Consider the following 57,671-nt stretch of genomic DNA (forward strand, 5'->3'; position numbering starts at 1 on the left):
CCCAGATCAATTCACTATAGGCGCCGGTATCCGGCTTATGCCACACGTCCACGGTCTGCGCATCACGCAAGCCTTCGATGGTGCTGGCGCGTCGCAGTTCAATGCGATCGTATTGCGGTACCGAAGCAGTGAAGTAGTAGTAGCCGTCGCTGTGGCGGACGATGTAAGGATCGGCGCGCTGCTCGATCAGTGGTGACAGTTTTTGCATATTCAAACGGTTACGTAGCCATGGGACTTCATGCGCTCTTTCACGGTGCCGTAGTATTCGTCGCTGATGCGATAGGCGAACATCAACAGCCCCATAAGCAGGTGGAAGAAGCCCGGGATCACCGACAGCATCATGGCGATGCCGTTCAGTGCAACTTCGGATTGCGTCTGGTTGGGCACATAGTGGAAATAGGTCAGCAGCACGCCTACCAGGCCGCCGGCGATTGCCATGCCGGCTTTCTGGCAAACGGAAATGCCGCCGAAAGCAAAGCCGGAAACGCGCTTGCCGGTCTTGACCTGGCCGTAATCGATGGTCTCGCCGATGGCGGACCAGAACACCGGCGCATGCAGGTCGACGATGAAGGACAGCGCGAAGAACAGCACAAAGGCCAGCGCCACGTCGCCCGGCTTGACGAGCAAGTAGATTGCCAGGCTGATGCCCGCAACAACCAATTGCGTCCAGCGGAACAACTTGACCTTGCAATACACCTTGGTGATCCAAGTCGAAGCCACCATCGACAGGATGGCGGCCGCCACGCCGGTCGAAAGGAAGGCCGACACCTGCACGGTATCGAGGCCCAGGTAGTACTTGGCGTAGTAGATCGCCACCGAACCGCGCACCACATAGCCGATGGTACCCGTCACGCAAACACCGCACAGTATCAACCACTGGTCATTCTGCATCAGCACCTTCAGCTGTTCGGACAGCGACTGTCGCACCACGACATGGTGGACACGCTCGGTGGTGGTGAAGAAGCAGAACAGGAACAAGCCTACGCCCAGCGCCGCCATCACCGCCATGGCCATCTGGTAGCCGTGGGCCGCATTGCCCTCGCCCCAGCGCTCGGACAGCAGCGGCACCACGATGGTCACCAGGAAGGCGCCGATCTTGGCGAAGAACAGCCGGTAGCCATTGGCGGAAAGGCTTTCTTTAGGATCGCTGGTCAGCGCACTAGGCAGGGAAATATATGGAATGCCCACGCCAGCCGTCATCACGGTCATGATGATGTAGGTGGAGTAAGCCCACACCAGCTTGGCGTCGTAGCCCCAGTCCGGCGTGGAAAAAACGAAGAGGATGCTCACGCCGTAAGGCACGGCGAGCCATAGCAGGTAAGGACGGTAGCGGCCGAAGCGGCTGGTGAAACGGTCCGTAATCTGGCCCATGGTCAGGTCGGCAATTGCACCAACCACCTTCACCAGCACGAACAGCAGCGCGAGGTCTTGCGTTCGCAAACCGTAGATGTCGGTGTAGAAGTAGGTAATGATCAGCATCATGGAGGAGATCACGACATTAAGCGCCGCATCCCCTGCCCCGAAGCCCGCTTTTTCAAGCACCGACATCTTTTGGTTTTGCATGGTAAATCAGTTCTTCCAGTTCAGCATCAGGCCGACAGTGCGGTCGTAGCGGCGCATATCGCGTGGATACACGTTCGCGTCGGTCCAGTAGTCGACGTATTTGAAGTTCAGCAGGTTGGTGCCGGTCAGGGTCAGCGACAGGTTCGGGGTGAACTTGTAGCTGATCGAGCCATCCAGGCTGCTGGTCGGAGCGGCGATCAGGTCGCGCTGCGGCGCCGTGCCCCTGATTGCCGAAGTATCGCTATACACCTGCACGAACTTCGAGCGCCAGTTATAAGCCAGGCGGCCGGAGATGCCATTCTTCTCATACAACAGCACGATGTTATACGAGTTCTTGGACATGCCAGGGAAAGTCAGATCGCCCGGGCCGATGGACGACGAGGTGACGCCGCCTTCCATATAAGTGTAGTTCAACTGCGAGCCAAAGCCACTCAGCCAGCCAGGCAGCTTATCGTAGAACTGCTGGTAGGACAGTTCGACGCCTTGCAGGTGGCCCTTGTCGGTATTGAACGGACGAGTAGTCAGGTAGTTCACGCCCTGGTACACCTCTGGCTGGGCGCGACCGACGATGTAGCCGTCGAAGTTATGACGGAACACGGTGCCGCTGACCATTGCGGCCGGTGCGAAGTACCACTCCAGCGCAGCGTCGAAGTTCTGGCCGGTGACCGGCTTCAGGTCCGGATTGCCGCCGGACGCGGAAGCCTGCACGGTATTGCCGTTCGAGTTCACATAAGCGGTGCCGGGATTCAGCTGTGCGAAGTCGGGACGGGTCAGCGTCTTGGCATAAGCCAGGCGCGCGATCAGGTCCTTGCGCAGGGTCGCCTTGAACGAAGCGCTAGGCAGGGTATCGGTGCCGGAGCTGTTCTTCGGCGTTGCGACCGGCACGCCATTGACCATGCTGTAGCCCAGCAGGTCCGAATCGGTCTTGGTCACGCGTACACCGAACACGCCATCGACCGGAACGCTGCCGAGATCGAATCCCACGCGCGCTTTGCCGTAGATGGCGATATTCTTTTCGTTCACCGAGAAGAAGGAACCCTGGTCGAGCGCCTTGGCAGTCGTCGATCCGGTAACCGCCTTGCGCACGTCGCTCGTGTTGTTCAGCAGGTAGCTGGCGCACGGGGTGTACCAGAAAGGCGTGCCGTAATCTTCCGACAGCTCGCGGTTGGTGCAGGTCATGCCTGGCAAGGTCGCCACCGACACGCGGCTAGACGGATTGAATGCATCCGGCGCGCCCATGCTGCCTTCAACGGATTTGATCGATTCCGCGCTGCGCTTGTTGAAACGTACGCCGGCGCTGAATTCCTGGAAGATGCCATCGGAGGCTGGCGTGTAGCTCGCATCGGCGCGCCAGTCGGTCGAAGAGCCCTTGTCGTTACCGTAGCGGTCGAACAGCTGGAACAGGTAGATGTTCTTTGGATCGGTCATGTCCATGCCGCCGTAGCGCATGAAGGCGCCGCCGTTGACATTGGTTTTCAGGAAGACGTCCGGCACGGTGACCATCGCATCCAGGATCGGGTTGCGCCAGTCGTATTTCGATTTGGTGCGCGCCAGTTCGGTGCTCAGGCGCAGGCCTGGCGCGGCGTTCCATTTTGCGCCAATGGCGGTCTGCCATGTGGTGTTCTGCGAGGCGCGGGCCTGGGTCGACAGGATGGTGTTGGCGTTATGCGAAGTCAGCTCGTCCAGCTGGTCGGTGCCGGGGATCTTGGTGCCGGAGATGCCGCTGCCCGGAGCCCACCATGGCAGGCCGACGAAGAAGTCGGTCTCGTCCTGGTTCTTGTAACGGGAATAGATGCCTTCGGCGTAGATCTCGGTGTCCTTGTTCGGACGCCATTGCAGGGCGAAGTTTTCGGCGGTGCGTTTGCGTTCGCCGTAGATGCCTTGCAGGCCAACCAGGTCCGGGCCCGTCAGCTTAGGCAGCAGCCAGTCTTTCTGCACCGGGAAGGTGTTGAAGCTGCGCTCTTCGTGGAAGTTGTTGCGGACGTAGGAAACGCCGAACAGCGCGCCGATTTCACCGTATTCGGTTTTCCAGCGATTGGAGATCAGGCCGTTCGCTTCCGGATCGGTCTTGTGCGCCTTGTCCTGGTTTTTCACGCCGCCGTTGGCGCTCAGCGTGAAGCCCTTGAAGTCGAATGGACGATTGGTGCGCACATCGATCACGCCGGCGATACCGCCTTCGACCAGTTCAGGGCTTTGTGATTTATACACGTCCACGCGCTGCAGCATGGCGGACGGGATGTCGGCCAATTGGATATAGCGGCCGGTGGTGGTGAACATTTCGCGGCCGTTCAGCATGGTGGCAATGCCCGGCAAGCCTCGGATCAGGACCGAGTTGGCCTCGCCCGCATCGCGGCGCACCTGGATACCAGGCACGCGGGCCAGGGTCTGCGCCACGTTCGTGTCCGGGAATTTACCGATATCGTCGGCGACGATGGAGTCAACGACGTTGTCCGCCTTCTGTTTGATGTCCAGCGAGCTTTGGGCTGCGGCGCGCACACCGCTCACCTGCACGACGGCGACTTCGCCCTCGTTGGCCTGCTGCGCGAATGCTGGCATGGCGCTGGCCAGCCCAATGCCCGCGAGCGCGGCGACGGATACTTTGAGTGCAAGTGGGCGGCGCGATGCAGCCAGCCCAGGCACGGATGCTTGGCGCTTCATAGGTCTCCTGACTATCGTTTTTATAAGTTACTGAATCCCGGAATTAATCTTAGGTAAATCACCGAGAACAAACTAATCAATTTTTTTCAAACTTCGATATCAAAATTGATATCTCATTCCGGTTGATCTGAGTCATGGAAACAGGCAGGCAAGATGCAGGATTATGCAGTTAACCAGCCATCCTGCGATCTTCTTAACATGAACTTACCTCTCCTCGCCGTACTCGCCGCCTCGACTCTTGGTAGCTCGGGGGCCTTTGACCAGCAGGGACGCTTGTGGGTAGCGCATGCCGGCGACAACGGCATCGTGCTGCGATCGAGCGCCGATGAAGGGCGCACCTGGACTACTCCGCGCCAGGTCCTGCCCAAGCCGGAAACGGTGGAAGCGAATGGGGAGGCGCGTCCAAAAATCGCCTTCGGGCCACAGGGCCAGCTCTATTTAAGCTATACGCAATCGTTGGGCAAACACCACACCGGCAATATCCACTTCACCCGCTCCCTTGACGGAGGCCAGAATTTTTCGGCCCCGGCCACCGTGCAGCGCGACCGGGCGCCGATCGGCCACCGCTTCGACGATATCCAGGTCGACCCGCAAGGCCGCATTTTCCTGACCTGGCTGGACCAGCGCGACAAAGATGCGGCGCAGGCCGCGCAGCGCCCCTATCGCGGCATCGCCATCTACTACGCCGTTTCCACCGACGGCGGGGCGACTTTCGGCGAAGAGGCCAAACTGGCCGACCACACCTGTGAATGCTGCCGCATCGCCACCGCCATAGCGCCGGACGGGCAGGTGGCCGCCATGTGGCGCCATATTTTCGAACCGAATGTGCGCGACCATGCCGTGGCCTGGCTGCCCGCAGATGGCGGTCCCGCCGCCCCTTCGCGCGCCACGGAAGACGGCTGGAAGATCGACGCCTGCCCGCACCACGGCCCTTCGCTCGCCTTCGACGATCAAGGCAATCGCCACCAGGCCTGGTTCAGCGCGGCCGGCGATGAGGGCGGCGTGTTCTATTCCTCGCGCGGTCAAGTCATGCGTCTCGGCGGCCCGCAAGCCGAACACGCCGAAGTCGCCGCTGCCGGCCAGCGCGTTGCCGTCGCCTGGAAGGAATTCGACGGCACGGCGACCGGCATCCACGCGCAGCTGTCGACCGATGGCGGCGCGACCTGGAGCCAATACACCGTCGCCACCACCCAAGGCGCCTCCGACCACCCGCACCTGATGCGGCGCGGCGCCGATCTCTGGCTGCTGTGGCGCACCGCCGATGACGGAATCATCGTCCGCAAAATCGAGGCAAAACCATGAAAATGATGCATCCCCTCGCCGCCGCAGCCGTGGCGTCGGCCGTCGCCATCCTCGCCGCCATGGCCGCGACCCCAGCCAACGCCGCAGGCGTCGGCACCGTTGCCACCGCTTCCGCAGCTGGCCTGAAAGCCTTCGAGCCCCAAAGCGTCGAGCAGATAGCGGCCAGTCACAAGGGCAAACCCTTCGTAGTCCTGGTCTGGTCCATGGATTGCGAATTCTGCCAGCACAGCCTGGACGTGCTCTCGAAAGCCCGCGCCGCCAACCCATCCTTCGACATCGTCACGATCACCACCGACCCGCTCTCCGACGCCTCCCTCGCGCAAATGGTGAAGAAGCGCCTGTCCGGCATCGACCTGCTGACCGACGCCTGGAGCTTCGGCGGCCTGGCGCCCGAGCGCCTGCGCTACGCCATCGACCCACGCTGGCGCGGCGAGAAGCCCCGAAGCTACTGGTACGACGCCCAGGGCCAGCGCGTCGCCTACTCCGGCGTCATCACCCCGGCAGTGATCGACAAGCTGCGCTGATGACAAATCCTTGAACGAGTTCAAGGCCACACCTCGCATCCGTGGCTACGATTGAGACATGTTCCCGCAACGACTAAATCGCCGCTTCGTCACCCTGCTCCTGCTGCTATACGTAGCACTGCAAGGCTACGCCGCGGCCGCGCAAGTTGCGACGCCGATGATGAACCACGCCGCCTGCGCGGAACATCACGACGACGGCCACGATCAACACGACCAACACGGGATGGCAGACTGCTTCGCCCAGTGCACCCTATGCAGTGCACCGGCGATGGCGCCCGGCTTCAGCAAGCCCCCCATCCCTACACCGAACGACCTCACAGGTCCTCGGACCGCCATCATCGCGGCGCAGTACGATGGCGAATTCCATCTGCCGCACCAGGCTCGTGGACCTCCCGCCGCAGGTTGAAACCTGCTCTTATTCCAAGCGCCGCCGCCCCCGGCGGCGCCCTCCCGAAAGACATATATCAAACCGATATAGGAACCACGAAATAAGCCATTGGTAAGCTATTGCAGTGAACCGTAGGATTGTGCTGCCGGATCCCGTCCCACAACACAAACTACGAGACACGCACCGATGACGACCCCGCGATTCCCAGCCTTGCTGGCCCTTGCCAGCGCCTTGACTGCAGCCTTCCCCCTGGCCGCCAGCGCAGCTCCCGCAACGAAGTACGCAGAATGGGAGCAACCGGAAGTGGTTCACGTGAACCGCGAACCGATGAAAACCACCTTCTTCAACTTCGAAAGCCGCGACCTGGCGCTCAAGGGCGACAAGGCGGCTTCGCAGTACTACCTTTCACTGGATGGCACCTGGTCCTTCGCCTTCTCGCGCAATCCGGAATCGCGTCCCGTCGAATTCTACAAACCGGGCTTTGACGTCAGCCGCTGGAAAACCATCCAGGTGCCCGGCATGATGCAGGCGCAAGGCTACGGCCAGCCCTACTTCAACAACAGCGACTACCCCTTCCCGCCCAACCATCCTTACATCCTGCACAGCATGAACGAAGTAGGCTCCTACCGCCGCGACTTCGACCTGCCGGCCAACTGGGATGGACGCGACGTGTTCCTGCATATCGGCGCCGCCGGCGCGGCCTACTACATCTGGGTCAACGGCCAGCGCGTGGGCTACTCGGAAGACTCCAAGCTGCCATCCGAATTCAAGCTGACCCGCTTCCTGCGCCCAGGCAGCAACGTCATCGCCATCGAACTCTATCGCTTCGCCGACGGTTCCTACCTGGAAGACCAGGACTTCTGGCGCGTCTCCGGCATCGAACGCAGCGTCTACGTTTATGCGGAACAGAAGGCCCACCTGCGCGACTACGTGGTGCGGGCCACGCTGGACAAAACCGCCTACCGCGACGGCGAATTTACGCTGCAGCCCGAATTCACCGGCGCTGCCCAGGGCAAGCTGACCGCCACCCTGCTGGACGGCGACAAGCCCGTGCTGTCGCTTGAAACGGCCGTCAGCGGCGGCAAGGCCGCATCATCACTGCGCGGCACCGTACCGGGCGTACGCCAATGGTCCGCCGAAACGCCGAACCTTTACCGTCTGCTCCTGGAATTCCACGACACTAAAGGCGCCCTTATCTCATCCACCTCGCGCAAGGTCGGCTTCCGCACGGTGGAAGTGAAAGACGGCGAAGTACGCGTCAACGGCAAGCGCGTCATGATTAAAGGCGTCAACCGCCACGAGCACGACCCGCACACCTTCCACGTGATGTCGGAAGAGTCCATGCGCAAGGACATCGAACTGATGAAGCAGGCGAACATCAACGCCGTGCGCACCTCGCATTATCCGAACGATCCGCGCTGGTACGAGCTGACCGACGAATACGGCCTGTACGTGATGGACGAAGCGAATATCGAGTCGCACGAATACATGGGCAAGGGGGACAGCAACCCCGCCCAACGCGAGAAGATCCAGCTCGGCTACCAGAAGGAATGGGCCGTCGCCCACCTGGACCGCGTCAGCCGCATGGTCCAGCGCGACCGCAACCACCCAAGCGTGATCTTCTGGTCGCTGGGGAATGAAGCAGGCACCGGTCCAAACTTCGAACGCGCCGCCAAATGGGCGCATGAGCAGGACCCGGACCGCCTGCTTAGCTACCTCGGGCACGGCACCATCGGCGAAGAGCACCTGCCGAACGATTACGTCGACATCTACGCCCCGATGTATGACCCGATTGAAAAGATGATCGACTACGCGCAAGACCCGCGCTACAAGCAGCCGATGATCCAGTGCGAATACGCACACGCCATGGGTAACAGCCTCGGCAACTTCGAAGACTACTGGCAAGTGATCCGGTCGCACCGCAAGCTGCAAGGCGGCTTTATCTGGGACTGGGTCGACCAGGGCATGCTGCTGAAGGACAAGCAAGACCGCAGCTACTGGGCGCAGGGCGAGGACTACGGTCCCAACCCGCGCAAGGACATGTCGGAAGTCGGCGATGGCCTGGTCCAGGCAGACCGCACGCCCGATCCGGAATACTACGAGGTGCGCAAGGTCTATTCGCCAGTGGTCTTCGAAGGCGATCCGGCATCCGGCAAACTGCGCGTAGTGAACCGCCACGACTTCGCCGATCTTTCACGCTTTGACTTCGACTGGTCGATCGCCCGCGACGGCACGCAAGTGGCCGGCGCAGCGCTGGCCGGCGTGAACGCCGCCGCGCAATCGTCCTCCGACGTCGCATTCACCCTGCCCGCCTTCGAACGCGATCCACGCTACGAATATGTGCTGACCCTGCGCGCCAAAGCCCGCGACGGTGCGATCCCTGGCGTACCCGCCGGCACGGTTCTAGGCTTCACCCAGTTCGTTCTGCAATCCTCGGCAGCCGGCGCCGGCACTGGCTTGCGCTGGGTAGCCCCGGTCCGCGCCAATGGCGGCCTCGAGCTGCGCGCCGGCAACTCGGTGCTGGCGGTTGACGCCAGCAGCGGCAAGCTGGCCTACTCCAGCGGCGGCAAACAGCTGCTGACCGGCGGCATGCCAAACTTCTGGCGCGCCATGACTGAAAACGACATGGGCACAGGCCTCAACAAAACCCACACCATCTGGAAGAAGTTCAGCGAAGAGCGCAACGTGCGCGCCATCGACCAGTTGCCGGACGGCGTGCGTGTCGAATACGTGTTCGGCGCCGGCTCCGCACGCTGGAACGCCACCTACCGCATGGATAGCAAAGGCGTGGTGCAAGTCATGGCCACCTTTACTCCGCTGCGAGGCGACCTGCCGGACCCGCTGCGCATCGGCATGCGCTTCGACAGCAATCCGGTGCTGGACACGATTGAATGGTATGGCCGCGGTCCGCAGGAATCCTACGCCGACCGCACCAGCGGCGCCGCGTTTGGCCGCTACAGCGGCAAGCTGGCCGACCAGTACCACAACTACATCCGCCCACAGGAAAGCGGCAACAAGACCGGCGTCCGCTGGCTGACCCTGTCCGGTGCTGGCAGCGGCATCCAGCTGCGCGGCACCCAAGCGCTGTCGGTCAACGCCCTGCCCTTCCCATACGAAGACCTGTACCCACGCCCACGCGGCACCTGGCACAGCTCCGACATCCGCCCGCACGGCGACGGCTCGCTGCTGGTGGACGCGGTGCAGACCGGCGTAGGCGGCGACACCGGCTGGAGCCAGGTCGGCCGCCCGCACATGCAATACCGCGTTAAGCTGGAGCCAACCAGCTACACGTTTACCATCGCACCACAAGGAACCGCGCAATGAGCCTCAACACCACCCGCCGCCGCGTACTGGCCGGCGCCGCAGCAGCAACCGGCGCGGCCCTGCTGCCGATGTCCGCCACTGTGCATGCCGCCGCCAGCGCGCGCTTCAGCATCGGCAAAGACGACTTCCTGCTCGACGGGAAACCGCTGCAGATCCGCTGCGGCGAAATGCATTTCGCCCGCGTACCGCGCGAATACTGGCAGCACCGCCTGAAGGCCATCAAGGCCATGGGCCTGAACACGGTCTGCGCCTACCTGTTCTGGAACTACCACGAGTGGCGCGAAGGCCGCTACGACTGGGCAGGCCAGCGCGACGCCGCCGAATTCTGCCGCCTCGCGCAGCAGGAAGGCCTTTGGGTCATCCTGCGTCCAGGCCCATACGCCTGCGCCGAATGGGAAATGGGCGGACTGCCATGGTGGCTTCTGAAGAAGAACGGCAGCGACGCATTCCTGCGCACGCGCGACGACGCCTTCATGAAGCCCGCCAAGCGCTGGCTGGCGGAAGTCGGCCGCGTGCTCGGCGACCAGCAAGTCACGCGCGGCGGACCAATCCTGATGGTACAAGTTGAAAACGAATACGGCTTCTTCAGCGACGACCTCGAATACATGCGCGGGATGCGCCAGGCCCTGCTCGATGCACAATTCGACGTGCCGCTGTTCCAGTGCAATCCAACCAATGCCGTTTCACGCACGCACATTCCAGAACTGTTCTCGGTAGCGAACTTCGGCACCGATCCCGACTCCGGCTTCAAGGCCCTGCAGGCCGTGCAGCAAGGCCCGCAGATGTGCGGCGAATACTATTCCGGCTGGTTCGACACCTGGGGCAACCCGCACCGCCGTGGCGCCGCCACCAAGGCGGTGGAAGACATCCAGCACATGCTGAAACTGGGCGGATCCTTCAGCCTGTACATGGCCCACGGCGGCACTACGTTCGGCCTGTGGGGCGGCTGCGACCGTCCATTCCGTCCGGACACCAGCAGCTACGACTACGACGCACCGATCGGCGAAGCGGGATGGATAGGCGAAAAATTCCAGGCCTACCGAAAAGGCATTGAACCCTTCCTGCAGCCCGGCGAGACGCTGCCGTCGCCACCAGCACGCCTGCCGGTGATGGCGATTCCCGCCTTTACACTCAAAGAATCGGCATCCGTCTTCTCCGCCATGCCGCAGGAAGCGCTGCGCGACGTGTCGCCGCGCCCGATCGAGCAGTACGACATCAGCCGCGGCCTTGTCTCCTACCGCGTCACCCTGCCCGCCGGCCCTGCCGGCAAGCTGTCCGCCGCCAAGGTGCGCGACCTGGCCTGGGTCCACGTGGACGGCAAGCTGGTTGGCACCTTCGACACGCGCCACCGCCGCTTCAGCATCGACCTGCCGGCTCGCGACAAGCCCGCCGTGCTGGAAATCCTGCTGTACACCATTGCCCGCGTCAATTTCGGCCCCGAAGTGCACGACCGCAAAGGCCTGCACGGCCCAGTGCAATTCCAGCCTAAGGGCAGCACTCCGCTCACTCTGGAAAACTGGGAAATCCGCGCCATCGACTTCGACGCCGACGGCGTACTGCCGCCGCTCGCATGGAAGCAGCAGCGCACGCGCGGCCCTGCCTTCTGGCGCGGCAGCTTCGAAGCGCAGCAAACCGCCGACACCTTCCTCGACGTATCGACCTGGGGCCAGGGCATCGTATGGATCAACGGCCGCTGCCTTGGCCGCTACTGGAGCATCGGCCCGACGCAAACCATGTACCTGCCGGGCCCATGGCTGAAGCGCGGCCGCAACGAAGTCGTGGTACTGGACCTGACCGGCCCGCAGCGCGCCGAATTGCGCGGCCTGCAAACGCCCATCCTCGACCGCCTGCAACCCGAACGCGACCTGCCTCGCCCTCCGAGCAAGGCCAAACTCAAACTCGATGGCGTCACGCCCGCCTACAGCGGCCAGTTCGCGCCAGGCAGCGCAACCCAGGACGTACTCTTCCCGGCACCTGTCAGCGGGCGCCAGTTCTGCCTCGAATCGCTGGACGCCTTCGACGGCAAGCAATATGCCGCCGTGGCCGAAATCTCCCTGCTGGATGCCAAGGGGCAGACGATCAACCAGTCTGCCTGGACCATCGCCTACGTCAGCAGCGAAGAAGCCCGGCGCGAAGACGGCCAGGCACTGAACGCCATCAACGGCCAGGCCAGCGACTTCTGGCACACCGCCTTTGGCAACATTAGCGGAAAGACCACATCATCGCACCCGCACCGCCTGGTGATCGACCTGGAAAAGACCGTCGAAGTGGCCGGCATCCGCTATACGCCGCGCCAGGGCGACGACAGGGTGACGGGCCGTATCCGCCGTTTCAATGCCTACGTCGCGGCACAACTGGTGGACCCAGGGGAGTAAGCCGTCGCTATGCCCAATCGATATAGAAGCCTATGAATTTCTCATATTTCGGAATTGGCGCACCGCGATAGACTTGCCTAAACACTTCACCGACGAACCAAAAAAATGAAGATTACCAAACTGACCACCTACCGCATTCCACCGCGCTGGATGCTGCTCAAGATTGAAACCGACGAAGGCATCGTCGGCTGGGGCGAGCCGGTCATCGAAGGCAAGGCCCGCACCGTAGAAACCGCCGTCCACGAGTTTTCGCAATACCTGGTCGGCCAGGACCCGCGCCGCATCAACGACCTGTGGCAAGTGATGTACCGCGGCGGCTTTTACCGAGGCGGCGCCATCCTGATGAGCGCCATCGCCGGCATCGACCAGGCGCTGTGGGACATCAAGGGCAAGGCGCTCGGCGTGCCGGTCTACGAGCTGCTGGGCGGCCTGGTACGCGACCGCATGAAAACCTATAGCTGGGTAGGCGGCGACCGCCCGGCCGACGTCATCGAAGGCATCAAGAAGCTGCGTGAAGCGGGCTTCGACACCTTCAAGATGAACGGCACCGAGGAATTCGGCATTATCGAAAGCACGGCTGCCGTCGATACCGCCGTGGCCCGCATCGCCGAAATCCGCGAAGCCTTCGGCAACGAGATCGAATTCGGCATCGACTTCCACGGCCGCGTCTCCGCGCCGATGGCCAAGGCGCTGCTGCGCGAACTGGAACCTTTCCGCCCGCTGTTCGTGGAAGAACCGGTGCTGGCGGAGCAGGCCGAGTACTATCCGCGCCTGGCGGAATCCACCTCGATCCCGCTGGCGGCCGGCGAACGCATGTTCTCGCGCTTCGAATTCAAGAACGTGTTCCAGGCTGGCGGCATCAACATCGTGCAGCCGGACCTGTCGCATGCAGGCGGCATCACCGAATGCGTGAAGATCGCAGCCATGGCGGAAGCCTACGACGTAGCCCTGGCTCCGCATTGCCCGCTTGGCCCGGTGGCGCTGGCGTCCTGCCTGCACGTCGACTTCGTTTCGTACAACGCCGTGCTGCAGGAACAGAGTATCGGCATCCACTACAACAAGGGCGGCGAAGTCCTCGACTATGTCTTGAACAAAGAAGACTTCAAGATCGAAAACGGCTATATCAAGCCGCTGCCCAAGCCTGGCCTGGGCGTGGTGGTCGATGAACAGCGCGTGATCGAAGCCAGCCGCAACGCCCCCGACTGGAGCAATCCGCTGTGGCGCCACCCCGACGGCAGCGTGGCGGAATGGTAAACCACGCCGACAGGGCCAGCCTGCTTGGCCTCGACTGGGGCAGCAGCAGCCTGCGCGCCTTCCTGCTTGGCAGCGGCGGTAAGGTATTGGCGGAACGCAGCAACGGCCAGGGCGCATCCACCTTGTCCGGCGTTCCGGCTTTTGCCGAAGCGCTGCAAGGCATCGCCGGCGACTGGCTGGCCGCGCATCCTCGCCTGCCGGTCCTGGCCTGCGGCATGATCGGCAGCCAGCACGGCTGGCGCGACGTGCCTTACGCAGCCTGTCCTGCCAACGCCGCTGCGCTGGCAACGGGCATGCTGCCCAGCCCCGGCGCCGAAATCTCCATCGTGCCTGGCATGCTGTACGACGACGGCGTATTGCCGCCGGACCTGATGCGCGGCGAAGAAACCCAGGTGGTTGGCGCCCTGCACCTGCACCCTGTGCTGCGCGAAGCATCCTGTATCGTACTGCCCGGCACCCATTCGAAATGGGCCCAGGTGCAGGACGGCCGCCTGCTGCGCTTCGCCACCCATATGACGGGTGAACTGTTCGCCGTGCTGCGCACCCACTCCGTGCTGGGCCGCTTGATGGGCGACAGCGGCGAATTTGCCGAACATGCTTTCGTTGCAGGCGTGGACGCCGCGCGCGACTACGGCCACCTCGGCATGAGCCACCAGATTTTTGCAGCGCGCAGCCTGGGCGTCACCGGCCGCGCACCGGCCAGCGACCTGGCTGACTACCTCTCCGGCCTGCTGGTAGGCCACGAGTTGCGCGCCGGCCTCGAATGGCGTGCCGCCGCCGGCCTGGCGCAAGCGCCGCTGGCCCTGGTCGGCAGCCAGGTGCTGTGCCAACGCTATACCCTTGCGCTGCAACGCTTCAACGCGGCGCCACCGCTGCTGCTCGAAAACACCGCACCGGCCGGCCTGTACCACCTGGCGCAGGCCGCCGGCATGATCAAGGATTGAAATGATTGATTCCCCTTTCCAGGCCGCCTTCGCGGAATTGCCGCTGGTCGCCATCCTGCGCGGCGTGCAGCCGCATGAGGCAGAAGGCATCGGTGCAGCCCTCTACGACGCCGGCTTCCACCTGATCGAAGTACCACTAAATTCCCCGCAGCCGCTGGACTCCATCGCCCGCCTGGCGCGCAGCCTGCCTGCCGACGCCGTGCTGGGCGCGGGCACCGTGCTAAGCACCGCCGCCGTGCAGGATGTGCAAAATGCCGGCGGCAAATTGATTGTGATGCCGCATTCGGACACCGCCGTGATCCGCGCCGCCAAGGCAGCGGGCATGTATTGCGTCCCTGGCGCCGCCACCCCGACCGAAGCCTTTGCCGCTGCCCATGCGGGTGCCGATGCGCTCAAGCTGTTCCCGGCCGAACTGGTAACGCCGACCGTCATGCGCGCCATGCGCGCCGTGCTGCCGCCCGCCCTGCCGCTGCTGCCGGTCGGCGGCGTTACGCCGGAAAGCATGGCCACCTGGCGCGCAGCCGGCGCCACCGGCTTTGGCCTCGGCTCCGCGCTGTACCAGCCCGGCCTGGATGCAGCCGCCGTGGCCGAGCGCGCACGCGCCTTCGTCGCAGCCTGGAGGCAGGATGGCACAGCACGCTCTGCCTGAACCTGCACTGCCTTCCGCCAGCATCGGCCCACTGCTCTGGCATGACGGCAGTTGGTGGTGGAGCGACGCCGCCACGCCGGCCCTGAAAGCCTGGCGCGGCAAGGGGCAACCGGATAACAGCAGGCTGCCCGAACATCTCGCGGCTTTCGCCTTCTGCCGCAGCGGCAAGCTGCTGCTCGGCCTCGACAAATGGCTGTACCTGGCCGAACGCACACCACCCGGCGCATTCAAGCTGGCGCGCCGCCTGCCCCTCGCCGTCGCCGCTGTCGATCCGGCGGAAGCGCGCACCCGCATCAGCGACGGCTGCGCCGACCGCCACGGCAATTTCGTCCTCGGCACTGCCAATTCAAATCACGGCGCGCCGCCCATCGGCAGCTTCTACCAGTACTCGCAGCGCAACGGCCTGCGCCGCCTGGCCTTGCCGACCGTCTCCGCCGCGCATGGCATCGCTTTCAGCGCGGATGGCAACACCCTGTATTTCGCCAGCGGCGACGGCAGCGAAATACTGGAAACTACGTATGCCCCCGCGCGTGCCGAAGTGGGTAGAATCAGACGCTTCGCCAGCCTTGGCAACGCTCGCCTTGGCGGCATCACGTCCGATGCGGCCGGCAACGTCTGGGCCACGTTATGTGAAGAAGGCAAGCATGGCCGCCTGGCGCAATTCACAGCCGGCGGCAAGCTGCTGCAAGAACTGCCGTTGGCAGCGACGCACCCCGCGCGCCCCGCATTCGGCGGTGAATACATGGAACAACTGGCCGCAGGCGCCCATGACGGCGGCCTGCAAATCATTGAAATGGCCGGCGTGCAGGGGCTGTCCCCGTCCCTGTTTGACGACGCTGCCGATTGACGCTGCACGGGGGCTGGCCCTATTATTGACCGCATGTCAGATCCACGCTCGGACCGCTTCGTACGGTCCCACCTGAAAACGCGCCACCTGGTGCTGCTGGTCGAATTGGGCCGGCATCGCTCGATTCTCCACGCAGCTCAGGCAGCAAACCTCACCCAGCCTGCGGCCTCCAAGCTGCTGGGCGAGATCGAACACGCGCTGAACGTGCAGTTGTTCGAGCGCCTGCCGCGCGGCGTCGTGCCCACCTGGTATGGCGAAGTGATGATACGCCGCGCCGGCACCGCCCTGGCGGAAATGGATGCGGCCCACCAGGAAGTGATGGAACTGATTTCCGGCCTGTCCGGCCGCGTCTCGATCGGCACCGTACTGACTCCATCCGCAGGATTGGTCACCGATGCCGTCAAGCTGCTGAAAAGCCGCACCGCCAAAGTGCAGGTATCGATCACGGTCGACACCTCCAAGATCCTGGTGGAACGCATGCGCGCCGGTGAATTCGACCTGGTGATCGGCCGCCTGCTCGATTCCAACGTCGCCTCCGAATTCAATTTCGAACCGCTCACCGACGAACCGCATAGCCTGATCGCCGCCGCCGACCACCCCTTCGTCGGCCGCAAAGACCTGCAACTGGCCGACCTCGCGCGCGAGCCCTGGGTCCTGCCGCCCGCAGGCAGTATCCTGCGCGATCGCCTGACGTCCATGTTCCTCTCGCAAGGCCTGGAGCCGCCAACCGAAGTGGTGGAAACGCTGGCCATGCCGGTCGTGGTCAACCTGCTGCCCGGCAGCCGCATGATCGCCGCCATGCCGGAAGAAACCGTACGCCCCTACCTGGACGCCGGCCTGCTGGCCGTGCTGCCATGGGACCTGGGCCTGCGCATGGACATGTACGGCATCGTCACCCGCAAGCGCCACCGCCTGTCGCCCGGCGCCGAAGCCATGCTGGCCGCCCTGCGGGAAGCGGCCCAGGCGCGCTACCGCCGCTAACCGGGCGGCGGTCAATAACTCACGTGATAATCCTTGGGGAACTTGCGTCCCCCGAAGGCCTTTCTCTGCGTCCAGTCCTGCGCCGGCGCGGTCCAGTAGGAATCGTCGGCCGGCAAACCTAGCGCCAGCAAACTCGCGGCAGCGATATACATGCTGCCATTGTTCGAGTACCAGTCCCCCAGTTCCGGCTGGTGGCCGACGAAGCCTATGGTCAGGAAGCCATCCTTGGTGAAGTTGGTCGGATCGTCCCAGACGGCATGGTGTACCGCTTGCAAAGCAGCGCGCACCTGCCCTTCCGGCAAACTGGCCGGGAGCTGTTTGCGCCATGCGAGCAGCGCGAGCGGCTGGAATGCGGCAGTCCGGTACGTCAGGGAGCGGCCAATCGGAGGGAATGTGCCCTGCGGCGAGATAAAGCGCTCCAGATGCTCGCCATACCGCTGCATGCGCTTTTGCGCCTGCGCCAGCAGGTCGGCCGGCTTGCCGTTCCAGAACGGGCCGTTGGCCTTGTCCAGCACTTCCAGAATCTCCACCAGCATCGGATACATGACGAAGGAGTTGTAGTAGTCGAAGTGGAAGGCTTCGCCGTCCTTGATCCAGCCGTCGCCCACATACCATTCATTGACCTTGCGGATCGCAACGTTCATGCGCATCGGGTCATACTGTTCGCCGATGGAAAGCAGGAAGGCCTCGTTCATTGCCGCGAACAGCATCCAGTTGATATACGGTGGCTCGATGCGGCGCAGGCCCTTGATCTCTTCGATGATGCGGCGCTTGGTGGACGCGTCCAGCGGCTCCCACAGCGCTTTCGGCGCGCGCATCAAAGCATTGGTGAAATAGGCGGAATCGACCAGTGTCTGGCCGGGGCCTTTCCACAACAGGTAGTCCGGCGACTTCGGATCGACCGAATTGACGTAGCTTTGCAAGGCCTGCTCGCGCAAGCGCTTGCGCGAGCGGCCCTCTGCGCTGTCATCATCGGGCAGCGCCAGCCAGGGCGCCATGCCCGCAATCAGGCGGCCAAAACATTCAAGGTAGGCGACACCGGAATCGCGGCCGTCCCAAGTCGGGCTCAATTCGAGGGCAAACTTCTTTTTCAGTTCGCCCCGCGCCATATTCGACAGCACCGGGTCCGCCATCTTTTGCAGCAGGCCAAGCATATAGGCACGGTCGGCGCCCTGCCCCACGCCGGTCGCCCCGGCCGCAGCGGCAAGCGCCGGTGCAGCAGGAATGGCCGCAGCCGCGCCGCCAGCCAGCATGCCGCGCATGAAATTCCTTCGTTCCATCCTGTCTCTCCCTTATTTATTCTGGTCGATATAGCGCACCATCTCGGCCGCCGCCAGCAGGAAGGCGCCGACGCCAAAATGCGAAGTCGAATTCCGGTCCACCACCTGCCCCGGGATGGCGCGGTCGCCGATCGGCTGCACATAGCCGATCCTGCCATCCGGTTGAAGCGCCACGCGCGCCAGGTAGTCCCAGCCCTTGCGCGCCACCGGCGCATATTCAGCTCGGTCCAGCAAACCGTTGTTCATGCCGCACAGGTAGGCGTAAGTGAAGAAAGCGGTGCCGCTGGTTTCCGGCCCCGGCGCATGCTGCGGGTCGAGCAGGCTGCGCGTCCAGTAACCTTCTTCCTGCTGCGTTTTTTTCAGCGCCGCCGCCATGCCCTGGAACTTGCGCACGTATTCGTCGCGGTGCGGCGCATCCGCCGGCAAATCCTGCAGCACCTTGGCCAGGCCCGCGAACACCCAGCCGTCGCCCCGGGCCCAGAAGTCCTTGCGGCCGTTCACGCTCTTGTGCGCCGGGTAGACATAACGCGCATCACGGTAGTACAGCTGTTCATCCTGGTCGAACATGATGCTGTTCGAGTACTGGAAATAGTCGTGCAGCTTTTCCAGGTATTGCGGGTTGCCGGTGGCCTTGTACAACTTGGTCATCACTGGCATCACCATGTACAGCCCATCCGCCCACCACCAGTAATCGTTGCGCGCGGTGGACATCTGGTACTCCATCACCTCTCGGGCGCGCGCAATGCGGGCAGGATCTTTCTCCAGCTGGTACAAGTCCGCGTACGTCTGGAAGCAGATCTGCCAGTCGCCGAACAGCACGTGATCGTCAGTCTCGCCGTACGCCAGCTTCCAGTCGGCCTTGACGGTCGATTTTGCCCCCTGCCACTGGTTATGCTGCGCCCAATCCAGCGAGTAATTCAGGTAAGCCGGATTGCCGGTGATGCGGTATGCCTCCATATTGCCGGTGTGGTAGGCCGCCACGTTCCAGAACGCCCATTCCTGCGCCGGGGTCTTCGCTTGCCAATACGTGTTGACCTTGTCGATCGTGGCGACGACTTCCTGCCGTTGCGGCGCTGGCGGCATCGAAGCGCAGCCGCTTAGCGCGGCCAAGGCCAGCAATGCGGTGTGAATTAGTTTCATGATTTCGAGTGCTCACATTCGAAAAAAGCCGAGGGCACTTGCGTGCCTTCGGCGAAAAAGACCGGGGACGGGAGAGAGAGTAAACCGCCCCGGCGCACTGCTCACAATTTGCCGCGCAGGCCGATCTTGATGGTGCGCCCGTCATACTTGGCGTAATCCATGCGCGTCTTCTTGCCGCTGCCGTACTGGCCGGTGGCATCCTCGAAGTAATCGTACGACAAAGTGTTCGACAGGTTCAGCGCGTCCAGGCGCAGTTCCAGGTTGTCGTTGATCTTGTAGCTGATGTTGCCATCGAGGTAGCCGCGAGCAGCGCGCCAGCGGATCAGGTCATCGCCATTGTTCTTCGGATTGTCGCCATGCAGGCTGCGTCCCTTGTAGTTATAGGAGAAACGCACTGCCCACGGCCCGTTCTCGTAGTAGGCGGTGGTGCTGTAGGCGTACTTCGGCACCGAATTGACCTCGACCTCCTGTCCTGCGTTGGTGATCCACTTGGCGCTGTTGAACGGGTCTATGTGGGTATAGCTGGCCAGCAAGCCAAAGCCCTTGAACGGCGCCGGCAGGAAGTCAAAGTCCTGCTGGTAGGACAGCTCATACCCTTTCAGCACCTGGCGGCCGGCGTTGCTGTAGGTGCGCAGCGTCATCGGCAGGTTCGGGTCCACGCGGCCATCCGGGCCATAGAAGATTGCGCCCATCGCGGTGTCCGGCAAACCCAGGGCGCCGAAGGTCGTCTGCGTCGTGCTCGACACCGTGGCGTCGGTCAGCACCTTGCGGAAGTAAGCCGCCGACAGCAGGCTGCCCTTGCGGAAGTACCATTCCAGGCTGGTGTCCATGTTCTTCGACTGCTGCGGACGCAGGTTCGGATTGCCGGCGGTAGCCGAGTTGTCGAACGGGTTCGGCACCACGGTCTGCGCGGCGATGATCGACAGTGAGGCGCGCGAAATGGTCTTGCCGAAGGAAGCTCGCCACATCAAGTCATCGGTCAGGTCCAGGGCGCTGCTGATCGCCGGCAGCACATTGCTGTACGAGCCGCTCTCCTGGTTAGGCTGGTAGGTGCCGCCAGCGCCGGTTTTCTTGAAGTTGTCGATATCCAGCTCGGTGCGCGAGTAGCGCACGCCCGCATTAAAGCGCAAGCCGTGCCCCAGCACCTCGCCCTTGAAGTCGGACTGTACGAAGCCCGACGTCACCTTTTCGGTGGCGGTGAAGCTTTGCGCCGGCGTAAAGGTCGCCTCGGTGTTATAGGCCAGCGGATCGAAGGTCGAGTAAGTGTAGTCGCGCGTGAAAGTCCCGAATTTGTGCGGCCAGCCGGCACCCATGTCCAGGTTGCTGATCGGCAGGTCGAACACCATGCCCTGGCGCATACCCGCATTGCCGAGGGAATTCAGCTTGGTGGTCATGTCGGAGGTGGCATTGCGCTTGTTCACGCCCTTCCTGGTCTCAACGTACACCACGCCGGTTTTCAGGTGGCCGGTCCACTCGCCGGGAAGGTTGTAATCCCAATCGGCAATCAGGCGGCCCTGGCGGCCACGGTCGGTTTCTCGCGTCAGGCCGGTGCCAATGCCGAAGCCCGCGTAGTTGGCCGGGTTCAGGTAGTCGCTGGTTGACGACAACGAAGGATAGACATGGTCGTTGCCGTAATCGATGGTCGAAGTAATGCCGAAGATCTGGCCGGACAGGGTGTCCTGGTAGCTTTGCGCCTTGCTGCTGTTGGCGCTCAGTTGCGCGGTGAAGGCCAGCTTGTCATTGGCCTTCCAGTTCGCATTCAGCGCGGCGTAGCTGAATTTCGTCTCGTCTTCCGTATAAGTGACGCCGCTGCTGTAGGAGGTATTGCCGAAGGTACCGGTCAGCAGGTTCGAACCGGGATCGATATGCACATCGATCGGCACCAGCCCGTTGTGGCCCGCAGTGCCCGCCGGTGCGCTCGGATTGGTCGTCTTGCTGTTGCGGATCAGGATGCCGTAATACAGCTCGTCGCGCGAGTTTTGCAGCTTGGAGTACATGGTATCCAGGCTCACGTTCAGCGTGCTGTCCTTGTACTGCAGCGAGGACACCAGCCCGTCGCGTCTGCGCTCATTGGAAGAACCATAGAACCGGTAGATGCGCGGCAGCAGCGCATTGTCCACCTGGTCGCGCGTATAGCCTGACAGGTTGGCGCGCGGATCGTTGTAATCGAGCTGCATGGCGAAGTTGCCCTGCACCGGATTCTTGCTGCCGTGCGCCGAGCTGTTATAGCCGCCGGTCGCTTCAAAGCCGGAGCGGTTGTTCACCGCCTTCGAATGTGCGCCGCCGACCAGGAAGCCCCAGTTGCCCCAAGTGTTCGAATACAGCGCGAAGGCGTTGGGGGCGGCCTTTTTCGACATCGTATTGTAAGACTCCGACACCGAATAACGCACCGCTCCTTTCGGGTTGTCGAATGGGCGCGGCGACTGCAAGTCCACCACGCCGCCCATGCCGCCCTCCGGCAATTCGGCCAGCGGCGACTTGTAGAAGTCCACGCGGCCGAACAGCTCGGAGGCAAACACGTCGTAGTTGAAGCCGCGCGCCGCGCTGCCGATGGAGCCGGTACTGGAGGTGTTCACCGGAGCGCCGTTCAGGGTGGTCACCGAATACTCGGTCGGCAGGCCGCGGATCGAGATGCGCTGGCCTTCCGCCGAGCTCTCGTCGCGGTTCAGGATAATGCCCGGCACGCGCTGCAGCGACTCGGCCACGTTCGACTCCGGGAACTTGCCGATGTCTTCCGCCACGATGGAATCGCGCACGCCAATCGCCTGCGCTTTCAGGTTCAGGGCTTTCTGCAGGCTGGAACGGAAACCGGTCACAACGACCGTGTTCGCCGCGTCCACATTCGCCGCGACGTCGGCCGATGCAGCCGAAGCGGCCACCGTTGCCTCCTGCGCCACTGCACTACTGCCGTAGGCTGCCGCCAGTGCCAGCGGCACCAGCGTCGCCAATGCTTTCTTCTTCATTTTAATGTCTCCCCTTTTATATCGAACACGCGCACCGGTTGCGGCGGACGCTTGGCAATGCCCTCGCCGTCGACCTGAGTCACGTCCTGCACGAACAAACTCATTATGCCGCTCACCTTCCACAACTCGCTGTCAAAGGTCGGCTCCCAAGCGCCTACCGGCGCCTGGGAGAGCTCCTGCACGGTCCATGTGAAAGACTGGAAATCCTTGATCACGGCCACCGACACCTTGCTGCCGCGCTCATCGTCGCGGAATACCAGCAAGCCGCCTTGTCCGGCCAGGAGCAACTGCGGCCGCGCCATCGGAATGCGTTTGGTGCCGCCGCCGCTCAAGCTGAAAGGTGTCTTATGCAGCGGCAGCGTGCGCGCCTGCCAACCCTGCCCCGTGTTGAACACCACGCGATACTGCGGGATAGCGCTTCCAACATCGCGCCAATAGCTCGCTATGTAAGGATGGCCCGCGCCGTCGGCGGACATCGAAGTCTGGTTGATCAAATCGCTGCCTTGCGGGATGCGCAGCGCATATTCCGCGCTGGACGCGGTGATCGGCAATTGATAAGGCGTGCCGTCCGAACGCTCCCACGTCCTGCCGCCGTCGCGCGAACGGGCATAGGCCAGGTCATGATTGCTCGCCACATCGGGCGATTCGCGCCACACCCAGGACAGGTGCAGCACGCCCTTTGCGTCGGCATGCGCCTGCCAGTAAGCACTGCGCTGCCCTTCGCCGTCGATCAATTTGCTTTGCAGGCGCTCCCATTTCGCCGTGGCGAGACGGTAGCGGTTCATCACCAGGTCGCCGCGCCCCGAAGCACCGTCTCGATAGAAGAACAGCAGGTCGCCATCCGGCAAGCGATGGAACTCCGGATAGCTCACCGCCTGCTCGCCGCGCCCCACCATTGCCTGCTGCGCGCCGAGCGTCAGCGCACCCGGCGCCGTGCTGCGCGCATAACGCAGAGGGTTGTCGTGATGGTCCCACGCTACGTGCAGGTAGCCAGCGCCATCGGCCATGATGCTGATGCCGTTATGCGCATCCTCGGCCTTGCCCTGGTACTGGGTGCGCTGCACCGTCCACGCCCCGGAGCCGACGCGGCGTTTCGCCAGCACCACATAGCGCTCGGCGTCGTAATAGGCGGCGTACTGCACGCCGTCATGGCTTACCAGGGAATTCTTGCGGAACACGGTCACGTTGACCGAATTATTGGCCCACGCCGGGCCGATAGTGGACTGTTTGACCTCGATTGCCTGCGCAGGCGTAGTGGACTGCACGACCAGCATCGCCGCAGCCAGCACCACCCATTTCCGCGCAAGTGATTTCATTGTCAAGTTGCAATCGTTAAGTAAGCTGAAATCATTCTACGAAAGATCGAAATATCGAACATATACATTCTTTCGAATTGCCTAGATCAAAACGATATACCACAAGCGTCGGCGTGATGGATGATATACTGTATTTTTATACAGCATTCGCGATCAGTCCAATGAACAAACTTGTCGTTGCCATTTCTTCGCGCGCCTTATTCCAGCTGGACGAAAGCCATGCGATCTACGAATCCAAGGGTGTCGATGCTTATTGCGCCCACCAGCGCGAAAACGAACATGTGGTGCTGGAGCCGGGACCGGCCTTCAACCTTGCACGCAAGCTGCTGTCGCTGAACAAAGACGCAGCCGCCGCGCCGCTGGTGGAAGTGGTGCTCCTGTCGCGCAATAGCGCCGACACCGGCCTGCGCATCTTCAACTCCATCGAACACTACCAGCTGGACATCAAGCGCGCCGCATTCTGCTCCGGCGCCAGTCCCCACCGCTACGTGGAAGCCTATGGTGCGCAGCTCTTCCTGTCGACGAATCCGGACGATGTACGCGAATCGCTGGCCCAAGGCTTCGCCGCGGCCACCATCCTGCCCTCCCATCGCGAAGACGGCAGCGGCCAATTGCGCATTGCCTTCGACGGCGATGCCGTGCTGTTCTCCGACGATTCCGAGCGTATCTACAAGCAGCTTGGCCTGGACGCCTTCGCCCGCAATGAAAGGGAAGCGGCGCGCGACCCGATGCCGGGCGGTCCGTTCAAGAACTTCCTCGCCACCCTGCACGCAATCCAGGCAGCCCATGGTGCGGAGGACGCCCCGATCCGCACCGCCCTCGTCACAGCCCGCTCGGCGCCCGCACACGAACGCGTGATCCGCACCCTGCGCGCCTGGAATATCCGCATCGATGAAGCGCTGTTCCTGGGCGGCATGCCGAAAGGCGCCTTCCTCAAAGCCTTTGGCGCCGATATCTTCTTCGACGACCAGGCCATGCATTGCGATTCAGCGCGGGAGTTCGTCCCAACCGGGCACGTCCCCTATGGCATCGCAAATGCCGCTGTCAGCGGGGAAAATTGACAACACCTGCAGGAAGCTCGCTTCCGGTGCGACGCTAAGCTCCAGCACTTCGCCCGTCACCGGGTGCTTGAACGACATGCCTACCGCCGCCAGCATCAATCGCCCAAAGCCGAAGCGCTCCGCGAAGTAGCGGTTGTGGCGCCCGCGCCCATGATTGGCGTCGCCGATGATCGGGTGGCTGATGTGCTTCATATGCCGCCGCAGCTGGTGGCGACGGCCGGTTTCGGGGAAAAGCTCCACCAGGCTGTAACGGCTGCGGTCATAACCCTCGATCGCCACCGGAATCTCGGTGGTCGCCAACCGGCGGTAGCGCGTCAACGCCTCGCGTATCGGTGCCTCCTCCTCTTTGCAACGCCGATCCTCCGGCTCTTCCCGCAAGGGATGATCGATCACGCCCTCCAGCGGCGCCCAGCCGCGCACCATGGCGAGGTAGCGCTTATGCACTTCACCCGCCATGAAAGCCTTGCCAAGCAGGCTCGCAGTCTGCGGGGCGCGCGCAAACACCAGCAAACCGGAAGTGGGACGATCCAGCCGATGCACGGCATAGACATATTCGCCGCCATTCATCTCGCGCGCATACTGCAGCGCAAACTCGGTTTCGTGCGGATCGATGGGGCTGCGATGCACCAGCAGGCCAGCCGGCTTATGCACCGCCAGCAGCCACTCGTCGCGGTAGATTTCTGTGAGGGGATTGTTCTTCATTGCAGGCGCTATTGTACAAATACTGCAGTTGGATATGCCGAAACCTTCGTTCACTTGCGCGAGGGCCTCGGCGTAGACTGGGCTCCCACTCTATTCCGAGGAGCCCGAAATGAGCTACCCAGCTTTGCACGCCTACCTGGAGCGCCTCGCGACCGGCGATTCGCCCTCCAGCAGCCTGCGCCTATCCGGCGATGGCGAAGTCCAGGGCCATATCTTCAATTGCTGGCTTGGCAGCGCCTTCCACCCGATCCGCGAACTTGGCAGCGGCCAAATCAGCGGCTATGCCGGCCGCGTACGCGGCGTGGCCGAAGAAGACCTCGGCTTGCCTATCTGGACTTACCTGGACGGCGCGGCCAGCGACGACGAATCCGTAGCGTTGGACCGCCTGTGCCGCACGCTCCACGCGGTCAACTTCTTTCACAACGACGAACTGTCCGCGCACACCCTGCACCTGAATGTGCACGACCGCCTGCTTAGCGCCGTCAGCAGCAATCACGGCATGGCCTTCCGCCGCATCCTCGATTCGCTCGAACTGCCGCTTGAGAAAATCGTGCTGCAACTGCCCGCCGTGAACGCGCGCCAAAACTGGATGCTGAACTACGTGGCCGACAACTACCGCCGCAACGGCTTCCGCATTTCCGTCAAGGTCGCCACTGCAAGCCAGCTTCCCGCCATCCTCGGGCCCGCCCTCATTGACGCGGTACGCATCGGCACCCTGCACGGCGCCAGCGCCAGTGAACTGACGCGCGTCCTGGCGCAGGTTGCCGCGCTGGACATTCAGGTACTGGTCAAGGAAGACACACCCGCCCTGCGCGAAGCCGCCGCCCGCACTGGCGCCAAGGTGCTATTCCAGGACAACGCAAAGCGAGCCGCCCCACAACGCCTGGCGGCGTAAAACTCAGGGAAGCGTCAGGTAACCAGCCAGGAACAACCTTGCAGATGGTGTATCGAGGCGATAGGTCATTGCATATCAATATTGCAATACCACGGCGATAGCGTGTCAATCTGAACACAGCACCAGCGTTAAACGCACGTTAAAACGCTGTTTTCTTGCTACTCTGTCGGCCATGCTGCCCATTCTCCCTTACCGCAAACCCCAGTTAGGTCGCGACTACTGGGTGCAGGATGACTTCCTGCCGAACGCACAAGAAATTTCGGAGCGCTGCTTCCAGCAGGACTACTGGGAACTCGGCGCCCCCTATGCCAACGAACCCTGGCCCGGCAAGCGCACGCCGAACGCGCTCACGCCGTCCGAGATGGAATACCTTGAAACCTGGGTAAAGAAGATGACCGGCGCTAAGCGCCTGTGGCAGGAAGCGACACCGGAAGGCAGCTCGCTGAACCACAACTACTTCCAACTGGTAGGCATGCCGGACTCCGGCTCCCGCCCGCACACCGATTCCACCAAGCTTTGCCGCTACGCCTGCGTGATCTACTTGTCGCCCGATCCGGATCCGGAATGCGGTACCTCGTTCTACCGCCAGCGCCAGCCCAACGGCTCATTGGGCGGCAACCTGTGCATGCCGCCGCACGCCAACCTGCGCGAAGCGCTGAAGGTAAAAGGCTTGCCGCCGGAAGCCTGGCAGGAAGACGTGCGCGTCGATAATAAGTTCAACCGCATCCTGCTGTACAAGGCCAACCTGGTGCACTCGGCCACCGGCTACTTCGGTTTCGACCATCGGGACAAGCGCCTGACCGCAGTCTTCTTCTGGATGGCTTGAGAATCCCACGGCGGGCCTAAAGCCGTCCCGCCAGTGGGCTGGTCGTCGCCGACACAGACTTACTGCCTGGCTGGTGCACGCGCACCAGCACGCTCGCGATACCGGCCGCACTCTCCACTTCATCCGGACCGACGATTTCATAGCCGGTCGCCGCGGAAAACTTCACCTTGCGCCCGCTGACCGGCACTACCGTGCCTTGCGAATCGAGAATCCTGGCGCGAACAAACACAAGGTCATCGCGAACCGGCGCCACACCCATATCGTCCAGTGCGAGCTGAAGCTGCGATGCTTCGCCGGGAGTACGGACGATATGCGTCGCGACGGGCTTGCCGTCCACGTAGGCTGTCGCCTTCAACTCACCCGGTTCGAAACGCGGCAACTCGAATTCCAGCGGCGGGTGGGCCAGATGCGGATACAAGGCGGAGGGCCCGCCTTGTTTGCGCGGCACGCTACGGCCGTTCAAGGAAAGCTCCACCGCGTCCGCGTTGCTGAACACGCGCACCGTGCTGGAAGAATCCGGCTGCCAGTAGCTGGCGATAAAGACCATCGGGCCGCCCTCGTCAACGCCACGCTGCGAACGGAAGAAATGAGCGGCGAACTTCGGCCGCCGGTCGATGCTGTAGGCGCCAGGGGAGGACAGATCGTCGCAACAGCCGCGTCCATGGTCGAACATGACCCAATAACCATCTGCAGATGCGCCGGTAGAGAAGTTGTCGTCGTGCGCTTCGGCGACGTTGCTGGCCTGTTGCAGCAATCGCGCCTCGCCATCCCCCAAGAGAGGACGGCTATTGCGGTCCTTGGGCAGCATATTCGCCCATGCCGTCTGGTTAAAGCCAGCGTTCATCGCGAAATATTCCCAATCGCCATATTCGGACACGATCAGCGGCTTGCCAGCCGGCGGTGCCTGCGTATCGTTGCCAAGCTTATGCTGGCGCGCCTGCAGGTAAATATCATAAGACTGCGGCTGCCAGCCGGCGGAGTAAGCCTGGTCGCCGGGGTACTCACGCTTGACGGTCTGGTGCAACGCACTCACCAAAGCATCCGGCATGTGCGTTTCATTCAGCGAGCACTCCCATGCCAGCACGCTCGGGTGGTTGCGGTCGCGGCGAATCATATCGGTGCACGTCTTCACAGCCTGCGCGGAAAAAGCGGGATCGGGATTGTAGAACTGCCAGCCCGGGATGGAAGGCAGCACCATCAATCCCAATTCATCAGCCGCGGCCATGAAGGCCGGTGACTGCGGATAATGCGACAGCCGCACATAGTCGAAGCCGGACTGCTTGATCAGCAGCGCATCGCGGTAGTTCGCCTTATCCGACAAGGCATAGCCGGCAAATGGGTATTCCTGGTGGCGGTTCACACCGCGCAGCATGAGCGGCTCGCCATTGAGCAGCAGCTTACCGTTTTCCATTGCCAGGCGGCGGATGCCGATGTTTGTTTGCACAGTGTCGCGCTGGCCTTTGCTGGCCACCGTCGTTTTCAACTGGTACAGCTTGGGACTGCGTGGCGACCACAGCGCGGGCTGCTCAACGTGCAGGCTTTGCGTGATGTGGCGGCATTCGCCTGCTGCCAGCTGGGCCGATTCCTCCTTCTGCACCACTTGCTTGCCGCCGCGCTGCAGCTCATTGCGCAGCATGATGCTCCTGGATTCCGCCGACGCATTGCAGACTTCAGTCTTCGCCTGCACCTGCGCCGCCGCTCTATCGGCCTGGGGATAGGTCACGAAGACACCACCGCCTGCCACCGTGTTGGACAGCATTTCATCCGTAATATGCACGGCTGGTTTGACGCTGAGCGATACAGCGCGATACAGGCCGCCATACTGGATGTAGTCCAACAATTTCAACGGTTTTGGGCCGGTGACCGCATTGTCCTCATTATTGATGCGCACCTTCAGTTCGTTCTGCCCTTTGCGCCTCAGGAAAGGCGTTACATCGAATGAGAATGGCAGGTAACCGCCGAGATGCTGGCCAAGGTGCTGTCCGTTCAGCCAGACATCGGCCACGTTCATAGCGGCTTCGAAACGGAGGATGGCGCGCTCGCCGGGCTTAAGGCTTAGCGCAAACGACTTTTTATAGTATGCGGTCCCCTGCCATGCATGGGTCGGAATCGCAGCTTCGATACGCGCGGTATGCGGCAGGTTGACCTTCTCCCAGTGCTGGTCGCTGTCACGGGAAAACGCCCACGATTGGTTGAAGTCGAGTGCTGCAGCATCCGCTGCGGCTGCAAACGTGGCCATGACCAGCAAAGCCTTGAATCGGCAAATCATCTTGATAAATTCCTCCTGAAATTATCTTAAAGAGATGCCGATCGGTCAGCTATGCAATTTTTGCGCCCATGTATATGATTTCACTGAGGCTGGAGCACGCGCAAGCGTTCGGTGGCGTGCGCATTCTGCGCATTGAGTTCCAGCGAGCGGTTGTAGTTTTTCACGGCCAGATCATGTTCGCTTGCCGCCTCATACGCTTCGGCCAGGCTATCGTAGGCATTGAAGCTCGCCGGATACAGCCGCACTGCCAGGCCGAGCACCTCAATCGCTTGTGCATTTTTGCCAGCGCTAAGCAAGCGATACCCCCAGATATTCAGCTCGCCTTCCGAAGGTTGGATAACGCCAGTCTGCTTTTTGAGCTGCGCGAATTTTTCGTCCAAGTTTTCAAAGCCGCTGATCTGCGCCTGTTCGCGCAGACGGTAGGTGGCGTAGCTGCTGCTGATCTTGCGCAGCCCAGGCAAATAATGGCTGGCGACGACATCGATCATGTCCTCAGGGGAGGCACCGGCGAGATTGGTGAGGATCACAATCGCGAGGTCGTTCTCGGGATACACGTAGAAGGCGGACCGCATGCCGCCAATGCCAGCGACAACGCGATATTCCTTGTCGCGGATGGCCGGCCAACCCTGTGCCCACGGCGCAGCCTTGCCGTCGTTGAACGATCCACGTCGCCACATTTGAGCCAAGCCCGCCTGTGAAACCAGCTTGCCCTTCTGGACAGCCACGATCCACTTCGCCAAGTCTTCCGCCGTAGTGTTGATGCCCGCACCGGTTCTCAGGAATGCAGGAAATTCATCGACCGACTGCTTCAGCGTTTTGCCATCCGCATCGAAACGGTATGACGGCGCTTTGTCCATCACCAGATCGCGCGAATCGCCATAGCCTGTTTGCGGCATGCCGACCGCATCGAATTGCCGCTGCTGGATGAACTTTGCAAACGGCTGCCCACTCAGTTGATCGATGATCTTCCCGAGCAGCAGATAATTGGTCTGGTTATAGCTGAAACGCTCGCCGGGTTGGAATTCCATCGGCAAGGTTTGCACATGGCGCCACGCCGCATCCTGCCCACCCGCCACCACCAGGCTCGAAGTTCGCTGGTCGATGATGTCCGGTATGCCGGACGTGTGATTCATTAACTGGGTGATCGTCACCTTCTGCCATGCCGCCGGCAGATCGCTGATATAGCGCGACACTGGCGCATCCAGTTCCAGCTTGCCCTGCTCCACCAACTGCATAATGGCGACACCGGTAAACGATTTCGTCGCAGAGTTGATCGAGAATACGCTGCGGTTCGTCACCGGCAGGGAGTGCGGCAGCTCCGCCTTGCCGAAAGACTTCAGCATGACGATCTTCCCGCCCTGGACCACGGCAACCTGCATACCAGGTATGCGCCGCTCACGCATTTCGTCTTGCAGGTAGCGGGAAACCTGCGCCTCCACTGCCGGCGCAGCACCTGCGGAAGCTCCGCCAATCGTCACGACCATCGCAATCGCTACTAAGATTCGTCTCAGACCGTTCATGGATCAGCACTTTCATGTAGGGGAAGTCAGGACGAGTCTAAACGAAGTAGAAAAAAATATCTACTTTGATGGGGAACTGGGCGAAACTTTATGTAGCGAATCCAATATTGCATTTAAAATAACCGTCACTCCATATTCGAATCGTTCGCCATGCGCTTAACAGCCCTGCTTTTCGCATTAAGCATTCCCTTTTCCGCGATAGCGGCGCCAGAGCCCCTTAAAGAAGCAAGCCAATGGATTCATGGCGTACCTGCGGGCCAAGCTTGCGTGGAGCCCTTGCAAGTGCATCGAGCCGGGCCCGGCGCCTTTATCATTCGCGAGAACAAATGCGTGAACACGGAAGCGCCGTTTCTCTACCTGATACTCGGTGAAGAAAAAGCGCTCTTGTTGGACACCGGCGCTAAGCCAGAAGATGGTGTGGCCTTTCCCTTGATCGAAACGGTCAACCGCTTGATTGGCGGACGCAAGCTTAGCCTGCTCGTCGCGCATACTCATAGCCACCGCGACCATACAGCCTTCGATTCCGCGTTCCGCGCCCGTGCCGATACGACCGTCGTGCGGCCAGCACCCGATGCTGTCAAAGCGCATTTCCAGCTTAGCCAATGGCCCGAGGGTGAAGCCGAGGTTGACCTTGGCGGGCGAAAAATCACGGTCCTGCCCCTTCCCGGCCACGAAGCAGCGCACCTGGCCTTTTACGATCAGCGCAGCGGCACGGTCTTCAGTGGAGATTCCCTGTATCCCGGCATGCTAACGGTGCGTGACTGGACGGCTTATCGACGAAGCATTGCCCGGTTAATGAATTTTGCGGAGACCCATCCCGTTACCGCATTCGCAGGCGCGCATGTCGAGATGATGAACAAACCCAATGCCATGTATGAGCTTGGTCCTGATTACCAGCCACATGAGCATAAGCTGTTCCTCGGTCTGGGACACCTGCGTCAATTGAATGAAGCACTGACCGCACAAGGCGAAGAACCAGCGCATATCGAGCGCGCCGACTTCATTGTCGAACCTGTTGGACCAATATCTGCCGCGTGGGTGCTTGGTCCACTGGTTTCGTTACAGCTTGTCGTAATGGGCGTGCGGCGGAAAAGACGAAGCGGTAGAAATGGCTATTTACACCTGAGTCCGTGAGCTTTCGTGCGACGTGGATGAATTTGATAGCAAAGCTCATTTGAGCTAATCTATAGGCTCAAAGGAGTCAACCATGAATACGCGAAGGAAACACTCTTCCCCGATGTCTGTGGCGAAACGGGCAGAAGCATCCGGAGATAAAAGTGCGGAGCAAAGTTCCCCTATCGTCCGCATCCGAAAGCGCACAAGTTCCTCAAATGCAGGTCAGTTTGTGGCCTGGCACCACATGGACGTCAACGAGAAGATTAATGTGATCAGGTTGGGTGTGCCTGCGCGGATGGTAGGCGACCTTTCATCGTTCATGGGGATATCCAAGGAAGCATTAATCGATTCCTTGGGACTTTCGCGTGCCACAATCAATCGCAAGGTACAGCGAGAGCTACCACTTTCGCGCGATGAATCTGAGCGCGTGATGGGAATGCAGTCCTTGATTGGCCAGGTACAAGCCATGATAGATGTCGATAGCGCACCGAACTTCGACGCAGCCAAATGGCTAGCACGTTGGCTGACCGAGCCACTGCCAGCACTTGGCGGCGCCACACCAGCCAGTTATATGGATACGGTGGAAGGCCAGAAATACGTCGGCAATATGTTGGCAATGGCCCAGAGCGGAGCTTACGCGTGACGGTTGCCTTGTGGCGCATCGCAGCCACTACGCCCACTTATGAGGCCAGCGACCTATCGGGCACCGGCGCCAAGCACACAGGAGGGCGGTGGAATCCGATCGGCATGGCGGTCACATACGCCTCCGAAAACATTTCGCTGGCAGTGCACGAAACCATCGTGCACCTTCGCAGTGGAGGTCTGCCGCTCAATCGGTATTTGGTGCGAATCGATGTACCTGACGATGTCTGGGCTTCGCGCCAAGTGCTTTCGCTGCCCGCCGATTGGGATGCCCAACCAGCTGGGATGACCAGCGTGCAGGCAGGCGCCGCATGGTTAACGAGCAAAGCGTCGGCGCTCCTGGTAGTACCCTCGGTCATCGTCCCGGAGGAATCAAACATTCTGATCAACCCACAACATATAGATGCGATAAGCATTACTGCCACCGTCATGCGCAAGTGGCATTATGATTCGCGGTATTTCTGACGGTCGACAGAAATGAAAAAGCCGCCCAGTGGGCGGCTTTTTGAATCGTTGGCGGGAGAGGGGGAGTCGAATGCTTCGAATACACCCTTTAACTAAGCCATCTCAACGAGAATCTTAGAAACCATGGAGTCATACTTGGATTCAAAAAAATTTCAGCCTCGCCTGGAGGCTACAGCCGGGAAACTCCAGCTCAAGAGGTTTGCCATTCGTTGTGTTCTAACGACAGACTTCCAACTCTCCTCATCCACCCTTCCCTTCGTCAACGCCGCCTGACAAACGAAACGATTGCGCGATTCAACGACCTCATGGTCCAAAACTTACACCAAGAGTCCTCAAACGCAGCGACGCAATTTAAGGCGGAACCAGACAGACATCAAAAGTTAGAATTTCCGGCTCATCCGAACGCGTCGTAGCATTTTTGTTAGGCAATGAAGGGGAAATCAGAGTAGGGAATTCAATGAGCAAACGAGCGAATCCCCTAAAGCATTATCAAATCGATTTCATCAGGAGTATATTTCTTCTTCATTCTGCTTATAAAATCTGGTTCAATATGCAAACTAAATGCCAAAAGGCCCTTTAGCTTCTGTCTAAAATCTTCATCATGCCTACCATGCTTAAATTGATGGATCATAGAGGAAATAATTCGCTTCTTTTCACGACCTAGTGACAAGTTGCCATCATTTGTAATTACAATACCAGTAATATGGCGGTTGAATGCTTTTGATGAAAATACGGTTTTCTCCACATTGATGGAGATCGTATTCTTATATTCCTTCTCCAGTATTCTTTGAACAACAGACGGGACATCAAAGAGAATATTCTTTGCGTTCGTCGTAAATGCGAGGTCATCTGCGTACCGTGTGTAATTGATACCGTTTTCCACACAATAATTGGAAATTAACTCATCAAACTTAGCCATGATAAAGTTTGATATGAACGGGGAGCTTGGTGCTCCAATACTTAAGCGAAGCGAATCCGTTCGCCTAGGACGCCAGAATAGCAACCGTTGCAGAAAAAGAATGTCTTCCTTCGAAAACTCAATGTCAAATTTTTGCAAACATTGGAAAAATAGACCTGGGGTAATACTAGGAAAGAAATCTCGAAAATCCATTTTCAGCAAATAACGATTTGCCTGATGATGCATTGCATTGAGCTTGATTCCTGTTCCCTTTTCATACGCCATAGCGGCACGATGCACTGGCAAGATTTTCTTAAGCTCTTCCAGAACCACTCGCTGCACAAACTTCGTTTGCTTTGAAGGTTGAGCAATAAGCCTATAACCACCACCTCCCCTTTTAGGTATGTAGTACTTCTTGTACCGATGTGGAGCACTCAGGGCAAACTCAAGCAAGTCTGCCTTCTCCATAAACATCGCGTCGGAAACCTTTGAGATCAGGCTAATCATTTGGCTTCCTTGATTTCGTTAATCTGTGCAAGGGCTAGCCTTCGTTTCTTTGACTGCTCGTCCTCTGCAAGAAGATAGCTTTGCCGAAGAAGCATTCGCATATCTTTCGTTGTTCGCACAACCTTGTCATTTCTCGCACCAAACTTCACGCGCCTCTGAGAGTCTCCAGCGTCGTAATAGTATTTCACATTGGAATAAGTGGTGAAGGCGACCAACCCAATCTTTTCTAACAAATAAAGAAGCCTACTAACCTGACTTTGTTTAATTTCCAAATCGAGAGCAAGTAACACCAGCTCAATTTCAAGAATCTTTATTGGCGTTGCAATCTGAATAATGTCGTAAATTAAGAGCGCGACATGCCCGGAGTTTTTCTCCTCGAAATTGGCTGATTTTTTCGAGTTTTCAACCTTTGCAAGGATATCTCCAACAATCAATTCAAGATGCTCATACTTCTTTGTATCGGTATCAGCCCAAGGATATATAATTACTGATGTCGGGTCGCTTCGAAGAAGATTTTCTATAGGACCAAGGTAAATGAAGGAGTCTTTCGCCTCAACTTCATTTTGAGGAGCAATTACTAGCAACTTATTGGCAAGGGATTTATCCATGCAGAAAAGCCCAAGCTCAACAAGTGAGCCTGCGCTTTCTAAGCAAACGATAATGAGCGAGGCAATATTTGCGATATCTGTTTCAAACTCTAAGAGGTCCGCATAAGCGCCCTCCTTGAAGTAATCCTTGAAACTTTCAGCTAAAATACAAGATTGAAATAACTGTCCATGCTCATCTTCCAGATGATTGACAATTCGCTGGCGAACGCTCGCCGGTATGTATGCCGTGTTGTTAATTTCACCACCGCAGACAAATATTTTTGGCGGAGTGAAAGATACTTTGAATTTCGACAGTTCTAGAGCTTGAAACTCCTGTATCAGCAGATCGTCAAAATTCATGTATGCCCATCATAAAAATAACGGCCTCATTCGAGGCCGTTACAAAAAATCTCTTCACCTAAAGGGAGCGTTAAAGGCAGCCCTAGCGCTCCTGACGGAGCGCAGTGGAGGAAGGATCGCTAGGGCTGCCTTTAACGCAACCTAAGTGTCCTCAATAAGTTAGTGTCTGGCGCATCGCCCGACAAGGATATTCCGGTAATTTGGTCTTATCCCACGCGTAAAGAGGACTTTATTTTAGCCAATATTTGCATAAGGTGCAATTGGATGTGTTCGTTGTCAACATGCCACAATACTGTAGGGGGCGGTTCGCAAGGGGCGAGTAGTTTCAGCGCCTCGTGGAGAAGTGAAGGCGAGCAATAAGCACTTGAGGCGAGCTGTGCAGACTCCACAGGGAGGACGTTCGAAGCTGTGGTTGAAAATATGAGGTGCTTTTTCAGCTGCCCCCTTGTCTGTACTGTAGTGGCTCAAGCTTGACCTGACATCGACTGTCTGATGGGTTAAAGTCCTCGATGGCCTGAGCAAGCGGCCAGCATCTGAGCTGCACTGCCTTCGGCCTAGAATTTTTTCCCCAGATTCGATTATCAAGCTTCCATCTCGTAGCACGCGCAAAAGCGATCCATGTGCTGGTTTGTATTGCGGCACTATCCAGAGAGAAAGGCATGACGATGACCCTCGACGATTGCAATGCCCACTTTAAATTCATTACGAGTTCTACTAGCAAGGACGAGATTAAATCGCACTTGCGATCACTGCTCAACGAAGTACGTGTTTTGAGCTTCGAGACAGGACAAGGTGAATGCTATTGGAGGGGTGTCTTCGCAGAAAGCGAGCCTTTCCGCCCAGTGTCTCGTATCACATATGCGCCCCCCGCAATGGCGAGGACAAATAGAATGAACGACGCGGGCTCACCGATGGTCTACTGTGCCAGAAGCCCCCGTACAGTCCTCGCAGAACTTCGTGTTCAACCAGGAAACTATGTTCAATGGTTTTGCTTCACGCGACTTCCCGATAAGTATCTACGTTTGTGTGTTTTGGGTGAGCTAAAGCATGTTCAGCAAACTGGACATACACGAATGCACGGAGCCGATCCGCAAAATGTAATTCGGAAATTAATCAACAAAAACGGACGCGATAGTGCAAGGCGCCTCATCTACATCGACACCTTCTTATCAAGCTTACTTGCGCAGTCCAAATCAGAGAGTAAGGACTATCTAACGACCCGAATTTTAGCTGAGTTAGCACTTGAGCAAGCTGAATCGCATGGCCTGACGTATCCTAGTGTCGAGGATGCGTTAGGGGTCAATGTGGCGCTGACCCCTTCAATTTTTGATTCACACGCACGCATCATTTGTTGCCAGCACATTCGTATAGATAAGGTGCACAAGGGGAGTCGAGATAGGCCAGGTCGATTTAAATTTACACTCTTGCATAACGCTACGGCTATCGATGACCGGCACGAGTTCATCTGGAAGCAAGCAGCGTTTCCGAAAGAACTCAATCTATTCAATCTAACTTTGCGAGAGCGCGAATTGCTTGCCGAGCGTAAGAACGACGCAGATCCGTTTCGCATTTTGAACCCAGATTGATCAGTTTAAACGCCTAACACAACCTGCCCCTATGTCAGATTACTCGCTAGCAATAATTCCAAAGGGCACCTGACAAGTCTCCAATAGATAGTGCTCTGTCGCAGCGAGGAGATCGAGTTGCGCCGTACTGGCTTTGGCCTTGGACAACCCAGGCTGGACGACATAGACATGCAGTTTGACTCGGCAAAGGCGACTCATCTCAACAAACGCCATGAGTTCGGTCACGCCACCGCGCTCAAACCTCGTCGCCTCGACGCCCGACTTGCGCTTTGGCTCGCGCTTCAACAAGTGCTGAAAAAGGTCGGTTCTCTTGTCCTGACTGAATAACCAGGAAATGCTTTTCTGTGCCTGTCCGCAAACGACGAAAAGATCGTCAACTCGTGCACCAGGCTTGCCCTTTGAAAATTTACAGTGGTAGAAAATGACGTCGATCTCCTTAACCCCTTCCCTTTCGACCTGGCGGATAGCCACAATATCCGCCGACTCTCCCGCGCCGTCGTCGTCAAACACTACGCTGAAGCTGGCGTCCAGCAAGACGTTTTCGATAACCCTGCGTTGTATCGAGTCCGAAAGGCGCGATGTTCCTTGCGCTTCGCGCGTGAGGTCGATTCCGGCCCAATCCCAGGCTGTGATCTTGTTCCTGTCGTACGGTACGTGCTTGGCCTTTGGAGACACATGCTGATTGCCTTCTAGGCTCGATCCGTCTACGAACCAAATCAAAGGAGGATTTTTGTTGAGGAACAGTTCCGCACTTGCTGATGCCCGCGCCGTGCAGAACGACAGACTATCCCCCGAGACATGGACGATCCTGAAGTCGCTCATGTCGTCCGAGCCGAAAAGTTCAAGCCGTAGGACTGTCGCGGTTTCCTCGGTAAAAATCCGGAACGTGAGATCACCTTTGGGGTTTGGATCCTCCAACTCGAAGCCAACGAAGTAGAACGGGACCGGGTCCGCTCCGCCGAACCGCAGCGAATAGCCCTGCTCTAAATCGTGGTAAATGTGCGTTGGCCAGTCTATCGCAATCGGCATGATCTCCGGACGGCGGGCGACCATTACCGGCTCCAGTGTCCCTTTCAGCACCTCGTCCGGATCTATCTTGGCGTCGAGCACCTTTGTGCCGACGGCTTCGCACCAGACCGCGAACGAATCCAATCGAAATCGCTTGAACGACCAGACACGCCCTTTGCGCGACACTCCGATAGTCGACTTCTCGCCGCCAGAGTAACCCGCGCCGAACAGCACCGACTTCTGAGTGTTCCGCTTCTGTGCGTCCGTAAGCCGCTGTCCGACGTCTGGTCCCATGCGCCCTGTATAGCGGATCAGGCGACCCAAGTGCTCAGTCAAGCCGACGTTGGTGAACATGAGGCGCGCAAAGCCATGGAAGCACCGGAACAGTTGAGCTCCGCTTACAAGCTCAGCATCATCACCGCCCACTTTATGAGCGATTCCCTGAAATTCGCCATGGTTGCCAGAACCATGCACATAGAGTAGCGCCTGCTCCTCGGACCAATACATGATGAACATCTCCCAGTTCCAGTCCCGAATGTCTTCCAGTTCTGCCCATTCGGTCCGACTGCTCCGGCCGACAATAGCAACGAGCATCCGCTTCTGCTCGTTTACCGAAACATGGAGCTGATCGAAGGAACTAGCGCCACGTAGCCCTTCCTCAAAAGCGTGTGGGTTCCATGCGCGGCATCTTGTCCGGTAGATCACTGCACTAGCGGCCGGACGAAGCTCCCTTAGTGGAAACTCGGACGGGAATTCTGAGAAGCCATCAACAAACTCCTGTGTCGCCACCTGCTCATCAATGGCCCCATCGCTAAGCGGCGGAAGCAGCACATTCCAATCCGGGTCTCGGGAGTAGAGCTTTCTGAGCTCCTCCCGGACCTCAACGATGCCCGTGTTAGCGATGAACGTTGCGTTGCCAAGGTCGCTCCTTGAGCGGGTGAACCGCCCCGCAAGCTGAAGGGTCACCGCAAGCGTTTTTCGGATGTCGTGGAACGCAGCAATCTTCAGCTCGGGAAGATCGAACCCCTCACCAAGCATGTCCACACAGACGACTATGCGAGAGCGCCCTTCGATCAGCGCCCTCTTGGACTCCTCGCGTTCCTTCGCGTTCAGTTTCGAGTGCAGCAGCACCGGACCGTATCCCGCGTGCGGTTGATAAAGCTTGAAAACATCGTCCGCGCGGTGGATGTTGGCAACGCGCGCCATGAGGATGTGCTTTCCCGTTACGTCTGCGCGGAGCTCTTCGATTGCCCTGGCCGCTATCGCAGCGTCGGCCTTGCTCTGATCGAACTCCAGAACGGAAGAGAAGGCGATGGGCTTGAAGTAGTTTTCCGCCTGTGCCTTCCGCAGTGGATAGCGGTAGATGATTCGCCCATCAACGAGCTTGTCATCCTCCCGGAAAGGTGTGGCAGTGAACTGAACAACCTTGCTCGACTTAAACGACTTCTTGAAGGTCTTCCAAGTCGGTGCTTCCGCATGGTGTGCCTCGTCGATAAATAAATACGGGCAGAGCTCGGAAATGCGCTCCCTGACGGCTAATTCGCAGCGAGCCGCAATCCCGCTCGTAATGACTACCACATTGCACACACCGAAGAATCGCTCCACCTCTTCGACAGTCGCGGGCGTGTGCTTAAGCGTGCCCACTACCGGGTAGCTAGCGGACTCCTGCAAAAGCGTCGCCCGCTCCGTGCGCAGTACGCCGAGGGTCAAAAATTTCTCAGCTAACTGCGTCCTCAGCGCATCGGTCGGCACCACGACGAGCACTCGCGAGCACGCTGACGAGACTGCGGCTGCAATCATTGTGTCGGTTTTTCCGGTGCCAGTGGGCATCACAACGGTCGCTACTCCACCGTCCACGCTCCAGTGCGCCTGAATCGCGTGCAGCGCACCTATCTGCGGCGGTCTCAGCCCAACTACTCCCCTCTCCTCGTCCTCTTGCACATATGAAAACGCCCCACGCCAGGATTCGACCACGTTGGCTGAAATATGGCGGGCGAGGATGCTCTCGATATTGGTTTCGTCTTGATAGAACCATTCCTCGTGAGAGAGATCCAGATCGGATGTTGGAATGTAGTTGAAAAGGTGCACGATGATCCGCATACCGTCTACGTCCACTTTCGGCCTCTTTGCGAGAAAGTGCACTTGCGGAAAGGCGGCGCACTCAGGGATGAAGACCAGGCCGCTCCCCGCGTCGCCGGTCCATCTGGCGAAGCCACCCTCGACCTCGTAGCCGGGCGCTTCGATTTGCCGAATCTCGTCTCCACCCTTTGAGTAACGTATAGCCAGGAAGGGGGGCAATTTCAGTTTCACGGTACCTCCGGGAGTTAGGGCGGTTCCCCGTGGCACCGACGAGAGCGACCTTCTTCGCACCCTTCCTGCAAATTGCCAGGGTTCCTCTTGGCAACTACTTTATCCGAAAAATTACAGTTTTAGCAATGATTCTCTTGCAGCTTTCGGAGCATCGAGCGACCGTGACGCAAACAGATGCACTTAATCACTACCGACATTCGGTCAGGCACCGCCCACGCCCCCACTCACTGAACGAAAGCGAATGCAAGATTAAGTTACCGCCCGGCTTTTGCAACGTACGCGGTCCAGCACTCATAGCAACGAATCTGCCAAGCCTGCCCGTAGGGCCGCTCAAACCTGCGGCGACAATCAATGCAAATGGCACTTTCGAACTCAAGCTTAAGTCTTTCCTGAACCGAATTGCCGAACGTTGCACTACCTTTTCCCATGTGACGAAGGCAGGCAACTACCTCATCCAAATCATGACATTCATCTGCTGCCTGGATTTGTTCAGAAATAGCAGTGTAATGATCTAGCGCTTTCTGGGCGTAAGGTATAGGCCAAACATCTACAGGCAGATAGCCACCGAATCGACCAACATCAATTTTGACTCTTGCAAGGAGCCCGAGAAAATCTACAAGATCGTCAGCATCAGAATAATAAGTACGCCATCGGTTATGACGACCACAGTTATGCGCAAGCGGCAGCTGATCCTGAAAGTCGACATAGAATTTCCAACCGCCGAAGTTGTCTTGGCCTTTCAACCCCACCAGCGCATGCGAGTCGTACCCCATCGAATACGAGGCTTGGACCACGCTATTCATTTTTACTAGGAGCTTCGCCGCTTGTTCTGCAATTGCTTCCAACTCCCATGTGCCAACGACAAAACACCAGTCAACATCTTTGAAGGAATCAGTTGAATTACCAGCAGACGCGGCGATTGGGCGACGAACGAGCAAGAACTGCGAGGAATTTCCGTGGTCGCCGCTTCCAATCACTTTCAGTGTATTGAAACGACCATACTCCTCTTGAACTATCAAGCTTGACTGAATACGAACGTCGGCCATTCATCACCTACAGGTTGGTCAGTAAACCAGTGCCGCGACGCCTCCGCACGCTGATTGGCACAGCTCTGTATCGATATTTTGAGAAAACTATCGCTTAGGGCACTTTGTGCATCAAAAGGTAGCAGTTTTGCGCGGCAATTGCTACCGGCATTCGCCCAGCGATGCCAAAGATCGACGATGTATAGATCTAACGGAGGGAGGAAAATAACTTTTTTTGTCCACGTTTATGGTTGAGAAGGGAGGCTGCGGTCCTGTCCACCGGTCTCCCCAACTTTTTAGCCCCCCCTCCCTAAAGCCTGCCCCGAGCCAAGCGCAGCAAGACTCAACCTATTGATACTTGGGGAGCGAGTTTGTTACGCTCCCCATGCAAATCCTTGGGCACCACCTACTTAGCTGAGTGCCCCGTGATCTGGTCGATCACTCCGTCTCTATTCAGAAAGATTCCATCTGCTACGCGTCGAAACGGGTATAGAGTTGCGCATCTCGGTACCAGCTTGAGGCAAATCCGCCGTACTTGTCGAAAGGGTCGACTGGCTGGCCAGGAGGTTCAAAACGCCAAGCTGGAGTTTTTTGGGCGTATCCCAGCTTGGTAATAGCAGTGTGGAAAGCGAACTCATACTCGTTCGCAGCATGTAGCTCTTCTAATGCCGCTATTACACGACGAGCTCGATTCTTGTGCTCCTCCTTGAAATGTGCGGCGAGTTCACAGCTAAGCGTTTCCTTGAGCCGTTCGCATTTGCGACGCTGTGCCGCGATGCCGTTCTGAAGATAGGACTCCTTTTTGAGCAGTACCTGCCTGCGCTCGATGGTGGTCTCCAGACCACTATCCATCAAAAGCATCTCCGCTTCCGCAATCATGGTCTCGCCTGATTTGGGAACGACTGGCTTCAAGAGCTCCACCCTAATTGCTTCGAGTTCAGTCTGGGTATCTGCCAGTTCGGCGTTAAAGCGATTCAATCGCGCGATTTCTTGCTGGTATTCGTTGTTTTCGTTGAGCGCTGGGTAATTTAAGTGCACGGTCTTGTTCATCATCTTGTTTTCCATAGTAAGTAGTCGGTAATTGGTTGAGTCATTGCAAGAGGTTCTACATGGCCACCTCCCTCGGCTTTTGGAGAGCGATAGGGAAGAAGCCCTTGCAGCGCATTAGTACGGTAACCATGTCCGATGGAACAGCCGGGCCGCCAAGCGCTCCCTCTCGGGGTCTCTCGCAACGCCGTGCTTCTCGCCATCCCGCCAAATGCGCGCACTCGATACACATGCGCCGTTCATCTGGACTCTCGTCACGCGCAATGAGGCGCATAAGCACTGCATCTGCCTCCTCTTTTGGCAGCCCCTGGAAATTCACCAATCGGGCATATACCAATGCCACGGTTGATGAACCTTTGGCGGTCGCCGTGGCATCCCCTACAAAACCTACAGAAGCCCCTTTTGCAGGTTTTGTAGGCTCAAATTCCTTACTATTTTCAGATTCTTGCAAGCGATCAAACCAGTTCATTAGCCGTCCCCATCGCAAGTGGGTTAACGATGTAACGCTCACTAGGACGGCCACCAGTCTGTATGACCTCTCGTCGAAGCCAATCAAAATCGCAAAGAATCTCCGCTGCTTTCCTCACTTGCTCAGGCGAGTTGAGGCCCGACCAGCACTTTTGAGCAACCTGGCGAGGCGTGAATTCCTGCCCTAGCTTTCCCGCTTTGATGCGCTTGAGAAACGTGTCAGCGGCGCCAGTCTCCGGGGACATCGCAGCAGCGTATAACCTGGCGGCGTGGCTTCTTAAGTACTCGCTCCAAGCAAGGGCTCGCAAGAGATCAGCATGTCCGACGAGGCCATCCCCTGAATCCTGCGAAGGAGAGTCGACCAAGGCGAAGAGAAGAGCCAGCGCAGGCACGAGCTTTCTGTACTTGGATACGTGCGACTCGATGGCAGGATGTAGATCACCGCTTTTAATCTCTTGCTCCAACGAGATACGCCAAGCCACGAACTCGGATTGGGCTTCCTGGTCGAATTTCCACGTTTGTGGCGTGACGTCGTCAACGGGTTCAAGTGCAGACAGCCGATCAAACACAGCCCATGCAGCTTGCTTTGCAGGCGTGTCCGGCCATTCGTCAACGTGCCGGAATTCGCCGTGTGTGTCAGGCCAAACGGTTAGACCAAATCTTTGCAGGAGGCCGTCATCAGCGCTACCACCAGATACGGCGCCACGTACATACTCCTGAATTCGACCAGGCTGGATACTTCCGATCATCGCGAGGCAGACCCTTGGGATATGCACTGTCCCTCGGCCAATGCGGTCGAACGTGTATCCTTGGTTTCCATCGTATGCCTGCAAATAGAACGAGCGAGCACCTTCCTGCCCAGCTCTATCCATGCTCGTAAGGAGCCCGTAAATCTCATCCCGATATGACAATGTTCCCCATGGGTTTTGGCACAGGAGCTCGCCGAGCTTTTCGACAGTCGCATCGTTGACGATGTATCGCCGCATTGCCGGCTCATCAGGTGGCTTAACGGGCTCCAAGAGAGCACGAGCGGCGGCGGGATTCTTGGAAGCTAGTCCCTTCGCCTTCTTGGCGTTCTCCGCAATTTGAAGCTCCGAGACTTTAAGATCCAGCTCCCAAGCGCTATGCGCAATCTGCCACTCGGACAGCTCATCAACTTGAAGCCTGTTCAGCGGCTTCAAGACTTCGCCAAGCGCGGGACTTTTCATGACGCCAGGGCGGCCAATGACGAGTCCCCACAAATTAGGCACCACCTTCCAATCATCACGCTCTTTGGGCTGAATAGCGACGCGAGCACCAACAAGGCTTGAGAGAGCCACCAGAGCGCCGACCGCAGCAAAATCAGGAGGGCACTGCATACGATGTGAAATATCCATGACCCAGCCTCGCAACGCGGTCGGTAGGAGCTCCGGCTTAAATGCCATCACTGGCGGAAGTGACTGGGGCAAAGGAGTCGGTTCAATCCAGCCATCGGATTCAACCGCCCTCTTGGCTGTGCTCTGTTCCAACTTTTCAGCAGTGCAGTTGAGGGAACGGACAGCCGATAGGCCGGATATCTGAAACATATCGTTCAAATCCGTCACACAGTCCGGTGCGCCGGGCTCGAAGCGTGGGACGATCAGTTTTGCATTGACTGCTACGGAAGCTTCTAGCGCGTGGCTCTCGGCGCGATCTGTTCCTTTGACTAGATCCGCAACAATAATCAAGTTCGCAGCGGGGAAGCGGCTACGCATAGCGCGCGCAACAGCTAGCAGATTGCCTGACGAAAGCGCTGCCACGCCAATTGAGCCAAATGCTTCCACTGCCGTTAAAGTCGTAGCTACGCCTTCCGCGATAACGATGACGGCAACGGTCGAGTCATCGGAGGGAAATGGCTGGGCAGGCCAATACCCTCCTGCTTTGGCACCACCGAACAGCGCTGACTTTCGGCCTTCTTCGTCAATGAGCTCGCAGGTCGAGATTGCCCCTCCGATCATTACAGGAGCAACAAGCAAATCACCGCAGAGTTCTTCGCCGCGCGACTTAGGTGCATACCCCAGAATTGCAGCAACATCATATGCATGCAGCACTCTCAAGTTGGCGCCGGGCTTAACGCCCTTTTTACAAAGATAGGGATGATCTGCATTGATGGTCAGTGCTTGATCCCAAAGAGTTTTCGCGAGCAAAGCGGTGTCGCTCTTCCTCTTCATTTCCTCGGCAACGCGCTGCCGCTGAATGGCCTTCGCTTTTGCTCGCGCAGCGACTTCCTCTGCGTCGCTTAAACGTCGCCCGACATTGGCCCGCCATGGCTGGGAGATACCGCTACGCCAGTCGCCGAAGCAACCCGCAGGTATCCCATCCAGATGCAGGACGTACCAACCCGCATCGTCATTTCTACGGCCGGTTGGTGAGAAACGCTTGATTTGGCCGTCAGCGATCATGTCTTCTGGGGGCTCTAGCCCAGCCTCTCGCATTGCCTGAGCGAATTGGTGAACCGCAAGCGCGTGAGGTACTTCAGGCTCGCCTTGAGCAATCGCCATTCCTCTCATTGCGCCCCCTTGCCTTTTACAGACGCGATACCCGACAGGGTGTGGACGAGGCGCAGCCCCTTAATCTTCCGCTTTGGAAAGCGCTCTGCCTGGAATTCTGCAATGGACGTCAGTTCCCCTTGACGGCGATTGTCCATTGCTCGAAACAAAAGTATGAGCCGCGACTCAACGGCGGAGAGGTGAGAAAAATCAGGGGGAGTTGGTACAGGCGTGATGATGCTAGACATATCTGCCTCCTTCGTTAGGAATTAACCGCGTCCCGTCGCCAAACGGGGGGGCGGCAAATGGTAGGGTTGGCGAACCGGCACGAAAGTACACCGGCATACCCGAAGGTATCCCATGCCACTGCCGCCCATTGAGAACGAACGAAGGCAAGCACACACGTAAAAAAACCGCATTGCGCGGTCCGTGCGCTTTCGTTATTCAGGTCGCCAAACCCGGTTCCCTCTTTTTCGGGAACACCATCAGTATCTACTTGGTGCTCGCAGTTCGTCAAGTAACGATTCACCATCGTTACTTGCTCTCCGCGACATAGTTCAATGGATCAGCGAAAAATTTGTGCAGCTCACGGTTGGGGTAAGCAGTACATCGCTCAGAGAAGCGCACCGGCTGCGGGGCTTTTCCTGCCAACACGAGTTGGCGGAACTTCTCTCGGCTAAATGGGGAAAATGGAGCGATCTGATTCCAGCGGCTCATGCCGTCGCTCGGCAAAACCTTGCCATGTGCGGAATCAACTACTGAGGAATTTTTCATGTTTGCCTAACCTTTCACGTTGCCGCCTCATTGGGCGGAGTGATTGCAAGGTTAGGCGAGTCAGGTTTTGCCAGCTACGCCCGGAACGCTGAACAAGGTACGGGCAAGTCGCTTCGATCTACATTGTGCTTAGTCGGAGGTACTTTTTTTCGACCGCTTGTAATCACGAATCCATTCGAGGGGCTTTGTCGTGCTGGGTGCCAAATCACCATTTCCGTTACGTGAAAATTCGACGATCATGGGCGTAATCTCCAGTGCTGCGGCGGGTACACTCTTCCAGGATCCGCTTTCAAAGAGCCGGATTGTCTCAGCCTGCAAGCGTTCAATTTTGGATTTTCGACCTAAGCCCCCGCTTCGGGCACGCGACGCCGCACGCTCGTGCTCCAAGGCTTCCGCAAACTCCAACGCAACCCCGACGGCTTCTGCAACCTTCGTTCTGTCCTCGTCGTTTAGGAGCTGTTTCTTGATATAAGTTAGGAGTTTAGACGCTGACATCTTTCCAAGTTTGTTGTCAGCGAACAGCTCCCATGCAACCGAATCATCACTCAGCTCGAACTTCTTTTTTTGCACGAGCTTTAACGCATGGAGCAGTAAGTCATCGCTGCGATCACGGCTTGCTTGTTCACGTTCGATTTCTTCGATTTTCTTGTGTCTGCGAAATGCAAGAATGTGGTCCTCAGCCACACTCCTCAACAGAGATTCATAATCCGTGTATGCCTTTCTGTACCAATCAATAGTCCCCTCAATTTCTTCCGCGTTCTCTGCTCGCCAAGCAGCCTGATTTTTCCTTCTTTCTTCAGCATTCATTTTTGCTCTCGATTCTTGCGTGAACTTAGGCTGATGCCTGCCGTTTTTGGCGGACCACTTTGTTATCATATTTTCGACCCGACTCAATAGCGCCAAGGTAGTCCGCGTACTCTTGCATCATCTGACGGCGCTCGTCCATGAACATTGCGCGATCATAAGCTTCGCCGTAAGCATCACCGGATGCATGCGAGAGCTGGCGATCAACGACTTCATGCCTGTAGCCGAGGCGCTCCTTAATCACTCCCATTGCAAGAGACCTGAATCCATGTCCAGTGTGTTTGCCACCGTATCCCATACGTTTGAGCGCAGCGAGGATGGCTCCATTACTGACAGGTTTCTTAGGGTCCCGTTGGTTCGGGAATAGGAACTGGTTGCCACCTGTGAGCTCGCGGAGTTCGCGCAGCAGCTCCCAGCCCTGGCGAGGCAAAAACACATGATGATCGGTCTTTCGCGGGTTTACCTTCTTCTTACCCATCTTCATGCGTTCCCATGGAATTACCCACGATTGATTGGCAAGGTCGATTTCAGACCAGGGAGTCTCAATCAGCTCACTAGTTCGCACAAAAGTAAGCATCATCAGGCGCATCAAAATACGAGTCGGCAGATACATGCGTACCTCGTTCTTCTTGAGCGACTCTAGGAACGCTGGCAGATCATCGGGCGTGATTGCAGCATGATGACCTTCAACGTTCGGTTTCAATGCTCCCCGCAAGCTAGGAACCGGATCGAAATCTGCCTTACCTGTTGCGATAGCGTAGCGGAAGACTTGCCCTACAACCTGGCCCTGTCGCTTGGCCATATCGACAGCACCACGCTTCTCAATTTGCCTCAGGACATCGAGAACGATTGGTGCGGTTACATTTTTGATCGGATAGCTACCCAGATAGGGGAAGACATCTAGTTGTAGGCGGTGCAGGATATTTTGGGCAGTACGTGGCTGCCATTTCTCCATATTGTTTTCGTGCCATTCGCGCGCAACTGCCTCGAAAGTATTTGCGTTGGCAACCTTTTGCTCGATTTTTTTAACACGACGGGCCTGCGCCGGGTCTACACCAGCAGCTTTCATCGTTCGTGCTTCTATGCACTTACGACGCGCCTCTAGCAAAGTAACGTCAGGGTACTTGCCAAAGGTTAGACGAGTGTTTTTGCCGTTCGGCTGTCGATAGCTCATCCGCCAGACTTTTGAGCCAGTCGGTGAAATCTCTAGGTACATGCCGCCGCCGTCAGCCAGCGTATATGTTTTGTCTTTCGGCTTCGCGTTTCGTACTTGAATATCAGTGAGAGGTATAGCGAGTTTTGGCATCTCTTTGCATCCATCATTTGCCCTTCTGGGCCATTATGGAAGCAAGAATGGATGCAAAGAATATGGTTGTCAATGGGCAAACATTGGCGCTATGGACGTAAAAAAACCTCCAAGCCTTTGATTTCCTGGAGGTTTCTAGGCAAACTTTGCTATCGTTTGCGGTGTTCTTGGCGGAGAGAGGGGGATTCGAACCCCCGATAGGCTATGAACCTATACACGCTTTCCAGGCGTGCGACTTCAACCACTCATCCATCTCTCCTACATTCTCACGCTTATCGCGAGAGGCCCGAATTATAGCAGGGTTAGCGGGGAGTGCAAAGTTTTTCTGTGGCAAATTCCATAAACCCGGTAAACCTGGGTCTGACCCGAGGGTCAGACCCAGTCTGCGCATAGTTAGGAGGTTTCTTTCAGTTGCTCGAGGATAGCTGGATTTTCGAGCGTGCTGACGTCTTGGGTGATCGTTTCGCCCTTCGCCAATACGCGCAGCAGGCGGCGCATGATCTTGCCGCTGCGGGTTTTCGGCAGGTTGTCGCCAAAGCGGATTTCTTTTGGCTTGGCGATCGGGCCGATCTCTTTGCCGACCCAGTTACGCAGTTCGGTGGCGATCTGCTTGGCTTCGTCGCCGGTTGGGCGGGCGCGCTTCAGCACCACGAAAGCGCAGATCGATTCTCCGGTGGTTTCGTCCGGCTTGCCGACCACGGCGGCTTCGGCGACCAGCGGGTTAGCGACCAGCGCGGATTCAATTTCCATCGTGCCCATGCGGTGACCGGAGACGTTCAGAACGTCGTCGATACGGCCGGTGATGGTGAAGTAGCCGGTTTCTGCGTTACGGATCGCGCCGTCGCCTGCCAAGTAGTATTTGCCGCCCAACTCTTCTGGGAAGTAGCCCGACTTGAAGCGGTCCGGGTTGCCCCAGATGGTGCGGATCATCGATGGCCATGGGCGCTTGACGACCAGGATGCCGCCGCTGCCGTTCGGTACGTCGTGCCCTGCTTCGTCCACGATGGCGGCCATGATGCCTGGCAGCGGCAGCGTGCAGGAACCAGGGACCATCGGCGTCGCGCCTGGCAGTGGGGTGATCATGTGGCCGCCGGTTTCGGTCTGCCAGAACGTGTCGACGATCGGGCACTTCTCGCTGCCGACGTTTTTGTAGTACCACATCCAGGCTTCCGGATTGATCGGCTCACCCACGGTGCCCAGCAGACGCAGCGAGGAGGTATCGAAGTTCTTCGGATGGACTTTCGGGTCCACGTCCGATGCCTTGATCAGCGAGCGGATCGCGGTCGGTGCCGTGTAGAAGATGTTGACCTTGTGCTTGGCGATGGTCTCCCAGAAGCGGCCGGCGTGCGGGAAGGTCGGGATGCCTTCGAATACCACTTGGGTCGCTCCGACGGCGGTTGGGCCGTAAGCGATATAGGTGTGGCCTGTGACCCAGCCGATATCGGCGGTACACCAGTACACATCTTCCGGCTTGATGTCGAAGGACCACTTCATGGTCAGAGCTGCCCACAGCAGGTAGCCGCCGGTCGAGTGCTGCACGCCTTTCGGGGTGCCGGTGGAGCCGGAGGTGTAGAGGATGAACAGCGGGTGCTCCGCTTCCACCCATTCAGGTTCGCAGGTGGCGGCCTGACCTTCGACCAGGTCGTGCAGCCAGATGTCGCGGCTTTCGGTCCACGCGATATTGCCGCCCGTGCGCTTGTAGACCACCACGTTCTTAATCGTGTCACAGCCGCCCATGGCCAGGGCTTCGTCGACGATTGCTTTCAGTGGCAGCTGTTTGCCGCCGCGCAGTTGCTCGTCGCAAGTCAGAACCGCAACGGCGCCGGCGTCGATGATGCGCTCTTGCAGCGACTTGGCGGAGAAGCCGCCGAACACCACCGAGTGAGTGGCGCCGATACGGGCGCAGGCCTGCATCGCGGCCACGCCTTCCACGGACATCGACATATAAATAACGACGCGGTCACCCTTCTTGATGCCGCGCGCTTTCAGGCCGTTGGCGATCTTGCAGACTTTGTCGTGCAGTTGCTGGTAGCTGACGCGGGTCACTTCGCCGTCGTCGGCTTCGAAGATGATGGCGGTCTTGTCGCCCAGGCCGTTCTTGATATTGCGGTCCAGGCAGTTGTAGGACACATTCAGCTTGCCGTCTTCGAACCATTTGTAGAACGGCGCATTGTCTTCGTTCAGCGTGCGGGTGAATGGGGTTTGCCATTCCACGTTTTCACGCGCCAGGCGTGCCCAGAAGCCTTCGTAATCGCGTTCCGCTTCATCGCACAGCGCCTTGTAGGCGGCCATGCCCGATACGTTTGCTTGTGCTGTAAATGCCGCTGGCGGCGCAAAAATACGCGATTCCATTGGTCCCTGTTGGTCGGCGCCCTGGTTGGTCATGCTTGTCTCCGGTTAGTGATGGTTTGCTAGCAACAATAGAGCTTGTCGCTTACTGCCCCCTTACATTGCTGAGGAAGCTACTATTTGCATTTTAATCACATCTACTGTCTGTGGGGCAGCACCGGTTTCATATTTCTACGCCGATGGGGAAGCAAAAGCTTGCGCCGGTGCATTATTAGCCCAAGCGAGCCGCTGCTGTGCTCGGTCCGCGCGTGTAGAATATCGGCTGTTTTTCTATCGTTTAATCGACAATGACCGAGCCACAGAACACCAACGGCAAGCGCCTAAGCCCTATTCCCGCATTTATTTTCATGTCCCGCTGGCTGCAGCTGCCGCTGTACCTGGGACTGATCCTGGCGCAGTGCGTCTACGTTTTCCATTTCTGGGTCGAGCTGAAAGACCTGATCGGCGCGGTGTTTGGCGACGCCCATTCGCTCGAGCACATCATCAGTGTCACCTTCCATGGCTCCGCCGATGCGCCGAAGCAGTTGACCGAAACCGTCATCATGCTTGTGGTCCTGGGCCTGATCGACGTGGTCATGATTTCCAACCTGCTGATCATGGTAATTGTGGGCGGCTACGAGACCTTCGTCTCGCGCATGCATCTTGAAGGCCACCCAGACCAGCCGGAATGGCTGTCGCACGTGAATGCCTCCGTGTTGAAGACTAAGCTGGCGATGGCGATCATCGGCATTTCCTCGATCCACCTGCTGAAGACCTTCATCAACGCCAAGGACTACGATCCGAAAGTCCTGATCGCGCAGACGGTCATCCACGTCGTATTCCTGCTGTCCGCAATGGCGATTGCGTACACCGATCGCATCACCACCCTGACGCACAACGATTCTAAGCACCACTAATTTAGCCAACGAGCCAATCATGACCATCATCAAGCAAGACGACCTGATCGAATCCGTCGCCGCCGCGCTGCAGTACATCAGCTACTACCACCCAGCCGACTACATCCAGCACCTGGCGCGCGCATACGAGTCCGAGCAAAGCCCGGCCGCAAAAGATGCGATCGCACAGATCCTGACCAACTCCCGCATGTGCGCGGAAGGCAAGCGTCCGATCTGCCAGGACACCGGCATGGTGAACGTCTTCCTGAAGATCGGTATGGGTGTGCGCTTTGAAGGCTTTACCGGCACCGTGACCGACGCCGTCAACGAAGGCGTGCGCCGCGCGTACAACTTCGCCGACAACAAGCTGCGCGCGTCCATCGTGGCCGACCCGCACTTCGAGCGCAAGAACACCAAGGACAACACGCCAGCCGTGGTTCACATGGAACTGGTGGAAGGTAATACCGTCGACGTAGCCGTTGCTGCAAAAGGCGGCGGCTCCGAAAACAAGACCAAGTTCGTCATGCTGAATCCATCCGATTCGCTGGTTGACTGGGTGCTGAAGACCGTGCCGCTGATGGGCGCTGGCTGGTGCCCGCCTGGCATGCTGGGCATTGGTATCGGCGGCTCCGCCGAGAAAGCCATGCTGCTGGCAAAAGAGTCGCTGATGGAAGACATCGACATGTTCGAGCTGAAAAAGCGCGGCCCGCAGAACAAGCTGGAAGAACTGCGTATTGAACTGTGCGACAAGATCAATGCCCTGGGCATCGGCGCGCAGGGCCTGGGCGGCTTGACCACCGTGCTGGACGTGAAGATCAATATGTACCCGACCCACGCTGCATCCAAGCCGGTCGCCATGATCCCTAACTGCGCGGCTACCCGTCACGCTCACTTCGTGCTGGATGGTTCCGGCCCTGCCTACATCGAGCCGCCAAAGCTGTCCGACTGGCCTGATGTCACCTGGGCCGCCGACACCGAGAAGTCCAAGCGCGTCGACCTGAACACCCTGACCAAGGAAGAAGTGGCTTCCTGGAAGCCGGGCCAGACCCTGCTCCTGAACGGCAAGATGCTGACCGGCCGCGATGCTGCCCACAAGCGCATCCAGGACATGCTGGCCAAGGGCGAGCAGCTGCCGGTGGACTTCACCAACCGCGTGATCTACTACGTAGGCCCGGTCGATCCAGTGGGTTCGGAAGTCGTCGGCCCAGCCGGCCCGACCACCGCTACCCGCATGGACAAGTTCACCGACATGATGCTGGAAAAGACCGGCCTGATCTCCATGGTCGGCAAAGCAGAACGCGGCCCAACCGCCATCGAATCGATCCAGAAGCACAAGTCGGCATACCTGATGGCCGTCGGCGGCGCTGCATACCTGGTATCGAAAGCGATCAAGGGCGCCAAGGTTGTCGGCTTCGAAGACCTGGGCATGGAAGCGATCTATGAATTCGACGTGGTCGACATGCCTGTCACCGTGGCCGTCGATTCCACCGGCACTTCCGTCCACAACACCGGCCCTAAAGAGTGGCAGGTGAAGATCGAGTCCCTGAAAGCGGCCCAGCCAGCATAAATGACGCATCCAGTCCCCTCCTCCGCCGATGCGCCAATCGGCGTCTTTGATTCCGGCGTCGGAGGGCTCTCCGTGCTGCGCCATATCCACGCGCAGCTGCCGCACGAGCATGTGCTGTACTTCGCCGATTCCGCCTTCGCTCCCTATGGTGCGAAGACGGATGAATGGCTGGTGCAGCGCGCGCTTGCCGTTACTGCCTTCCTGCTTGAACGAGGCGCGAAAGCCCTTGTAGTGGCCTGCAATACAGCCACCGTGGCGGCCATCAAGGCGGTACGCGCCGCCTACCCTGGCCTGCCTGTGGTTGGCGTCGAACCAGGCCTCAAGCCTGGCGCTGCGACCACCCGCAACGGCACGGTCGGCGTGCTGGCCACGGCAAGCACGCTGCGCGGCGAGAAGTTCCTTGCGCTGCGCGAGCAGATCACGGGCGCAAACGGCACGACGTTCCTGCTGCAGCCTTGTGGCGGCCTGGTTGAACGCATCGAACAGGGCGACCTGTCCGGTGAAGCGACTGCGCAAATGCTGGAAGGTTATGTGACGCCGCTGCTGGAACAAGGCGCGGACACCCTGGTCCTCGGCTGCACCCACTATCCCTTTGTACGTGAAGCCATCGAACAGATCGTCGCGGCGCGCGGCAACGCGCAAGCCGTCACCCTGATCGACACCGGCGACGCCGTGGCACGCCAGCTGACACGCCTGCTGGAAGGCGCTGCGCTGCTGCGTCCTGGCGGCACTCCCGCCCACCTGCACGGCTACACCAGCGGCAACGCAGAAGCCCTGCAGAAGCAGTTCGCCAGTTTGCTTGGACTGCATCCGCAGGTAGAGTCGGTGGTCGTTTGAAATTTATTTGCCAGTTCCAACACAAGCCTATATAATCTCGGCTCTGTCGCGCTGCGGTGCGATAGAAAGCAGTTTTCAGTGGTGGCTGTAGCTCAGTTGGTAGAGTCCAGGATTGTGATTCCTGTTGTCGTGGGTTCGAGCCCCATCAGCCACCCCACCGAATTCACGAAGAAGGCCTGATAGTTCGCTATCAGGCCTTTTTTGTTTTCCGCAGCGAAAGAGCTTTTGCATGTCGGAAAATTTTACACCTTGCTCAGCCACAGTAATTGTTTCTCAATAAAATCAGGTGTTTACAATTCAGGCACGATTCTCGCTTAGTGGCAACAGTTCTTAACTATTTACACTGGGGGATTGAATTGAAATCGCTGTCGAAAAAACTTCTGCTGTCCGTTGCATCCCTGCTGGTCGCTTCCGCTGCCAGCGCTTCGCCAACCCTGTTCGCTGGCCCCAACCGTGCCGCCTTCTCGGCACAGGGCACGATTGTTGAAAACTACGGCTTTGAAGACCTGGGTCACGGCTTCAGTTCGCTGGGTGCTGTGTGGACTGCCCACGGCGTGACCTACCAGACCGGCGACAACCTGGTCGTGGGCAACCAGACCGGCTACGCTCCAATCAGCAACGTCTTCGCTTACAACTTCTGGTCGCCAGTCAAGGCGACGGTTGAACACAATTCCTCGCAGTTCAACCTGCTCGGTTTTGACGTTGGCTATCTCGGCACCCAAGCGCCACTGTCGATCAACGTGACCACCAACCTGGGTTCGTTCACCTTGTCGAACATCGCCCCTGCGAACGCCAGCCAGGCCATGAACTTCTTCGGCTTCGTTGCCGGTCCAGGCGAATACTTCACCGGTTTCCAGCTGACCTCGGCAAACAGCAGCGGCAGCGCTCCGGTGATCGACAACGTCACCCTCGGCCAGGAAGCAGCCGCAGTTCCTGAACCTGCATCGCTCGCCCTGCTGGGCCTGGGCTTCGCAGGCATGGCCTTGTCGCGTCGCCGTCGCAAGGCCTGATCGACAATCACTAGCCAAATAGGGCGCGAATCGACCGCATTCGCCCCTATTCTGGCTGCATGGACAAATTCCCCGTTATTGAATTCCGCCGCTACTCCCTCGTCGAGGGCGGCCAGTCAGCGTTCGTACGCTATTTCGAAACCCTTTTCCCGGAAGCCTTCCAGCAGCTTGGCGCCCTGGCGCTAGGCCAGTTCACGGAAAACGGAAACCCCAACAGCTTCCTTTGGCTGCGCGGCTTCACTACGTGGGAGCAGCGCGCCGTGGTCAACGCCGCCTTCTACTACGGCCCGGTGTGGAAAGAGCATAAGGCCACGCTAAACGGCTTGATGACCGACAGCGACAACGTGCTCCTGCTGCGCCCACTCCACCCCGGCAGCGGCGTCCCCGCCCTCCCGTCCGTTGATCCGGTACTGGAACCCGGTGGCGCGCAAGGTGAAGCGGCCGCATTGCTTTGCACCGTCCGCCCCAGCCAGCTGGAACACTTCGCCGAACTGGCCGCGCCGGCCTTCGCCGCATGGCACGAAGCCGGCTGGCGCAACACAGCAACGCTGGTCACCCTGGACATGCCTAACAACTTCCCCCAACTGCCGGTACGCGGCGACGGCCCGCATCTGGTCTGGCTGGGAACTGCCGCCGCCGGCAGCGCAGCGCCATCCTGGGAAGCGCTCAGCGATGCCGCCCGCGACCTACTCGCCGGGCCGCCGGAACCCATCCTGTTGCGCCCCACACTACGCTCGCGGCTAAGGTGGACAAAATAAATCTTCCTTTGTGCCGCGGCATTAGTTTGAGGATAAAATAACGACTCACAGAAACGTTGCAGCATTGGAAGAGTCATGTCTGAGTTGAAAGAATTATCCACCTACAGCAAGGACACCCCTGTCGGCCTGCCCGCCGTTGGCGGCCGCGCCGGCGTATTCGTGCCCACCGGGCAGTTCGACCTTGCGAACTCCACCACGATCAAGAAAGGCGCCGGCATCGTCGGCTTCGGCAATCCGGATGGCTCGCTGACCGTCTACTTCGAAGCCAACCGCTTTGACGATTCCAGCCTGCATAAATGGGAAAACAAGGCACGCAAGGCGTACGACCGCATGGTCATGGTCGCCCCGACCGTTTCAAAGGCCAAGCTCGATGCCAAGTACCTGGAAATGGTGGGTTATATCGATGGCGCCGGCATCACGCTGAAAGAGCAGGACAGCCTGACCAACTGGCTGACACAGTCCAACGCCCTGGATACCGCGCCGGCCGCAGCCGTGGTGCTGTGGAGTAGAAAATGACGGACGAGCAATAGTCCTACAAAGGCATCGGCGACTCTCCGATGCCTTTTTTGTTTGCTCTTGATTAAGATGGGATCAAATCTTAGGCAGGAGTATTCCAATGTCCCACCGTCCATACGCCAGCGGCGCTGCACTGCTCAGCTTGGTGGCCACAGCAACCTGGCTGCTTTGCTCGGCTGACGTGCTGAGCCAGGTGCCGCTACTCGTGCATTGAGTTCACTGATCAGCGGTGACGGCCGCCGCGGCCGCGCCAGTGATTACTGGTCCACAGGAAATCAAAGCCGATTGTCACAGGCGGATAATAATAAGCCGGTGCAGGCGCGTAGTAATACGGCGCTGGCGCAACATAGACTGGCTGCGGCGCGGCATAGACTGGCTGCTGTTGCTGCACATAGACCGGCTCGTTCGAATAGCTGACCGGCGCGCCGGAGCGCTGCGCAGTACCGTTCGGCACCGGCGTCACCGACACCGTACGCCATTCATATGGATTGCTCGAGGCATAACGCACCGGCTGCTGCTCGGCGCAACCGACCAGGCCCAAGGCCAGCACCGGCAAGATCATCAAGGTTTTCATGGCATTCTCCTTCCCAAGATTCAACTATAGGGAAAAATCAGGCGCATGCCGCAGCTTTTACAAATGCTTACTGCCGGCAACTCAGATATACGGGATATCACATTTGTCGACCGCTTTACCCGCCGAATCCACGCGCTGGGCACAGATCTGGTACGTGATCCCGTAGTCCATATCGACACGGTACACCTTCCCGTAAGGCAGGGAAACCGATTCCTGCAGCAGGCGCTGGTAGCTGATGGCCGGCACGTCGGCCGGCACCGCGATCGAAGTGTGGAAGTTGCGGCGGCGGTCCTGCTGGCGGCGGTGCACGTCCACCTTCATGGACATGTCCAGTGTCACGCCACCCGGTTCGTAGTTGAAGCGGGTGACATTGCGCGACGAAAGCAGCACACCCCAGGCGCAAGGCAAGGCGTCCGGGCAGTGTTTGACCTGGGCCAGAGGGAAAATTTCCTCATTATTGTTCAGCTCCTGAAGCGGCCAGGCGGTACGGGTGCCGTCCAGCTTGCCGCTCGTGGCGTTGGGCCAAGTCATGGAGTTGACCACAACAACGTACTGCTTGTTGCGGGCCGGATCATTCGGATTACGCCACCAGGCGCAACCGGATAGCAAAATGCCGGCAAGTGGAAAGAGAAACAGATATTTCATACAGGCTATCCAGACTACGATACCCGCAGATTAACAAAAAACGGCCCGCGAGGGGCCGTTTTCTTTTCTATCGGAACACTGTCTTAGTCCAGCTTCCAGGCATAGTCCACTTTGGTCCAGGTTTCGACCGGGGCGCCATCCTTGGTGCCAGGCTTGAATTTGCAGGCGCTCAGCGCCTTCAGTGCAGCCTTGTCCAGGTTCTTGAAGCCGGACGATTTATCCAGCTTGGAATCCTTCACGTCGCCGCTCGGGGCAATCAGGAAGGACATGCTGACCGTGCCCTGCTCTTCATTCATCAGGGAAGCCTTTGGATATTCAGCTTTGCAATTCTTCGCATCGAAAGATGCTG

Annotated in this window: 48 protein-coding genes and 2 tRNA genes (2 of these 50 cut by a window edge); 24 read left to right on the forward strand and 26 right to left on the reverse strand. The window is 58.7% G+C overall.

The window, feature by feature from the left end; translation table 11 throughout:
• The 3 genes in view from AC1RTP_RS13740 to AC1RTP_RS13750 are tightly spaced (at most 6 nt apart) and all read right to left on the reverse strand, a layout consistent with a single transcriptional unit that may run on beyond the window.
• A protein-coding gene (locus AC1RTP_RS13740; RefSeq protein WP_498608186.1) for a glycoside hydrolase family 43 protein crosses the window boundary here: on the reverse strand, nt 1–208 show its start. The gene continues 737 nt to the left of window position 1, outside the view; the window shows 208 of its 945 coding nt (coding positions 1–208); its start codon is at nt 206–208; its stop codon lies beyond the left edge, outside the window.
• Nucleotides 209–210: 2 nt separating this feature from the next.
• Nucleotides 211–1,563, reverse strand: a complete 1,353-nt coding sequence (locus AC1RTP_RS13745; RefSeq protein WP_498608187.1) for an MFS transporter — start codon at nt 1,561–1,563, stop codon at nt 211–213.
• 6 nt (nt 1,564–1,569) lie between these two features.
• The gene (locus AC1RTP_RS13750; RefSeq protein WP_498608188.1) at nt 1,570–4,221 is read right to left on the reverse strand and encodes a TonB-dependent receptor; all 2,652 of its coding nucleotides are present in this window, start codon (nt 4,219–4,221) and stop codon (nt 1,570–1,572) included.
• Between the two features lie 198 nt (nt 4,222–4,419).
• Here AC1RTP_RS13750 and AC1RTP_RS13755 point away from each other — a divergent pair, with 198 nt between their 5' ends.
• From AC1RTP_RS13755 to AC1RTP_RS13800, 10 genes are all read left to right on the forward strand, one after another.
• On the forward strand, nt 4,420–5,523 hold the full coding sequence (locus tag AC1RTP_RS13755; protein ID WP_498608189.1) for a sialidase family protein: 1,104 nt from the start codon (nt 4,420–4,422) through the stop codon (nt 5,521–5,523).
• Nucleotides 5,520–6,047 (forward strand): TlpA family protein disulfide reductase, encoded by a 528-nt coding sequence (locus tag AC1RTP_RS13760; protein WP_498608190.1) that lies wholly within the window; start codon nt 5,520–5,522, stop codon nt 6,045–6,047. Before AC1RTP_RS13755 ends, AC1RTP_RS13760 begins: the two co-directional genes overlap by 4 nt.
• 58 nt (nt 6,048–6,105) lie before the next feature.
• The gene (locus tag AC1RTP_RS13765; RefSeq protein WP_498608191.1) at nt 6,106–6,453 is read left to right on the forward strand and encodes a DUF2946 family protein; all 348 of its coding nucleotides are present in this window, start codon (nt 6,106–6,108) and stop codon (nt 6,451–6,453) included.
• 168 nt (nt 6,454–6,621) lie between these two features.
• A complete protein-coding gene (locus AC1RTP_RS13770; protein ID WP_498608192.1) occupies nt 6,622–9,759 on the forward strand; it encodes a glycoside hydrolase family 2 TIM barrel-domain containing protein in 3,138 nt (1,045 codons plus the stop codon).
• Entirely contained in the window at nt 9,756–12,134 is a 2,379-nt protein-coding gene (locus tag AC1RTP_RS13775; protein WP_498608193.1) for a beta-galactosidase, read from the forward strand. Before AC1RTP_RS13770 ends, AC1RTP_RS13775 begins: the two co-directional genes overlap by 4 nt.
• Before the next feature lie 105 nt (nt 12,135–12,239).
• Nucleotides 12,240–13,388 (forward strand): galactonate dehydratase, encoded by a 1,149-nt coding sequence (dgoD, locus tag AC1RTP_RS13780; RefSeq protein WP_498608194.1) that lies wholly within the window; start codon nt 12,240–12,242, stop codon nt 13,386–13,388.
• Nucleotides 13,382–14,332 (forward strand): 2-dehydro-3-deoxygalactonokinase, encoded by a 951-nt coding sequence (locus tag AC1RTP_RS13785; RefSeq protein WP_498608195.1) that lies wholly within the window; start codon nt 13,382–13,384, stop codon nt 14,330–14,332. Before dgoD ends, AC1RTP_RS13785 begins: the two co-directional genes overlap by 7 nt.
• A 1-nt stretch (nt 14,333) precedes the next feature.
• Nucleotides 14,334–14,981 carry a 2-dehydro-3-deoxy-6-phosphogalactonate aldolase gene (locus AC1RTP_RS13790; RefSeq protein ID WP_498608196.1) on the forward strand — a complete coding sequence of 216 codons (648 nt, stop codon included), beginning with the start codon at nt 14,334–14,336 and terminating at the stop codon, nt 14,979–14,981.
• Entirely contained in the window at nt 14,959–15,828 is an 870-nt protein-coding gene (locus tag AC1RTP_RS13795) for an SMP-30/gluconolactonase/LRE family protein (RefSeq protein ID WP_498608197.1), read from the forward strand. The genes AC1RTP_RS13790 and AC1RTP_RS13795 overlap by 23 nt, the downstream gene beginning before the upstream one ends.
• Before the next feature lie 33 nt (nt 15,829–15,861).
• Nucleotides 15,862–16,809: a LysR substrate-binding domain-containing protein gene (locus tag AC1RTP_RS13800; RefSeq protein WP_498608198.1), complete on the forward strand. Its 948-nt coding sequence runs from the start codon at nt 15,862–15,864 to the stop codon at nt 16,807–16,809.
• A gap of 11 nt (nt 16,810–16,820) precedes the next feature.
• Here AC1RTP_RS13800 and AC1RTP_RS13805 read toward each other — a convergent pair whose 3' ends face one another.
• The 4 genes from AC1RTP_RS13805 to AC1RTP_RS13820 all read right to left on the reverse strand — a co-directional run bounded on the left by AC1RTP_RS13805 (nt 16,821) and on the right by AC1RTP_RS13820 (nt 23,508).
• Complete coding sequence (locus tag AC1RTP_RS13805) at nt 16,821–18,089, reverse strand: DUF2264 domain-containing protein (protein WP_498608199.1); 1,269 nt, start codon at nt 18,087–18,089, stop codon at nt 16,821–16,823.
• Between the two features lie 12 nt (nt 18,090–18,101).
• On the reverse strand, nt 18,102–19,229 hold the full coding sequence (locus AC1RTP_RS13810; protein WP_498608200.1) for a glycoside hydrolase family 88/105 protein: 1,128 nt from the start codon (nt 19,227–19,229) through the stop codon (nt 18,102–18,104).
• Nucleotides 19,230–19,330: 101 nt separating this feature from the next.
• Nucleotides 19,331–22,192, reverse strand: coding sequence for a TonB-dependent receptor (locus tag AC1RTP_RS13815; protein WP_498608201.1), 2,862 nt, complete (start codon nt 22,190–22,192; stop codon nt 19,331–19,333).
• Complete coding sequence (locus AC1RTP_RS13820; RefSeq protein ID WP_498608202.1) at nt 22,189–23,508, reverse strand: BNR repeat-containing protein; 1,320 nt, start codon at nt 23,506–23,508, stop codon at nt 22,189–22,191. The genes AC1RTP_RS13815 and AC1RTP_RS13820 overlap by 4 nt, the downstream gene beginning before the upstream one ends.
• Nucleotides 23,509–23,669: 161 nt before the next feature.
• Between AC1RTP_RS13820 and AC1RTP_RS13825 the strand changes: the two genes are divergently transcribed.
• Nucleotides 23,670–24,569 carry a 5'-nucleotidase gene (locus AC1RTP_RS13825; protein ID WP_498608203.1) on the forward strand — a complete coding sequence of 300 codons (900 nt, stop codon included), beginning with the start codon at nt 23,670–23,672 and terminating at the stop codon, nt 24,567–24,569.
• On the opposite strand, the gene AC1RTP_RS13830 is transcribed toward AC1RTP_RS13825, so the two are convergent.
• Entirely contained in the window at nt 24,495–25,271 is a 777-nt protein-coding gene (locus tag AC1RTP_RS13830; RefSeq protein ID WP_498608204.1) for a pseudouridine synthase, read from the reverse strand. The genes AC1RTP_RS13825 and AC1RTP_RS13830 overlap by 75 nt on opposite strands.
• Nucleotides 25,272–25,380: 109 nt before the next feature.
• Here AC1RTP_RS13830 and AC1RTP_RS13835 point away from each other — a divergent pair, with 109 nt between their 5' ends.
• Nucleotides 25,381–26,166, forward strand: coding sequence for an EAL domain-containing protein (locus AC1RTP_RS13835; RefSeq protein WP_498608205.1), 786 nt, complete (start codon nt 25,381–25,383; stop codon nt 26,164–26,166).
• 172 nt (nt 26,167–26,338) lie between these two features.
• Nucleotides 26,339–26,992, forward strand: coding sequence for a DUF6445 family protein (locus tag AC1RTP_RS13840; protein WP_498608206.1), 654 nt, complete (start codon nt 26,339–26,341; stop codon nt 26,990–26,992).
• A 16-nt stretch (nt 26,993–27,008) separates the two neighbouring features.
• On the opposite strand, the gene AC1RTP_RS13845 is transcribed toward AC1RTP_RS13840, so the two are convergent.
• Both AC1RTP_RS13845 and AC1RTP_RS13850 read right to left on the reverse strand, forming a co-directional pair.
• Nucleotides 27,009–29,261 (reverse strand): glycoside hydrolase family 2 TIM barrel-domain containing protein, encoded by a 2,253-nt coding sequence (locus tag AC1RTP_RS13845; protein ID WP_498608207.1) that lies wholly within the window; start codon nt 29,259–29,261, stop codon nt 27,009–27,011.
• A gap of 80 nt (nt 29,262–29,341) precedes the next feature.
• On the reverse strand, nt 29,342–30,781 hold the full coding sequence (locus AC1RTP_RS13850) for a serine hydrolase (RefSeq protein ID WP_498608208.1): 1,440 nt from the start codon (nt 30,779–30,781) through the stop codon (nt 29,342–29,344).
• Between the two features lie 150 nt (nt 30,782–30,931).
• On the opposite strand from AC1RTP_RS13850, the gene AC1RTP_RS13855 reads away from it, so the two are divergent.
• From AC1RTP_RS13855 to AC1RTP_RS13865, 3 genes are all read left to right on the forward strand, one after another.
• A complete protein-coding gene (locus tag AC1RTP_RS13855) occupies nt 30,932–31,915 on the forward strand; it encodes an MBL fold metallo-hydrolase (protein WP_498608209.1) in 984 nt (327 codons plus the stop codon).
• A gap of 73 nt (nt 31,916–31,988) precedes the next feature.
• On the forward strand, nt 31,989–32,540 hold the full coding sequence (locus AC1RTP_RS13860) for an Xre family toxin-antitoxin system antitoxin (RefSeq protein WP_498608210.1): 552 nt from the start codon (nt 31,989–31,991) through the stop codon (nt 32,538–32,540).
• Complete coding sequence (locus AC1RTP_RS13865) at nt 32,537–33,004, forward strand: RES family NAD+ phosphorylase (RefSeq protein ID WP_498608211.1); 468 nt, start codon at nt 32,537–32,539, stop codon at nt 33,002–33,004. The genes AC1RTP_RS13860 and AC1RTP_RS13865 overlap by 4 nt, the downstream gene beginning before the upstream one ends.
• Nucleotides 33,005–33,482: 478 nt before the next feature.
• On the opposite strand, the gene AC1RTP_RS13870 is transcribed toward AC1RTP_RS13865, so the two are convergent.
• Together AC1RTP_RS13870 and AC1RTP_RS13875 are read right to left on the reverse strand one after the other, a co-directional pair.
• On the reverse strand, nt 33,483–34,409 hold the full coding sequence (locus AC1RTP_RS13870; RefSeq protein WP_498608212.1) for a retron St85 family RNA-directed DNA polymerase: 927 nt from the start codon (nt 34,407–34,409) through the stop codon (nt 33,483–33,485).
• Complete coding sequence (locus AC1RTP_RS13875) at nt 34,406–35,356, reverse strand: retron St85 family effector protein (RefSeq protein ID WP_498608213.1); 951 nt, start codon at nt 35,354–35,356, stop codon at nt 34,406–34,408. The genes AC1RTP_RS13870 and AC1RTP_RS13875 overlap by 4 nt, the downstream gene beginning before the upstream one ends.
• Nucleotides 35,357–36,021: 665 nt before the next feature.
• Between AC1RTP_RS13875 and AC1RTP_RS13880 the strand changes: the two genes are divergently transcribed.
• Complete coding sequence (locus AC1RTP_RS13880; protein ID WP_498608375.1) at nt 36,022–36,942, forward strand: RES family NAD+ phosphorylase; 921 nt, start codon at nt 36,022–36,024, stop codon at nt 36,940–36,942.
• Between the two features lie 39 nt (nt 36,943–36,981).
• On the opposite strand, the gene AC1RTP_RS13885 is transcribed toward AC1RTP_RS13880, so the two are convergent.
• From AC1RTP_RS13885 to acs, 11 genes are all read right to left on the reverse strand, one after another.
• Nucleotides 36,982–40,260 carry a DEAD/DEAH box helicase gene (locus tag AC1RTP_RS13885; RefSeq protein WP_498608214.1) on the reverse strand — a complete coding sequence of 1,093 codons (3,279 nt, stop codon included), beginning with the start codon at nt 40,258–40,260 and terminating at the stop codon, nt 36,982–36,984.
• 254 nt (nt 40,261–40,514) lie between these two features.
• A complete protein-coding gene (locus AC1RTP_RS13890; RefSeq protein WP_498608215.1) occupies nt 40,515–41,306 on the reverse strand; it encodes a hypothetical protein in 792 nt (263 codons plus the stop codon).
• A gap of 450 nt (nt 41,307–41,756) precedes the next feature.
• Complete coding sequence (locus tag AC1RTP_RS13895) at nt 41,757–42,338, reverse strand: hypothetical protein (protein WP_498608216.1); 582 nt, start codon at nt 42,336–42,338, stop codon at nt 41,757–41,759.
• 52 nt (nt 42,339–42,390) lie between these two features.
• Nucleotides 42,391–42,801 carry a hypothetical protein gene (locus AC1RTP_RS13900; RefSeq protein ID WP_498608217.1) on the reverse strand — a complete coding sequence of 137 codons (411 nt, stop codon included), beginning with the start codon at nt 42,799–42,801 and terminating at the stop codon, nt 42,391–42,393.
• Nucleotides 42,788–45,220, reverse strand: a complete 2,433-nt coding sequence (locus tag AC1RTP_RS13905; protein WP_498608218.1) for a DUF3987 domain-containing protein — start codon at nt 45,218–45,220, stop codon at nt 42,788–42,790. The genes AC1RTP_RS13900 and AC1RTP_RS13905 overlap by 14 nt, the downstream gene beginning before the upstream one ends.
• Before the next feature lie 104 nt (nt 45,221–45,324).
• The gene (locus AC1RTP_RS13910) at nt 45,325–45,555 is read right to left on the reverse strand and encodes a hypothetical protein (protein WP_498608219.1); all 231 of its coding nucleotides are present in this window, start codon (nt 45,553–45,555) and stop codon (nt 45,325–45,327) included.
• A 286-nt stretch (nt 45,556–45,841) separates the two neighbouring features.
• On the reverse strand, nt 45,842–46,081 hold the full coding sequence (locus AC1RTP_RS13915) for a helix-turn-helix transcriptional regulator (RefSeq protein WP_498608220.1): 240 nt from the start codon (nt 46,079–46,081) through the stop codon (nt 45,842–45,844).
• 129 nt (nt 46,082–46,210) lie between these two features.
• Nucleotides 46,211–46,888 (reverse strand): hypothetical protein, encoded by a 678-nt coding sequence (locus tag AC1RTP_RS13920; protein WP_498608221.1) that lies wholly within the window; start codon nt 46,886–46,888, stop codon nt 46,211–46,213.
• 25 nt (nt 46,889–46,913) lie between these two features.
• Nucleotides 46,914–48,191 carry a tyrosine-type recombinase/integrase gene (locus AC1RTP_RS13925; protein ID WP_498608222.1) on the reverse strand — a complete coding sequence of 426 codons (1,278 nt, stop codon included), beginning with the start codon at nt 48,189–48,191 and terminating at the stop codon, nt 46,914–46,916.
• Between the two features lie 168 nt (nt 48,192–48,359).
• Nucleotides 48,360–48,450, reverse strand: a tRNA-Ser gene (locus tag AC1RTP_RS13930).
• Nucleotides 48,451–48,584: 134 nt separating this feature from the next.
• Complete coding sequence (gene acs, locus AC1RTP_RS13935; protein ID WP_498608223.1) at nt 48,585–50,576, reverse strand: acetate--CoA ligase; 1,992 nt, start codon at nt 50,574–50,576, stop codon at nt 48,585–48,587.
• Nucleotides 50,577–50,827: 251 nt separating this feature from the next.
• Between acs and AC1RTP_RS13940 the strand changes: the two genes are divergently transcribed.
• From AC1RTP_RS13940 to AC1RTP_RS13970, 7 genes are all read left to right on the forward strand, one after another.
• A complete protein-coding gene (locus AC1RTP_RS13940; RefSeq protein WP_498608224.1) occupies nt 50,828–51,436 on the forward strand; it encodes a TIGR00645 family protein in 609 nt (202 codons plus the stop codon).
• Nucleotides 51,437–51,455: 19 nt separating this feature from the next.
• Complete coding sequence (locus AC1RTP_RS13945) at nt 51,456–52,982, forward strand: fumarate hydratase (protein WP_498608225.1); 1,527 nt, start codon at nt 51,456–51,458, stop codon at nt 52,980–52,982.
• Nucleotides 52,983–53,819 carry a glutamate racemase gene (gene murI / locus AC1RTP_RS13950; RefSeq protein WP_498608226.1) on the forward strand — a complete coding sequence of 279 codons (837 nt, stop codon included), beginning with the start codon at nt 52,983–52,985 and terminating at the stop codon, nt 53,817–53,819.
• Nucleotides 53,820–53,900: 81 nt separating this feature from the next.
• Nucleotides 53,901–53,976: transfer RNA gene (locus tag AC1RTP_RS13955), tRNA-His, on the forward strand.
• Between the two features lie 199 nt (nt 53,977–54,175).
• The gene (locus tag AC1RTP_RS13960) at nt 54,176–54,829 is read left to right on the forward strand and encodes a PEP-CTERM sorting domain-containing protein (RefSeq protein ID WP_498608227.1); all 654 of its coding nucleotides are present in this window, start codon (nt 54,176–54,178) and stop codon (nt 54,827–54,829) included.
• 59 nt (nt 54,830–54,888) lie between these two features.
• Nucleotides 54,889–55,587, forward strand: a complete 699-nt coding sequence (locus AC1RTP_RS13965) for a hypothetical protein (RefSeq protein WP_498608228.1) — start codon at nt 54,889–54,891, stop codon at nt 55,585–55,587.
• 75 nt (nt 55,588–55,662) lie between these two features.
• Nucleotides 55,663–56,103 (forward strand): hypothetical protein, encoded by a 441-nt coding sequence (locus AC1RTP_RS13970; RefSeq protein WP_498608229.1) that lies wholly within the window; start codon nt 55,663–55,665, stop codon nt 56,101–56,103.
• 223 nt (nt 56,104–56,326) lie between these two features.
• Here AC1RTP_RS13970 and AC1RTP_RS13975 read toward each other — a convergent pair whose 3' ends face one another.
• The 3 genes from AC1RTP_RS13975 to AC1RTP_RS13985 all read right to left on the reverse strand — a co-directional run.
• Nucleotides 56,327–56,677: a hypothetical protein gene (locus tag AC1RTP_RS13975; protein WP_498608230.1), complete on the reverse strand. Its 351-nt coding sequence runs from the start codon at nt 56,675–56,677 to the stop codon at nt 56,327–56,329.
• Between the two features lie 81 nt (nt 56,678–56,758).
• Nucleotides 56,759–57,322 (reverse strand): hypothetical protein, encoded by a 564-nt coding sequence (locus AC1RTP_RS13980; protein WP_498608231.1) that lies wholly within the window; start codon nt 57,320–57,322, stop codon nt 56,759–56,761.
• 83 nt (nt 57,323–57,405) lie between these two features.
• Nucleotides 57,406–57,671 carry the 3' portion of an energy transducer TonB gene (locus AC1RTP_RS13985; RefSeq protein WP_498608376.1) on the reverse strand. 67 nt of this gene lie beyond the right edge of the window, so 266 of the gene's 333 nt are visible here — the last part of the coding sequence; its start codon lies off the right edge, out of view — the gene reads right to left on this strand; the stop codon is at nt 57,406–57,408.

It is taken from the genome of Pseudoduganella sp. GW821-FHT11H04 (assembly GCF_058807935.1).

What these genes read in the sequence shown, in the direction of transcription:
- murI (WP_498608226.1), top strand. Translation starts at nt 52,983, where the DNA reads ATGACGCATCCAGTCCCCTCCTCCGCCGATGCGCCAATCGGCGTCTTT.
- AC1RTP_RS13890 (WP_498608215.1), bottom strand. Translation starts at nt 41,306, where the DNA reads ATGGCCGACGTTCGTATTCAGTCAAGCTTGATAGTTCAAGAGGAGTAT.
- AC1RTP_RS13850 (WP_498608208.1), bottom strand. Translation starts at nt 30,781, where the DNA reads ATGAACGGTCTGAGACGAATCTTAGTAGCGATTGCGATGGTCGTGACG.
- AC1RTP_RS13940 (WP_498608224.1), top strand. Translation starts at nt 50,828, where the DNA reads ATGACCGAGCCACAGAACACCAACGGCAAGCGCCTAAGCCCTATTCCC.
- AC1RTP_RS13905 (WP_498608218.1), bottom strand. Translation starts at nt 45,220, where the DNA reads ATGATCGCTGACGGCCAAATCAAGCGTTTCTCACCAACCGGCCGTAGA.
- AC1RTP_RS13810 (WP_498608200.1), bottom strand. Translation starts at nt 19,229, where the DNA reads ATGAAACTAATTCACACCGCATTGCTGGCCTTGGCCGCGCTAAGCGGC.
- AC1RTP_RS13825 (WP_498608203.1), top strand. Translation starts at nt 23,670, where the DNA reads ATGAACAAACTTGTCGTTGCCATTTCTTCGCGCGCCTTATTCCAGCTG.
- AC1RTP_RS13805 (WP_498608199.1), bottom strand. Translation starts at nt 18,089, where the DNA reads ATGGAACGAAGGAATTTCATGCGCGGCATGCTGGCTGGCGGCGCGGCT.
- AC1RTP_RS13770 (WP_498608192.1), top strand. Translation starts at nt 6,622, where the DNA reads ATGACGACCCCGCGATTCCCAGCCTTGCTGGCCCTTGCCAGCGCCTTG.
- AC1RTP_RS13745 (WP_498608187.1), bottom strand. Translation starts at nt 1,563, where the DNA reads ATGCAAAACCAAAAGATGTCGGTGCTTGAAAAAGCGGGCTTCGGGGCA.
- AC1RTP_RS13795 (WP_498608197.1), top strand. Translation starts at nt 14,959, where the DNA reads ATGGCACAGCACGCTCTGCCTGAACCTGCACTGCCTTCCGCCAGCATC.
- AC1RTP_RS13920 (WP_498608221.1), bottom strand. Translation starts at nt 46,888, where the DNA reads ATGAATGCTGAAGAAAGAAGGAAAAATCAGGCTGCTTGGCGAGCAGAG.
- AC1RTP_RS13840 (WP_498608206.1), top strand. Translation starts at nt 26,339, where the DNA reads ATGCTGCCCATTCTCCCTTACCGCAAACCCCAGTTAGGTCGCGACTAC.
- AC1RTP_RS13880 (WP_498608375.1), top strand. Translation starts at nt 36,022, where the DNA reads ATGACCCTCGACGATTGCAATGCCCACTTTAAATTCATTACGAGTTCT.
- AC1RTP_RS13875 (WP_498608213.1), bottom strand. Translation starts at nt 35,356, where the DNA reads ATGAATTTTGACGATCTGCTGATACAGGAGTTTCAAGCTCTAGAACTG.
- AC1RTP_RS13790 (WP_498608196.1), top strand. Translation starts at nt 14,334, where the DNA reads ATGATTGATTCCCCTTTCCAGGCCGCCTTCGCGGAATTGCCGCTGGTC.
- AC1RTP_RS13750 (WP_498608188.1), bottom strand. Translation starts at nt 4,221, where the DNA reads ATGAAGCGCCAAGCATCCGTGCCTGGGCTGGCTGCATCGCGCCGCCCA.
- AC1RTP_RS13915 (WP_498608220.1), bottom strand. Translation starts at nt 46,081, where the DNA reads ATGAAAAATTCCTCAGTAGTTGATTCCGCACATGGCAAGGTTTTGCCG.
- AC1RTP_RS13800 (WP_498608198.1), top strand. Translation starts at nt 15,862, where the DNA reads ATGTCAGATCCACGCTCGGACCGCTTCGTACGGTCCCACCTGAAAACG.
- AC1RTP_RS13835 (WP_498608205.1), top strand. Translation starts at nt 25,381, where the DNA reads ATGAGCTACCCAGCTTTGCACGCCTACCTGGAGCGCCTCGCGACCGGC.
- AC1RTP_RS13860 (WP_498608210.1), top strand. Translation starts at nt 31,989, where the DNA reads ATGAATACGCGAAGGAAACACTCTTCCCCGATGTCTGTGGCGAAACGG.
- AC1RTP_RS13760 (WP_498608190.1), top strand. Translation starts at nt 5,520, where the DNA reads ATGAAAATGATGCATCCCCTCGCCGCCGCAGCCGTGGCGTCGGCCGTC.
- AC1RTP_RS13765 (WP_498608191.1), top strand. Translation starts at nt 6,106, where the DNA reads ATGTTCCCGCAACGACTAAATCGCCGCTTCGTCACCCTGCTCCTGCTG.
- AC1RTP_RS13965 (WP_498608228.1), top strand. Translation starts at nt 54,889, where the DNA reads ATGGACAAATTCCCCGTTATTGAATTCCGCCGCTACTCCCTCGTCGAG.
- AC1RTP_RS13785 (WP_498608195.1), top strand. Translation starts at nt 13,382, where the DNA reads ATGGTAAACCACGCCGACAGGGCCAGCCTGCTTGGCCTCGACTGGGGC.
- AC1RTP_RS13945 (WP_498608225.1), top strand. Translation starts at nt 51,456, where the DNA reads ATGACCATCATCAAGCAAGACGACCTGATCGAATCCGTCGCCGCCGCG.
- AC1RTP_RS13820 (WP_498608202.1), bottom strand. Translation starts at nt 23,508, where the DNA reads ATGAAATCACTTGCGCGGAAATGGGTGGTGCTGGCTGCGGCGATGCTG.
- AC1RTP_RS13870 (WP_498608212.1), bottom strand. Translation starts at nt 34,409, where the DNA reads ATGATTAGCCTGATCTCAAAGGTTTCCGACGCGATGTTTATGGAGAAG.
- AC1RTP_RS13830 (WP_498608204.1), bottom strand. Translation starts at nt 25,271, where the DNA reads ATGAAGAACAATCCCCTCACAGAAATCTACCGCGACGAGTGGCTGCTG.
- AC1RTP_RS13815 (WP_498608201.1), bottom strand. Translation starts at nt 22,192, where the DNA reads ATGAAGAAGAAAGCATTGGCGACGCTGGTGCCGCTGGCACTGGCGGCA.
- AC1RTP_RS13980 (WP_498608231.1), bottom strand. Translation starts at nt 57,322, where the DNA reads ATGAAATATCTGTTTCTCTTTCCACTTGCCGGCATTTTGCTATCCGGT.
- AC1RTP_RS13855 (WP_498608209.1), top strand. Translation starts at nt 30,932, where the DNA reads ATGCGCTTAACAGCCCTGCTTTTCGCATTAAGCATTCCCTTTTCCGCG.
- AC1RTP_RS13775 (WP_498608193.1), top strand. Translation starts at nt 9,756, where the DNA reads ATGAGCCTCAACACCACCCGCCGCCGCGTACTGGCCGGCGCCGCAGCA.
- AC1RTP_RS13755 (WP_498608189.1), top strand. Translation starts at nt 4,420, where the DNA reads ATGAACTTACCTCTCCTCGCCGTACTCGCCGCCTCGACTCTTGGTAGC.
- AC1RTP_RS13970 (WP_498608229.1), top strand. Translation starts at nt 55,663, where the DNA reads ATGTCTGAGTTGAAAGAATTATCCACCTACAGCAAGGACACCCCTGTC.
- acs (WP_498608223.1), bottom strand. Translation starts at nt 50,576, where the DNA reads ATGACCAACCAGGGCGCCGACCAACAGGGACCAATGGAATCGCGTATT.
- AC1RTP_RS13975 (WP_498608230.1), bottom strand. Translation starts at nt 56,677, where the DNA reads ATGAAAACCTTGATGATCTTGCCGGTGCTGGCCTTGGGCCTGGTCGGT.
- AC1RTP_RS13895 (WP_498608216.1), bottom strand. Translation starts at nt 42,338, where the DNA reads ATGATGAACAAGACCGTGCACTTAAATTACCCAGCGCTCAACGAAAAC.
- AC1RTP_RS13845 (WP_498608207.1), bottom strand. Translation starts at nt 29,261, where the DNA reads ATGATTTGCCGATTCAAGGCTTTGCTGGTCATGGCCACGTTTGCAGCC.
- AC1RTP_RS13910 (WP_498608219.1), bottom strand. Translation starts at nt 45,555, where the DNA reads ATGTCTAGCATCATCACGCCTGTACCAACTCCCCCTGATTTTTCTCAC.
- dgoD (WP_498608194.1), top strand. Translation starts at nt 12,240, where the DNA reads ATGAAGATTACCAAACTGACCACCTACCGCATTCCACCGCGCTGGATG.
- AC1RTP_RS13900 (WP_498608217.1), bottom strand. Translation starts at nt 42,801, where the DNA reads ATGAACTGGTTTGATCGCTTGCAAGAATCTGAAAATAGTAAGGAATTT.
- AC1RTP_RS13925 (WP_498608222.1), bottom strand. Translation starts at nt 48,191, where the DNA reads ATGCCAAAACTCGCTATACCTCTCACTGATATTCAAGTACGAAACGCG.